Here is a 56,724-nt window from a genome sequence, read left to right as displayed (position 1 = left end):
TTGCGCAGCGCCGTGCCGTCGATATCCAGGCCCAGTTCGGCGACGACCCTTGCCCGCTCGCTTTCGAGCTCCGCCGGGCTTGGATCGAGATGGGTCAGCGTCTCGCTGCGATAGAGCAGCTGATACTCGGCGACGGCCATGCGCCAGTCTTCGCTCTGCATCGGGGCAGTGAGGCGGCCGCCGGCGAAACCGATGGCGGCAACGGCGGCGAGGCTCGCGGCGATAGCCGCCCTGCGGCTCACGAGCGGTCCCAGAGCGCGGCTGGAGGGTTGGGAGGGGCTGTCTTTAGGAGCCGGTTCCGCGTGGCCCGGCGCCAAGGGAAGCAGGCTGTCGAAAGCGGACTTCACAGTGTCGGTGTCGATGGTCAGGGCATCCAGCCGCGCGCGCAGCGCCGGATCGTCGCGCAAGGCCTGCTCGACAGCCTTTGCCTGCTCGGGCGGGAGTTCCCCGTCCAGGAAGGCAACCAACTCTTCGTCGGTGATCGACCTGCTATCCATGATCCGTCACAGGGTCCGTTGTTTGGCCGCGCCCGAGGTGGCCTTGAGGGCGGCAAGCTTGCTGCGGGCCGCGGCAAGCCTGCTCATGACGGTCCCGATCGGGATGTGCAGGTGCTCGGCAGCCTCCTTGTAGGAAAAGCCCTCCACATAGACCAGGAACACCGTCACGCGCTGCGCCTCGGGCAGGTCCATCACTGCCTTTAACACCTCGGCATGGAAAAAATTCGTTTCGGCGTCCGTTCCAGGCGCCGGCAAAGCCAGTTCGTCGCTGGGTACCAGCCCGCCGCCCCGGCGCACGTTCTCGGCCCTCAAGGTGTTGTACCAGAGGTTCTTGGCAATGCTGAAAACCCATCGGTCTGCATGCGTTCCGGCCTGGAATTGATGCGCACTCTCAAGTGCCTTGAGACAGGCGGCCTGGCAGAGGTCCTCCGCTGCCGGGAGGTCCCGCGTCAAGGCGAGGCAGTACCGCCAGAGGCGGGGATAGAAGCCCTCCAGCAGCTCCTTCATGCTGTCTTGCGCCGATCTTTCGACTGCCACGCGAATAAATTCCGGTCTTTGGGTGTTTTCGCTTCAGATCATGGCCACGCCGGTCATGAGCCTAAGACTATATGGGAGGTTATTCCATGCGCATTCCCGTGATCGCCGCCACCGTGGTGTTGGCAGCCGGTTCCGCTCTTGCCGGCGAGACGCCGGCGCCGCCCGATGCCAGGGTCTATTTCATCGATTTGCAGGACGGTCAGACGATCTCTTCACCGGTCACCATCCGCTTCGGCCTCTCCGGCATGGGCGTCGCGCCGGCCGGCGTGGACGATAAGGAAAACACCGGGCACCATCATCTGATCATCAACGAGGCGATCGAAGGAGAAGAACTGAACGAGCCGATCCCCGCGGATGACAAGCACATCCACTTCGGCGGCGGACAGACCGAGGCGACGGTCGAACTGCCCCCCGGCACCCACACGCTTCAGCTTGTTTTGGGCGACTGGAGCCATATTCCGCACAACCCGCCGGTGATGTCCGAGCGGATCACCGTCACGGTCAAGTAGGCCACGGGCGCCCAGGTCTTCTGCGCCGGCCCCCGGCCGGCGCGGAGTCGCCCGGGTCCGGTACCGCCCGGACACAAGCCGGGGTCTTCTAACCCTTAATTGCCGTTGCGGCGGCTCTTTCCCGGCCTGGTGCGCCGGAAATGGGGCTGATCGCGCCAATCTTTCGCTTCAGCCTGTATTTCGCGCCCGCAATGGGGTAATTCTGACTGGGCAAGTCGGACTTGGGGGGCGGCATGACTGAGAGCGGTTCAATGCGGCGTTTCATCGTGGAGCTCATTAAGCCGTCGCACTACGACGACGACGGCTATGTGATCCAATGGGCCAAGGCCTGGGTGCCGTCCAACACCCTCTCCAGTCTCTACGGACTGTCGCTTGATATCATCGACCGCAGGCTCCTCGGCCATGACGTCGAGGTCGAACTGAACGCCTACGATGAGACCAACACCATCATACCGATCAAGCAGATCGTCGAACGCATGACGACGCCCGGCGTCCGCGGGGTGGTCTGCCTCGTCGGCGTACAGTCGAATCAGTTTCCGCGCGCCATGGACATCGCCCGTCAGTTCCGCGCCGAGGGCATTCAGGTGGCGATCGGCGGCTTCCATCCGAGCGGCTGCCTGTCCATGCTGCCCGAGCTTCCGCCGGACCTGCAGGAGGCCCTGGACCTGGGCATCACGCTCTATGCCGGGGAGGGCGAGGGACGGCTGCATCACTTCTACCGCGATGCGCTGAACGAAGAGCTGAAGCCGATCTACAACTACATGAACGATCTGCCGGGGATCGACAACGAACCCACGCCCTACCTGCCGGAGTCTCTGGTGCGCCGCTACGGGGGCTCGGTGGCCTGTTTCGATGCCGGGCGCGGCTGCCCCTTCCAGTGCAGCTTTTGCACCATCATCAACGTCCAGGGCCGCAAGTCGCGCTTCCGCGAGGCGGACGATGTCGAACGCCTGGTGCGGGCGAACATCGAGCAGGGCATCACCCGCTTCTTCATCACCGACGACAACTTCGCCCGCAACAAGAACTGGGAGGCGATCTTCGACCGGCTGGGCGACCTGAAGGAAGAGACCGGCCTGCCGTTCTCCATCATCATTCAGGTCGATACGCTCTGCCACAAGATCGAGAACTTCGTGGCCAAGGCCAAGCGGGCCGGCGTCGCGCGGGTCTTCATCGGCCTGGAGAACATCAATCCGGACAATCTGATGGCGGCAAAGAAGCGCCAGAACCGCATCACCGAGTACCGGCTGATGCTTCAGGAGTGGCGCAATCACCAGATCCTGACCTATGCGGGCTACATTCTGGGCTTTCCCGCCGATACGCCGGAGAAGATCGCCCATGATATCGAGGTCATCAAACGCGAGCTGCCCATCGATATCCTGGAGTTCTTCTGCCTGACGCCGCTGCCGGGCTCCGAGGATCACAAGAACCTCTACCTCAACGGGGTCCCCATGGACCCCGACATGAACATCTACGACCTGGAGCACGTCTGCACCGGGCACTCCCTGATGACCAAGGAAGAGTGGCAGGGCATCTACAACAAGGCCTGGGAGCTCTACTACTCCGATGAACACCTGGAGACGCTGATGCGGCGGATCATCGTCAGCGGCAATAAACCGGAGCGTATCTGGGCCCACGCCCTGCAGTTCGCCGGCTGCATCCGCTACGAGAAGGTGCACCCGCTCCAGGGTGGATACATCCGGCGCAAGGTGCGTACGCAGCGCCGCTCGGGGCTGCCTCTCGAATCTCCCCTGGTGTTCTACCCGCGCCGGGTTTGGGAGGTTCTGCGCACCTATGTTCCTTTCGCCGGCTTTGCCCTCAGGCTCTGGCTCAAGTGCCAGCAGATCAAACGGGACCCGGCCAGCAAGGACTACACGGACCTGGCGTTAACGCCGGTAACCGACCACGGCGAAGACGAGAGGCTGGAGATGTTCGCCCATACGGAAGCCGCCCAGGCGGCCGTTGCCAAGGCCCAGCGGGAATCCGCCGCCCGCGAGAAGCGCGCCAAGGAACCGATCGCGGCAGCGGAATAGGCTCTAAAACAGCGGCCGATCCGGCAGGTCGAACATCGAGGCGCCACCGAGGCTGTCCACCGTCACGCCGTCTTCGGCGAAAGGAAGCAGCAAGCGGCGATAGTGCAGCAATCCGTCGGGCAACCACTGCGCCGAGCGCTTTACGTAGTGGGGCTGACCGCTGTGGACCACCGTATCGAATTCCTGCCGGATCTCGGCGGCCCGATCCGGTGGATGAATCTCATCGAAGGTCTTGCCGCGCATTTCGAACCCGACCGTCGCGCAGAGCATCGATCCGGCAAGGCGCATGCGATAGTCCAACGGCTCGCGCTCGACGTCGTACATGAACAGATGCGGCACGATTTCAGCCGGCAGGGCCGCCGGGTCGAGCGCCCTGCGCGGCGGGAGCCGTCCGTCGACTTTCAAGCTCTGCCAGTAGCCCAGGAGTTCGATCAACTCCGGGTCGTCGATTCCCGTCGCCTGTCCACCGCACATCGCTCCCCCCAAGCAGAGTTGCCCGCCTCCCAGCGTGCCGTCATCACCGGATGGAACGATGACGTCAGCGGCGAAGATTATAGGAAAAAAAGCAACCTGTCGGCAACGGCCGGAACACTGCCTATTGGCGCAACAATGACTGCAAAGAGCGGACAGTTGTTGGTTTGCGAACCAATGAGGAGCTTGGCGCGCCCCGAATTCACGCCCCTGTCATCCGAGCGTCATCGGCAATTCATGCTTCCCTGCGCCACTGGCGCCCTGTTGAATACGGGAAGATGGAGGCTGCATATGAAAGCGTTGAAGGTGACATGCCTGGTGCTGGGCACCGCCGCGGCGGTGAGCGCTGCGCAGGCCGAGACGGTCCAGTTGGGGCCGCGCCCCTTTTTCCTGATCGACCAGATGGACGACAGCGTTCTGAAGTCGAAGCTGCTGTCCTGCGCCGAGCGAGACTTTGAGCGCAAGCTCTTCTCCATCGGCCACCGCGGCGCACCGCTGATGTTCCCGGAGCATACGGTCGAGTCCAACGTGGCGGCGGCACGCATGGGGGCCGGGATTCTGGAGTGCGATGTTACCTTCACGAAAGACAAAGAGCTGGTCTGCCGCCATGCGCAGGACGACCTTCATACGACCACCAACATTCTCTCGTCCCCTCTGGCACCCAAATGCACGGCAGGCTTTGCGCCGGCTGCGAACGGTGCCGACGCCAGCGCCGAATGCCGGGCGAGCGATATCACCCTGGCCGAATTCAGAACGCTCGTCGGGAAGATGGATGCGGCAGACAAGACGGCGCAGACCGTCGAAGCCTACATGGGCGGCACTGCGGACTGGCGCACCGATCTCTATGCCGCGAGCACCGGGACCCTGATGACCCATGCGGAGTCCATCGATCTGTTTCGCACGCTGGGCGCCAAGTTTACGCCGGAGCTGAAAGCACCCGCCGTCGCGATGCCGTTCGACGGCTTCTCCCAGGAAGACTATGCCCAGAAGCTGATCGACGAGTACAAAGCCGCCGGCGTTCCGCCCGAGGACGTCTGGGCCCAGTCGTTCAACCTCAACGACGTCCTCTACTGGATCGAGAACGAGCCGGAATTCGGCAAGCAGGCGGTCTATCTGGATAGCCGCTACAACGTCGAGGGCTTTGATCCGATGAAGCCGGAGACATTCGAGCCAAGCATGCAGGCGCTGAAGGATATGGGGGTGAACTACCTCGCTCCGCCGACGTGGATGCTGGTGACGCTTGCGGAGGGTGAGATCGTTCCTTCCGCCTACGCAAGGGAAGCCCGTGCGGCCGGCTTAAACCTGATCACCTGGACGCTTGAGCGATCCGGGCCGCTTGGCGGCGGCGGAGGCTGGTATTACCAGTCGATCAAGGATGCGACCACCTCCGACGGGGTCATGTTCGAACTGCTGCACGTGCTGGCGCAAGACGTCGGTATCGTCGGGGTCTTCTCGGACTGGCCAGCGACTGTCACCTACTACGCGAACTGCATGGATCTCAACTGAAGTCGGGGGCAGCCTGCTTCGCTTCGAATCCCAGCCGGGCGAGGCGCGCGGTTCCGTAGGCAGCCTCGGTCTGCGTGGCGGTATCGACCGGCACGCCCATCACACGCTCACGGATCCGGGTCCAGGCTTCGTTGGCGGCACCGCCGCCGACGGTCAGGACACGGGTGACCGGCGTTGCGCCCAGGCTCGCCAGGAGCGCATAGGCTTCCTGCTCGATCTGCGCCACGCCCTCAAGAAGCCCCTGCAGGAAGACAGCATCGTCTTCGGGGCGGGGCGAGACCAGGGGCTGCATCTCCGGGTCCGCAAGAGGGAAGCGCTCCCCCGGGGCCGGAAGCGGATAGTAGGAAAGCCCGGTGGGCACCTCCGGGCGCAGCCGCGGCGTCAGGTGCTCAAGCGCTTCAACGGAGAAGTGCTGGGCGATGGCGGCGCCGCCTGTGTTGCTGGCGCCGCCGGCCAGCCAGTGACCCAGCAGACGATGGCTGTAGACACCGAACTCGGGTGCGAAGACAGGATCGGCGGACACCAGCTTCACGGTCAGAGTGCTGCCCAGCGAGGTGACCGCCAAGCCTGGCTCGAAGCTGCCGGCGGCCAGAAAGGCGGCATTGCCGTCGGTGGTCCCGCGGACGACCAGGCAGCCGGCAGGAAGGCCGTAACGCTGCGCGAGGTTCGGGCGCAAGGACGCAAGCGGCTGCCCGGCGGCTTCCACCTGGGGCAAGAGCGAGAGATCGAAGTCCAACTCGGCCATCCAGGCGGGCCAAGTCTGCGCCACGGCATCAAAGCCGAGCTTCAGGCAGTTGTTGAAGTCGCTCTGGCCGTAGCGGCCGGTCAGCCTGCCGGCAATCCAGTCAGCCTGGTGAAGGGCGAAGCGGGGTTGCTCCGCTCCTGTCTCCTCCAGGAGGCCCAGCAGCCGCGCCAGAGCACCGCCGGTGCCCCGCGCCATACTGGCGTCCGGCGCCACGGCGTCAATGCGGCGGCCCGCGTCAACGGCGCTGCGGTCGTTGTACATTCGGGCCGGGGCCAGCGGATCGCCGGCCGCGTCGCAGAGCAGGATGGTGCCGGAGGTCCCGTCGACCGCGAGGGCAGCAACCCTTGCCAAGTCCGCTTCGGTGCCGAGCCGCTCCAGCAGGTCATCGACGGCCCGCCACCAGAGGGCGGGGTCTTGCCTCACGCTGCCTTCATGCTGGTCGGGCTGGGGCAGTGGGGCCTGAAGCTGAGTGAGGATCCGGTCGCGATCGTCGGTCAGGACCACGCGGACTCCGCTGGTGCCCAGATCGATGCCGAGGTAGCGCGCGCCGTCTGACACCGGCGAATGCCTAGCGATCGAGGGCTTCGAGCTTTGCCACCTTGGGGGCCGAACGACCGCCCTGGAACTCGTTGCTGAGATAGATGTCGGTCAGCATCCGTGCGACGGAGGTTCCAATGATCTGAGCCCCGAAGGTGATCACCTGGGCGTTGTTGGAGGCGATGGCGCGCTCGGCCGTGTAGGGGTCCATCACGCAGACCGCGCGGACACCCGGCACTTTGTTGGCCGCGATCGCCATGCCGGCGCCTGTGCCGCAGACCAGGATGCCCCGCTCGAACTCGCCGTCTGCGAGGCGGCGCGCCAGCGCGGCACCGATGTCCGGGTAGTCGACGGGGTCCTCACTGTCGACGCCGACATCCGTGACCTGGAGCCCTTGGGACTCCAGGTGGGTCTTCAGCGCGTTCTTCAGGTCCAGGCCCAGATGGTCGCATCCAAGGCCGACGCTCTTTGCAAGGCTTTTGGCGGTCGTCATCGATCTTCCTTTCCAGGCAGGGCGTCATGCGAAGCGGATGGCTGTGAAGTCCAGGGACAGCGGCCCGCCGTCGCGGATGGTCGCAATCAGTGTACGGGTCAGCGGGTAGTCCAAGGGATCGAGCTGCCCCTCCGCAAAGGCTTTCTCCAGAGGGGCGGCGAGGACCAGCGCCGTATCGGCCCCTTCGACCGTTTCCCCGGCGAGCGGGCCACCGAGGGCCTCCTCCAAGGTCATGTCCTCGCCCAGGTGAAATCCCAGGCGGCTGTTGCGGCCCCCGCCGACGGTGACATTCAGGTCGCCGAGCCCGGCCAGCCCGTAGGCCGTCTGGGGCTGTCCGCCGAACCAGCGCGTCAGGGCCGCCATTTCCTGCACCGCCTGCGCAAAGGCGGCGGCGGCCGGGTTCATCGCCTTGGGCTTTGCGGGCTGGGGGTTGACCTCCGGATAGCGGGTCCACATGGCGCTGACGGCAATGGCGAGAAAGTTCTTCAGGGCGGCGCAGACCTCGACGCCCTCCAGATCGTCGCTGAGGGCAACCCTGTAGTAGTCCGTCTGCATCATACCGCGCAGCCCTTCGAGGACTTCGCGGTCCAGTCCGGCGTAGACGACGGCGGTCGGTTGCCGGTCCGCCAGTTCCTTGGCGATGCAGGGGCCGCCGATGCCGACCACCATGTCCGGCGTCATCCCGCTGCCGGCCAGCGCTTCGGCAAGCCCGGCAGCAAAGGAGCGCAAGCCGCCGTTCCAGGGCTGGAGGCCCTTGGTCACAAGCGCCAGGGGCCGCGGTGCGGTCATGTGCTGGCGCAGCTTCTCCGTTGCCCAATCGATGCCGGGGCTTGAGACTCCGAGAATGACAACGTCGGCTTCGCGCAGGTGATCTTCGTTGAGGGCCTCGATCTCCAGCGGTTGAACGGAGGGCGGTAACGGCGCCTTCAGCTTCGGGTGCCCGTTGTGGTCGTTTTTCAAAGCCTCGATGATCCCGCCGTCGAGATGGGTCCCGACCAGGGTCACCTGGTGCCCGTTGTCCAGTGCGGGCACGGCAATGGCGCTGCCCATCACACCCGCACCGAGGATGAGAACCCGCGCCATCAGCCGATCCGCTGTTCGTTTGTGGCATCGAAGAGATGCAGGGCCGCCGGATTGATCTTGAGGGCGCAGACCTCGCCGGGCTTGGCGCGGTAGCGGCCCTGCACCACGGCGCGCAGTTCCTGCCCGTCGACCGACAGCAGAACGTGCGACTCGGCACCGGTGCTTTCCACCAGAACCACTTCGGCCCGCACATCGCCCTCGGCGGCGACGGAGACGTCCACAGGCCGGATACCGCAGATCACCGCTTGGCCAGGGGCCGCAGCGTTGTTGGCGGGCAGCGGCAGGGCGACGCTGCCGGACTGGAAGGCCGGGACCCCGCCGTCGCCCCGCACTTCGCCCCTCAGGAAGTTGATCGACGGCGAGCCGATAAAATCCGCCACGAAACAGTTGGCCGGGCGGTCGTAGATTTCCTCCGGCGTTCCGATCTGCTCGATGTTGCCGTCACGCATCACCACGATGTCGTCGGCCATGGTCATGGCCTCGATCTGGTCGTGGGTCACGTAAATCGTCGTCGTCTGCAGGCGGTCGTGCAGACGGCGGATCTCGTAGCGCATTTGGCCGCGCAGCTTGGCGTCGAGGTTCGACAGGGGTTCGTCGAAGAGGAAAACCTGTGGATGGCGCACGAGAGCCCGCCCCATGGCGACCCGCTGGCGCTGGCCGCCGGAGAGTTCCTTGGGATAACGGTCGAGGTATGGGCTGAGGTTCAGCAGCTCCGCCGCCCATTCGACCTGCTTGCGGATTTCCACCTTCGAGTGCTTGCGCACCTGCAGGCTGAAGGCGATGTTGTCGTAGACCTTGAGCGTCGGGTAGAGCGCGTAGTTCTGGAACACCATGGCGATATCGCGGTCGCGCGGATGCACCTGGTTCATGCGTTCGCCGCCGATGCGAATTTCTCCCTCAGCGATGCTCTCCAAGCCGGCGGTCATGCGCAGCAACGTGGTCTTGCCGCAGCCTGAGGGCCCGAGCAGGACGACGAAACGGTGGTCGGCGATGGTGAAGGAGATGTTCTCCATCACCCGGACCGGGCCGAAACTCTTGCCGACGTTCTCGTACTCAACCGATGCCATAGTCTTCTTTCGTTTTCCCCCGGTCTGCCTTCACGGATGCGCTGCGACAAAGGGCTCAAGGAGCCTGCTGTCCCCCGCAAGGTCGAGCGCCGTGAAGCGGTCTCGCGTGAAGCGGCCGTCCGCCAGGATCTGCCGGTAGAAGGCGGGATCCAGGCCCAGGTCCTCCGGTGTCTGCTGACAGCCCGCTGCTGCCATGGCGGTCTGCAGGCGTTGCAGCGGCAGCATGACCTGGCGCAGGGGTTCGACGAAGCCGTCCCAATTCCGCGCAAAGCGCTCGTTGATGCGATCCGCTGTGGCCCCATCGATCGCCTTCTTGCGGGTCTGCTCGACCATGATGCCGGCCATCTCCGATCCGTAGCGCGCAGCCAGTTCGTCTTCCGGGATGACCGTCGGGGCAACCTCCGGCGGGCTGTCGGCGCCGAGAATCTGGTTCTGAAGCGCGGAGAGGGTGAGGGTGGTGACGCCGACCTGTTCGCCGTGGGAGGTTCCGGGGTGTGCCTCTCCGGCGAACATGTCGATGCAGTGGGAGATCATGTGCTCGGCCATGCTGCCGGAGTGGGTGGTGCCCGTAAATGTCGTGCCCAAGCCCATGATTGTGGAGATGCGAGTCAGCATGGCCAGGTAGTCGAGGTTGCCGGAGGTCAGCTCGCCGGCATGATCGAGCATGCCGTCCTCGTCGTAGGCCAGCAAGATATACGGCGAGGGCGAATAGGTGGTGTCGAAAAGCAGGTTCGACATCAGCCAGTCGACCTGGGCGGTGGTGCGGCAGATGACATCGGCGAAAGCGGCGCGCACCAGGCGCTTCGGGCAGTGTGCCAACACCTCCATGTCGATGAAGATGCCGCGCGCCGAGTGGCAGGTGATGGACTTCTTCATGCCCGACGAGGTGACCGAGGCGGTCGGCGTCGAATAGGCGTTCATCGGCGAGGTGGGGAAGACCGAGTAGTCGCGGCCATCCTGGAAGGTGGCATACTTCACGCTGTCGCTGACGGTGCCGGAGCCGACGGCGATCAGGGTTTCGTAGCCGCGGGTTTCGGCCATCAGCTCGGCCACGCCTTCCTCGCTGCAGCGCGGGTTGGCCCAGATGTACTCGTCGACCTGGCCGAGGGGCTGCAGGGCGTCGTAGACCCGCTTGCCCAGGACGTCGCGGGTGTTCTCGTCGCAGACCACAAGCAGGGGACGCTTGGGATGCAGGGCGGCGATCAGGTCGGCCTCGTGGCCGTCGAGGCTGGACTCGATCACGATGCTGTCGATCGGCAGCTTGACCGGCGCGCCGATTGTCGGGTCGATCCACTCCCCCGCCACAAGCTGGTCGATAACGCCGCCGTAGGACTTGGCGTGATGGATGCTGGTTGCCGTCATTCAACAGTTCCCCGTGAAGCAAAGGCGACCAGCTTCCGGCTGGTCGCGGCGGTTGCGTCGTAGAGCCCGCTGTAGATCTCCAGCAGCTCCTCGTAGTCTCCCCGGTGATCCTCGTTCGGTTCGACGGCCGTTGTCTCCCCGGCCATAGCATCGGCGGCCTCGACGATGGAGCCGTACCACCCGACGCCGGTGGCCGCGATCATGCCGGCACCCAGCGCGGAGGCCTCCACGGTATCGGAGATCCGCACGGTTTTTCCCGAGGCATCGGCCAGCATCTGACGCCACAACGGGCTCGCTGCGCCACCGCCGATCGCCAGATACTCGGTCACGTCGAGATCGGCACTTGCCTCCATCAGGCGGGTGCGCATGACCTGATCCAGGGTCATGCCCTCCAGAAGGGCGCGATAGACGTGTGCCGCTCCGTGCCCTCCGCCGAAGCCGATGAGGCAGCCGCGCGCAGCCGTGTCCCAATGCGGGTCCATGACACCGGACCAGTAGGGCAGGGCCATGAGACCCTCGCAGCCGCGTGGGATCGCCGCTGCGGCGTCTTCCAAGTCTGCGAAGACGTTGGGGTCGCTGCGCCCCTGCGGGGTGAAACGGTCGACGAACCAGTTGATGAGGAAGGCGCCGGAGCGCAGGCAGTTCTCCAGAATGTAGCCTTCGCCCTGGGCGGCAATCTCCGTCCGCCATGCCCGGTCGTAGGCATAGGAGGGGGACCAGACGCCGGAAACCACAGCGGTGCCCAGATTGATGTAGGCGCGGGCCGGCGTCGTGCAGTTTGTGCCGAGCCCGGCAAGCTGGCCATCGCCGCCCGCGGCAAAGATCGGTGTTCCGCTTCTGAGGCCGGTTGCCGCCGCGGCCTCTTCGGTCACCTCCCCAAGGGCCGTGCCCGGCGCAAAGGCCGGTACCATCTGGTCTTCGCGCAGGCCCAGCGCGGTCAGGATCTCCGGCGACCAGCGCTTTTCCACGAGATCGAACAGACCCATGGGATCGGCGGAAATCCATCCGGTCTTGAGGGCGCCGCAGAGGCGTTGGACCAGAAAGGCCTGCACGTCCGCGAAGCAGGCGGTGCGGGCGAAGACCTCGGGTTCGTGCCGTTTGATCCAGAGATAGCTGTAAACGCAAGGCGTGATGTCAGGGAAGCGCCCCGTGATGCGGTGGATCGTTTCGGCGCCGAGCTCGGCGCTCAGATCCTCGACCTCCTGGCGCGCCCGCTCGTCCAGCCAGAGAATGCCGGGGCGCAGGGCCGCACCCGCTTCGTCGAGCGGGACAAAAGTCTCGCGTTGGTTTGAGATGGCGAGGGCGGCGATCCGCGCGGCGTCGACCTTGGACAGCAGGTCCTTGAGGGACGTGACGCAGGCCCGCCACCAATCCTCGCTGTCCTGCTCGAAGTGATAGAGCTGGGGGTTGGACAACGCCAGCGGCGCCCGTCCCTCGGCCAGGGCCTCTCCCTCGCGGGTCCAGGCGATTGCCTTGGTGCTTTGCGTCGAGGAGTCGATCCCGATGACAAGGTCCCGAGAGGCGGCCATAGACCTTCAGCTTTGTTGTCCGACCACGGAAAATCCGAAAAAAGGAGGTGGGCTGCGATCGTCTGCAGCCCACCGCCGCATCCCACTTTAACCGGATACGATCTTGTTGGTCTTCTCGGCAATGGAGTCCATTGCCGCCTTCGCACTGTCGTATTCACCGGCAAAGAAACGGCCAAGTTCAACAGGGATAGTGTCGTTGGCGAGCTCCGCCCATTCCGGCAGATCCGGTTCGGAGCCCATGTAGTTGTCGATGGTTTCGCGGACCACGTTCAGGTGACGCGTCGTTCCCGGAATGCCGGGCTTGGCATTGGCCTTCACCCGGGCGTCGTCGTAGACGCTGGTGCGGGTCGGGCCGGTGCCGCCGCCCAAGGTGGTGATGAAGACCTGGGTGTCGGCGGAGGTCGCCCACTGGGCGAACAGCCAGGCCGCATCCGGGCTCTTCGAGTACTTGGAGACCGCCAGCGAGGAGCCGCCCTGGTGGCCGACGCCGGGGATCTCGCCGAAGCCGGTCTGCTCCACCGTGCGCAGCGCCTTGGGAGCCGGAGGAATGGCCGCCTCCATAAGGCCCGAGACCTGGGACGCATCGGGGTTGTCCCAGGAGGGGAAGAACTCACCCCAGCTCAGGACCTGCCCGGCGATGCCCTGGGCCACCGACTGGCCCTGGCCGTCCCAGGTCCAGGAGGTCACGCCCGGGGGCATGTTCTCTTTCAGCTTCACCCAGTAATCCATGGCCTCCAGGCCTTCGGCATCGTTGCCGCTGAACTTCTGGTCAGGGCCGAAGATCGATCCGCCATGGCCCCAGAGCCAGGCCGTCCAGTCGCACTCCAGGCTGTAGTGGCCGGACTTCATCTGGCCCGTCGTGCCGTAGATGTCCGGGCCCTTGGCCTTCTGGATTGCCTGGGCGTTGGCCAGGAACTCGTCCATGGTGGTTGCAACCTTCAGGCCAAGCTCGTCGTAGACGTCCTTGCGGTACATGTAGATGAAGATCGGGATGTCGTAGGGAACGCCGACCATGATGCCGTCGTACATCGAGATGCCGTCGACCAGCGGGCCGAGGAAGTCGTCGAAGTTGTAGTTCGGCATCGCCAGGTCCGGCTTGGCCGCATACTTTTCGCGCGGATCGAGCACGTCGCCGGAGAAGCTCGCCATCCAGCTCTGATCCAGGTAGTAGAGATCGTAGGTGCCGAGGCCGGAGGCGACGTCCAGGGTCAGTTTCTGGAGCACCTGTTCCAGCGGCAGAACCTCGATCTCCACATTGATGCCCGTGGCCTCCTCGAAGAAGGGCTTCAGGTGCTCGTTGATCGCGTTGGACGGCGGCGTGGACTCTGTGGCGAGGCGGATCGTCTGTCCCGCGAAGGGCTTCGCGACGTCCTTCAGCCAGGCCATCATATCAGCATCGGGGACGATCTCCGCGGCGGCCGCCGTGTTGAAGACGCCGCCCCGGAACCCGAAGGGCATGGTAGCGGTGAGGCCCAGCGCCCCGGCACCCAGGCCCAGCTTGCTCGCGGCGCGCAGGAACTTGCGCCGTGACAGGTCGCCGCGGACGTAACGATCCGTGACGGAGGCAAGGTACAACTTTCGATCAGACTCTCTCATCGCAATTCCTCCCTCAATCTAGGCCCAGGCGGGCCGTTCGCAGGTCAGCAGACAATCGTGGTGTCTCGTGCTCCACTTCACTGTTTCACTGATCCCAATGTCAGCCCGCGCACCAGGTTCTTCTGCACGAGCAGGATGAAAATGAAAGCCGGCAGGATGGCCGCGGTGCCGAGCGCCGCCATGTTGCCCCAGGCCGTGCCGGTCGAGGTGACAAAGGTCGAGGAGACCACCGGCACGGTCTTCAGGCCCGTCTGCGTCAACGTCAGGACGAAGAGAAACTCCGTCCAGGAAAAGATGAAGCACAGCACCGCGGTCGCGGCGATCCCGCCCATCGCCATCGGCAGCACGAGTTTCCGGAACACCAGGAAGCGCGAGGCTCCGTCGATCAGTGCGGCTTCGTCGATCTCCTTGGGTATGTCGTCGAAGAAGCTCTTCAGCAGCAGAACCGCCAGCGGCATGTTCATCAGCGCGTGGATCAGAATGACGCCGTGGTAGGTGTCCAGCAGGCCGAAGTCCCGGTAGATGAAGAACATCGGAATGGCGACAGCCACCGGCGGCATCATGCGGGTCGAGAGGATCCAGAACACGAAGTGGTGCTGGCCGCGAAAGCGCATGCGCGACAGGGCGTAGGCCGCCAGTGTGGCGATGACGATGGCGAGGGCCGTCGAGCAGACGGCGATGACGATGGAATCCCAGAGGCGGGGAGTCATGTAGAAGTCGCCGCCGCCCGGCAGCACAGACAGGCCCTGCTCGAAGCCCAGCGAAATGCCGAAGACCTCCTCGTAGGACTTGGCGCTGGTCTCGAAAGAGAAGACCTTGGGGGGGATCGAGAAGATCTCCCGGTCCAGCTTGATGGAGACCGTCACCCAGTAATAGATCGGGAAGGCGAAGAGCATGACCACCGCCCAGGCGGCGACGGCACGGAGAATCCTCTGTCCGGGGCTCAGCAGCATGGCCTACCACCTGACCTTGAAGACGGCGACGAAGAGGTTGGCCGCGATCAGGATGACGAAGAGCGCAAAGAGGCTGAGGGTGGCGCCGTAACCCCACTTGATGAAGCTGAAGGTCTGCTCCCAGGCATAGAGGCTGAGGGTGTAGGTCGAGGTTCCCGGGCCGCCCGATGTCATGACGAAGACGTAATCGAACATGCGGAAGAGATCGATGCCGCGGATCAGCACGGCGATGGCGATGACTTTGCCCATCATCGGCAGGGTAAGCCGGCGGAAGACCTGCCAGGAGCTGGCGCCGTCGATCATCGCGGATTCAAAGGGGTCGCGGGGCAGGGAACGCAGGCCGGCGACAAAGATCAGCACCATGAAGGGCGTCCACTGCCAGACGTCGGCGACGATCACGCCCCAGAGCGCCAGCGAGGGTGTGGCCAGGATGGGCGTTGCCTGGGTCAGCAGGCCCAGGGACTGCAGCGTCCAGGTGATGATCCCGAACTGGGCGTCCTGCATCAGCAGAAACATCATGCCGGTGATGGCCGGCGGGATAACCAGCGTCAGAGTGAGGACCCCGCGCAGGAAGCCGAAGCCCGGGTCGTCGGAATCGATCAGCAATGCAATCGCCATCCCGAGGACGACCTGAATCACCAGGCAGATCCCGGTGTAAAGCAGCGTGACGGAGAAGGCGTTCCACATGCGCGGGTCGCCGAAGAGCTGGACCCAGTTGTCGAAGCCGACCGGCACGAGCTCGCGCTTGCGCGGCGCGAACTCATGAAAGGACAGGAAGATGTTGTAGAAGAAAGGGTAGAGGGCGAAGACCACCAGAATCACAATCAGCGGCAGCAGCCACGGCAAGGGATGGTCGGCGATCATGAAGCGGGGCGCGCGGATCAAGCTGCGCGTCATGATGCCCGCAATCCCCTGCGCGGCGGCCCTGCTGATTCCGGATCGCGCCGTGACGACGGCCGTGGACCCACCTCAAACCTCCCCAATCGCTGGACCGGCAGGCGGCGCCCGCGGCAGCGTTCCTTATGATTCTTGACTGCAAAGGTCGCATAACATTTTTTTCCGTGCAATATCATTTGTTCATGCTAATGCTCTCAGACCGGACGGACGAAGAGAGTGACCTATGGTTCGGGCGAACCATGATGCTCAGCGCCTCGGCGACGAGGCCCAGCGCGAAACCTGGCCCGAGCAGTTGGCGGTGCGCATCTGCTGGCACTACTACATGCTGGGGCGCACGCAGCAGGAAATTGCCGAAACCCTGGGCATCAACCGGGTGCGGGTGAACCGCCTGCTGGCCGAGGCGCGGCGGCGCGGCATCGTCCGAGTCACCATCCATTCCAAGCTGGCGGAGAACGTCGCCCTCGAGCAGCAGCTCGCCGAGACCTACGGCCTGGATCTGGTCGAGGTGGTGATCGGCGGCGTAGCCGACGAGGCGCAACTGGCCGAGGTGCTGGGCCGTGCCGCCGCCGGCCCGCTGAGCGCCCTCTACGACGACGGCATGACCATCGGCATCGCCTGGGGCGTTACCCTTAAGGCCATGGCCCAGGCGACGGAGGACAAGCCGTTGCGCGATGCGGCGGTGGTTTCGATGCTGGGCTCACTGACCAGGCGTTCCTCGGTGGACGCCTTCGAGGCGACCACCGACCTCGCGGCCCGGCTGCACGCGGAATGCTACTACCTGCCGGGCCCCATCGTCTGCGACAGCGAGGAGAGCCGCGATACGATCCTGCAGCAGCCGATGATGCGGGAGGTCTATTTGAAGACCCAGTCGGCCGACCTCGCCCTGGCCAGCGTCGGCGGGGTCGATTCCAGCACCATCCGGCGCATGGGCTTCGTCGACGACGCGGAGTTCCGCGAAGCCTCCAAGGCGGGCGCCATCGGCAATTTCCTGGGCTACTACATCGATGCCGAAGCGCAGATCCTCGACCATCCGATCAATCGCCGGGTGCTCGGGTTCCCGCCCAGCGACTTCATCAAGATCCCGCGGCGGGTGATGGTCTCCGGCGGTCCGGCCAAGGTCCCGGTGCTGCGGGCGCTTTTGGAGCGCGGCTACTTCACCGATCTGGTCACCGACACCGATACGGCGAAGGCACTGCTGGAACCCGCCTGACCCTGCCCATCACCAGCAGGTGTAGCCGCCGTCGGCGAGCACAATGGCGCCCGTGACCAGGCTGGCGGCGTCTGATGCCAGGAAGTGCACGACTGAGGCGATCTCGTCCGGCTGACCGACGCGCCCCATCGGCGTCATCTCCAGCCAGGTCTCGTACATCTTCGGACACTCATTCATGCCAAAGGCGGTCAACGGGGTTTCAATATAGGTCGGCGCCACGGCATTCACCCGCACGCCCTTGGCGCCCCACTCGGCGGCCAGGGATTTGGTCAGGTGGTGGGCCGCGGCCTTGGAGGCGTTGTAGAAGGCCTGCGGCTGCGGCTTGTTCACGATGAAGCCGGACATGGAGCCGATGTTGACGATGGAGCCGCTGCCCTGCTTCAGCATCTGCCGGCCAAAGGCACGGCAGCACCAGAACAGGCCGTCCAGGTTGACGTCCATGTGGAAGCGCCAGTGGTCGTCGCTGGTGTCTTCGGCCTTCACATCGCTCTTGGCCACTCCGGCGTTATTCACCAACACATCCACGCGGCCGTGGCGCGCGACGATCTCGTCCGCCGCCTTGTCGACGGCCGCGGACTGGGTGACATCGAGCGGCATGGCCTCCGCCTGAAGGCCCAACGCGACCAGCTCCGCGGCCGAGGCCTCGGCCCGTTCGGGATGGAGTTCGGCAATGACGACGGTGGCGCCGGCCTCTCCCAGGGCCCGGGCGCAGGCGGCCCCGATGCCTTGCCCGCCGCCGGTGACCACCGCGACACGTCCATCCAACTTCAGCTTCTCGAGATACATCTCACCAGACCTCTCAACTCATCCAGTTGCCGCCGTCGACATTCAGCGTCTGTGCCGTGATATATCTTGCCTCCTCGGAGGCAAGGAACACCGCGGGTTCGGCGACATCTTCAGGCGCACCCATGTGGCCAAGCGGCACGGCTTCGCCCACTTCACGCTTTTTCTGTCCGACGGGCTTGTTTTCATACCTGGCAAAAAGCGCGTCCACCTGGGTCCACATCGGGGTGTCGATGACGCCCGGGGCAATGGCATTGACGCGGATCCTGTCCTTGGCCAGCTCCAGCGCCAGGGACTGGGTGATCGAGATCACCGCCGCCTTGGTCGAACAGTAGAGCGTGATATTGGGCTCCCCACGCCGGCCCGCCTGCGACGAGAAGTTGATGATGGCCCCGCCACCGCGTTTCCGCATGCCTGGCACGACAGCCTGAATGGCAAAGATCGTGCCCCCGACATTCACGTCGTACTGGCGGCGATAGTCCTCCACCGTCACCTCCTCGATGGCGGCCATGTTGAAGATGCCGGCGTTGTTGACCAGGATGTCGATACCGCCCCATTTCTTCTCGACCGCAGCGACACCGGCGGCAATCGCAGCCAGGTCCGTGACGTCCATCGCCACCGCAATGCCGGCGTCGCCGAGGCGTGCTGCGGTCTCCTGCGCGTCTTCGAACAGACGGTCGGCAATGGCGACCTTCGCTCCTTGGGCCGCATAGGCGTGACAGATCGCGCTGCCGATCCCGCGCGCCCCGCCTGTGACGAGGGCGGTCTTTCCTTCCAGACGGCTCACCCGATTCTCATCCCTTGGGCGTCGAACTTGTGGATCCGGTCCTCGCGAGGGGTCATGTAAATCCTGTCACCATGACTGAAGCCGACTTCGCCGTCCGCCCGCACGGTCAGTGGATCGGCCAGACCGGAGTCATGGATATGGAAGAACGTATCGGAGCCCAGATGCTCGGCAACACCGACGACACCCTGCCAGGGACCCACACTGTCGGAAACCTCGATATGTTCGGGGCGGATGCCGATGGTGTGCGCACCGTACTTCTGGGCCTCGGCCCCTTCGATGAAGTTCATCTTGGGCGAGCCGATGAAGCCCGCGACAAAGGTGTTTCGCGGCGACTGGTATAGCTCAAGGGGGCTGCCGACCTGCTCGATCACGCCGCCATGCAGCACGACGATCTTGTCGGCCATGGTCATGGCCTCGACCTGATCGTGGGTCACGTAGATCATCGTGGTGTCGAGCCGCTTGTGCAGCTCAGAGATTTCGAGCCGCATCCCCACCCGCAGCGCGGCATCGAGATTCGAGAGCGGCTCATCGAACAGAAAAGCCGCCGGTTCGCGCACGATGGCCCGGCCGATGGCGACCCGCTGTCGCTGACCCCCGGAAAGCTGCCCGGGGCGGCGATCAATGTAGTCGGCCAGGTTCAGCACGCTGGCAGCGTTGTTCACGCGCCTGTCGATCTCAGCCTGATCCATCTTGGCCATCTTCAGTGGAAAAGCGATGTTCTTGCGCACCGACATATGCGGATAGAGCGCATAGGACTGGAACACCATTGCCAACCCCCGCTTGGCCGGGGGCACGGTGGTGGCATCGCTGCCGTCGATCTGGATCATGCCGCTGGTCACATCCTCCAGCCCGGCGATCAGCCGGAGGAGGGTGGACTTGCCGCAGCCGGAGGGCCCGACGAAGACCACGAATTCGCCGTCGTTGATTTCCAGATCCAAGGGCGGAATGACATTCACATCGCCGAAGGTCTTGGTTACCTGGTTGAGCGTAATCTGTCCCATCTCCGTCTTCCTTATTTCACCGCGCCGAAGGTCAGGCCGCGGACGAGTTGTTTCTGGCTGAACCAGCCGAGGATCAGGATCGGCGCAATCGCCATGGTCGAGGCCGCGCTGAGCTTGGCAAAAAACAGGCCCTCGGGGCTGGAATAGCTGGCGATGAACGCGGTCAGCGGTGCGGCTTGGGCGGCGGTCAGGTTGAGGGTCCAGAAGGCCTCGTTCCAGGCGAGGATGAAGTTCAGCAGAACGGTCGAGGCGATGCCGGGCAAGGCCATTGGCGTCAGGACATAGAGGATCTCTTCGCGCAGGCCGGCGCCGTCCATCCGCGAAGCCTCGAGGATCTCACCGGGGATTTCCTTGAAGTAGGTGTAGAGCATCCAGACGATGATCGGCAGGTTGATCAACATCAGGACGAGAGTCAGCCCCAGTTGCGTGTCGAGCAGCCCGAACTGGATGAACAGCAGATAGATCGGATAGAGCACGCCCACCGCCGGCAGCATCTTGGTTGAGAGCATCCAAAGCAGGATGTCCTTGGTGCGGCGCGAGGGCACGAAAGCCATCGACCAGGCAGCGGGCACGGCGATGATGATACCCAGAAGAGTCGAGCCGCCCGCCAGGATCACCGAGTTCCAGAGGAAGCGCATGTAGTCCGAGCGCTCCTGTACGACCGAGTAGTTTTCCAGCGTCCAGTCGAAGAAGAGGAAGATCGGCGGGTCACTGATCGCCTGTGCCTCGGTCTTGAAGCTGGTGAGGATCGTCCAGAGAATCGGGAAAAAGATCAGAAGGCCGATCACCCAGGCAGCGACCGTGTTGATCGTCTTGCGTTGTGTCGTGACAGCGCGGGCCATTATCCGTTCCTCCTCACGCGTCCAGGTTCTTGCCGACAATGCGCATCAGGAAGAGCGCGACGATATTGGCGAGGATGATGGCGTAAACGCCTCCGGCAGAGCCAAGGCCCACGTTCTGGCTTTCCAGCACGCGCTGGAAGATCAGGTAGCTGAGTGTCTTGGTGCCGAACGCGCCGCCGGTTGTGACGAAGATCTCTGCGAAGATCGCCAAGAGAAAGATCGTCTGAATCAGGATCACGATGGTGATCGCGCGGCTCAGATGCGGCAGGATAATGAACCAAAACCGCTTCAGGGCCGGAGCGCCGTCCATCTCGGCGGCTTCCAGCTGCTCGCTGTCGAGCGACTGGATCGCTGTCAGGAGGATCAGGGTGGCGAAGGGCAGCCACTGCCAGCTGACGATCATAATCAGGGACGGCATCGACGCCTGGCTGAGCCACTCCACGGGCGCGGCGCCGAAGAATTTCCAGAGATGTGCCAGAAGGCCGTTCACCGGGTCCATGAACATGTTCTTCCAGACCAGCGCCGACACGGTGGGCATCACGAAGAAGGGCGCGATGACGAAGATCCGAACCATGCCCTGGCCCCACATCGGCTGGTCCAGCAGGATCGCCAGCAGCACGCCAAAAACAACGGTGATGATCAGGACACCGCCGACGATGACCAGGGTCGTCTGCACGCTCGGCCAGAAGGAACTGGAGGTTACGAAGCGGGTGTAGTTCGCGAAACCGACCCAGTCCAGTCCATTGGCCATAGAGTCGCCGCGCATCGGCAGGTACTTCTTGAAGGAGAAGAAAAGCGTCATCGTAAGCGGCACGAGCATCCAGCCCAGAAGCAGGATCACGGCCGGCGCCAACATCAAGCGGGCTGCGGAACGCGAATGCTGGGTGGCCATTGGACAGACCTCCTCTGTCAACGCCCGAAGTGTTTGAGACTCGGGGTTGTAATCTCAAGAGAGAAAGGACCGGAGGGCGGGCGCACCCGCCCTCCGGCTGGGAGGAAGATTCAGTAGCCCGCGGCTTCCATGGCGTCGGTGGTCAGGGCCTGCGCCTTGGCAAGCGCCTCATCCACAGTCTGCTGGCCCGCGTAGACGGCCGAGAACTCCTGGCTCACCTCGGTGGCAATGCCGGCGAACTCCGGAATGGCGACGAACTGGATACCGACATAGGGCACCGGCATGACGGTCGGGTTCGTCGGGTCAGCGGCTTTGATGGACTCCAGCGTCTTCTGCGCGAAAGGCACCTTTTGGTACTCAGGGTTCTCGTAGAGCGAGGTCCGTGCGCCCGGCGGCACGTTGGCCCAACCTTCTTTCGAGGCAACCAGCTCAATGTACTCCTTCGAGGTGGCCCACTCGATGAACTGCTTGGCGGCGTCAGCCTTCTGCGTGCCGGCCGGAATGGCCAGCGCCCAGGCCCAGAGCCAGTTGGACCGCTTGCCGAGGCCGGTGTCCGGCGCCAGGGCGAAACCCACCTTGTCCGCGACGGTGGAGTCGTTGGGGTTGGTCACGAAGGACGCCGCAACGGTCGCGTCGATCCACATGCCGCACTTGCCTTGCTGGAACAGCGACAGGTTCTCGTTGAAGCCGTTTGTCGCGTATCCCGGAGGGCCCGCATCTGCCATCAGGTCGACGAAGAAGTTGAGTGCATTGGCCCATTCGGGCTGATCGAACTGGGCTCTCCAGTTTTCGTCGAACCAGCGCGCGCCGAACGAGTTTGCTGTAACTGTGATGAAGGCGCCGCCTTCGCCCCAACCGGCCTTGCCGCGCAGGCAAATGCCGTTGATTTCGTTTTCACGATCGGTCATCGCGCGGGCCAGTTCCGCAATCTGATCCCAGGTCGGAGCTTCAGGCATGGTCATGCCGGCCGCTTCGACGAGGTCGGTGCGGTACATGACCATCGAGCTTTCACCATAGAACGGCGCAGCGTAGAGCGTGCCGTCGTGGCTCAGTCCGTCCCGCATCGCCGGCAGAATGTCGTCAACATCGTATTCCGCGCTCAGATCGTCGAGCGGAACCAGCCAGCCGTTCGCGCCCCAAATCGGGGTTTCGTACATGCCGATGGTCATGATGTCGAAAGCCCCGCCCTTGGTGGAGATGTCCGTGGTCACGCGCTGACGCAGGACGTTCTCTTCCAGTGTGACCCACTCGACCTCGTGGCCGGTCTTGGCGGTGAAGTCGTCGGTGTAACCCTGCATGCGGATCATGTCGCCGTTGTTGACCGTAGCGATCGTCAACGTCTCCGCCGAGGCAAGCGCGGTGGATGCGAGGAGAGCGCAGGCCCCCAAGGTGAGGCGTGGGGCAAGTCGCGTGGGATTCATTTTAGCCTTCCTCCCAAAGTTATGAGCATGTAGGTTATTGGGCATATGCTCGTTTATTGAGCAATTGATCGCACGCTCTGATGAATAAGTCAAGCTTGTTGCTTTAAGAATGTTGCAACCGTGCGGCAGCTTGGACCCGAACCGAGATCTGCTTTGCATCGGCCGGCATCCGCGCTAGAAGCGCTTCTGCGCGCCCGGCCAAGACGTTAGGCCCGGCCGTTGGGGTGATACCTCAGGGAGGGAGCGGGAATGGACAAGACCGTCGAGAAGACAGCCGATAGGCAAAGCGATCGCCGGCGCGACGACGCCGCGCGAGCGGCCTGGCTCTACTTCATCGCCGGCCGGACGCAGGATGAGATCGCCGCGCAGCTCGATCTCTCCCGCCAGGCGGTCCAGCGGCTGGTGGCTTTGGCGGTGAGCGAGAAGATGATCAAGTTCCGGCTCGACCACCCCGTCGCGGCCTGTACGGAGCTGTCTGCACGGCTGACGGACCGCTTCGCCCTCGAGTTCTGCGACGTAACGCCGAGCGACCCGGCTGCCCCCGGCTCGACGGCGGGGATCGCGGTGGCTGCTGCGGTTCGGCTGCAACGGCTGCTGTCGCGCAAGTCTGCGGTCACGGTCTGCGTCGGCAACGGACGGACGCTGCGGGCGGCCGTCGAAGAACTCGATACGATGGAGCGCCCGCAACACAAGGTCGTCTCTCTGGTCGGTGCCATGGCGGCGGGCGGCCAGGCCAACCCCTATGACGTGGTCATGCGGCTCGGTGACAAAGTGGGCGCGCAACGCTATCCGGTGCCGGCGCCCGTGGTGACAGAGACGGTTGCGGACCGTGAGGTTCTGCAGGACCAGCGCGCGTTTCGGGCCCTGCGGGAACTGCGCGACCAGGCCGATGCCAGCTTTGTCGGCATCGGCGAAATTGGTTGGCATGCGCCGATCCACCGCGACGGCTTCTTGAGCGATGCCGACGTTTCAGCCCTGATCGAGGCCGGCGCGGTCGGGGAGATCACCGGCTGGTCTTTCGATGCTGCGGGCCGGCCCCTGGACAATCCGGTCAACAGGCGGGTTGCAAGCCTGCCGCTCGAAACGCCGCCACAGCGGCTGACCGTTGTGGTTGGCGGCGGCAAGAAGAAAGTCGCCGCCCTTAAGGCAGCGCTGGCCGGCAAACTGGTCTCAGCTCTCATCACCGACGAGGCAACGGCAAAGGCACTGCTGGCCAAGCGCTGAAGACGACGGCCAATGGAGGGGCCAATGGAGGGGCCAATGGAGGGCCCAACGGAGCGGACGCGTTGCCCCTTCAGCGCCTGTCAGCTTTCCCTCGGCTGCTTGGAGGGGCGGGGCGAACCATGGGAAAACGGCGGCTGCAGTCCCCAGGACAGCATGAGAGAGGCGAGGCGGCCTGCTTCCAGGCGATTGCCGGCGCGCAGTTGTTCTTTCACCCGCCACAACAGTCCCCGCGCCAGGGTGCGGGCCATCTGCCGCCCTCCAGTAGAGCGCCGTGCGAGCCGCTGTACACGCCGCGAAACTGATTTGTCGGCCAACAACTCGCGGCAGCCGTACTTCGAGAAGACCGCGCGTCGCAGAGTGGTTTTCTCAGTCGCGCTCAGGCCGGCGCCCGACACCAGCGCGGCGGACTCGAGGTCGTCGAGCGCCAGATCCCAGAGCTTCTTGCGTGCCATGATCGTCGCGCGTTGGAGCAGGGCGTGCCTGCGCGCCTCTGCAGTTTCGATGATCCGCGACGAGAGATACTCGCGCAGTTCCAGAGTCCTGTAGCATCGCTGAAGGATCTGCTTGTCCGCTTCAATCCACCGAAGTTCACGCTGGTCAACGGTAAAGCGCGCCGCGGCGGTGCCACGGTCGCCGTCATGCTGGCGCTGGTGAAAGAGGACCGCCTCCGTCGGGGCGGGCAGGGTGACACGGGCAAGGCGGATCAGCATGTCGTAGTCCTGCGACCGTGGCAGGCGCTCGTCAAAAGGGCCGACCTGATCGTAAACGGCGCGGCGCACCAGCATTCCCGGCTGATGAACGAAGAAGTCCTCGAGGGTGGCGGCCAGAAAGTTCTCCGGGGCGCAGGTCTCCCAATAACCGGTATTGAAGAGGTCCTGGCGTCCGGTCCGCGGATCGACTGCGAAGCGCAGGTAGCGGCCGTATGCAAAGCCGGCCTCGGGCGCGCCCTTCAGCAGACCGGTCAGGATTGCCAAGGCTTGCGGCAGCACGAGGTCGTCGTCGTCAACGATCCAGATCAGCGGATGGCGTGCCATTGACAGAGCCAGATTGATGCCCGCCGACTTTCCCTTGTTGGCACGCTGAACGACTTCGATCCGGTCGCCGTAGGTGCGCAGGATGTCTTCCGTGTCGTCGTCGGAGCCGTCGTTGACGACAATGATCTGGGCAGGGGGCAGCGTTTGGCCAAGGAGCGACTCAACGCACTCCGAAACCAAGGCGGCTCTATTGAAGGTCGAAACGATTGCTGTTGTGGAGAAATCGTCGATAGATGGCGTCATGCGCTTGAGCGGTGCCGCAGTTCTTCCGGACCAGGCGGCGCCGCAAAAAAGCACGCTGAAGTATGCAGATGTAAAGGCTTCATCGAAGTCCCGCGGCGCTCTCTAAACATAACTTCCAAGAAGCGATCAAATTGCATCAGACCGTGTTTTTTCCAATGTTCTTCCGACAGGCCTCCCAAGGGTTGTGATCTCTATGTGTCGTCATCAATGTTCGGTGGAATTGGGACAGGCGGGTGATATTTTGGGCTCGCTCTTGTTGATGCCGGTCCCATCCGCTGATTTCGGGTGACAGCGCTGTTGAAGATTGCTTTCTTCACAAATGGCTTTCCCATGATGTCGGAGCCATTCATCGCCCTGGCCGCGGCGAGCTTGATCGATCGCGGGCACGAGGTCGACATCTACGGCCTTTCGAGTATCGAAGCGACCGGGTTCTCCTCCGCTCCGTCGATACAGCGCAAGCTTCGCGGCCGTTTCCGCAATGTAAGCTGGCCCGCAGGTTACGGGCGCCGGCTTCTGCAACTGCCCGCCGTCTCCTGGCGGCTCGCGCGCAGGCACGGCGTCGGGAGGTTGCCTGTGCTGAAGCCGCGGATCTATCGCAGAGGCTGGACGGACCTGACCTCCTCCTATCAGGCTGAAGCTTTCGCCGTTCCTGGCAGCTACGACATCCTGCATTGCCACTTCGCAACCCTGGGCGAGTTCGTTCTGAAGCATCGGCGGGCTGGTATCCTGAAGGGACGCCTGATCGTTCACTTCCGCGGCTATGACATTTCTGAGGTGGTCCGTGCTCATGGGCCCGATGTGTATGACTATCTCTGGGACGCCGCTGAGGGTTTTGTGGCCAACTGCGCGCACTTCCGCGATAGAGCCATCGGCCTTGGTTGCCCGGCGGACAGAATCGCAGTCGTCGGCTCGGGCATAGATCTTGAGGGCTTTCCGTACCGCGACCCACGACCCCTCGGTGATGGCGCGGTCGAGTGCATCACCGTCGGCCGATTGACGCCCCGCAAGGGCGTTCATGTTCTCATCGAAGCGCTCCGGCGCCTCATCGAAAGAGGGCGCAACCTAAATCTGACCGTTGTCGGCGATGGGGAGCAGCGGTCTGCCCTGGAAAAGCAGGCCGATGAGGCGGGGCTCGCCGGCCGCGTTCGCTTTCTCGGCGCTTGCGACCACGCGCAGATCAGGGCGCTTCTGGAGGCCAGTCATATCTTCGTCGCCGCGTCGATGACGAGTCCGACCGGCGGGGCCGATGCGCCGGTGAACACAATCAAGGAAGCAATGGCCGTCGGCGTCCCAACCTGTGCGACCCGGCACGGCGGCATTCCGGAGCTGGTCGAAGAGGGGGAGACCGGTGTCCTAGCGGAGGAGGGAGACCCCGCCGATTTGGCCGCGGCGCTGGACAGGCTTCTGCTCTGCGAGGCCGACTGGCCGGCGCTTACACGACGGGCGCGGGCGCGGGTTGCGGATGGCTATGGCAGCGATGCCGTTACCGACAAGCTGCTGGAGGTATATCGGCGGGCGCTGTCGTCCGGCGTTCACGACTTGCCCAAGGCCGCCCGTCGCGAAGGACTGGGCATGGCGCCGTCAGGTCGTGCGGCGCCGGATCATGAGGCGACGACTGTGCAGCGATAAAGGAACGAATTCCCGAGAGGCACTATAGCCAGAGAGGCGCAATAGCCAGAGAAGCACAATAGAAGGTGATCGAGATGCCAGACCCGACCACGAAGACGCCAGCTCCTGAAACGCCAGCGCTTGCAACGGCAGCACTTGCAACGGCAGCACTTGCAACGGCAGCACTTGCAACGATCGTCGTGACACCGCGGGAACGTTTCGGGGTGGCTGAAGAGTCCCTCCGCAGCATCATCGAATTGACCGAGACACCCTACGAGTTGATCTATTTGGATGCGGGAAGCCCGGCGCAGATTGCCGGGCGGATCAAGGCGGCTTGCGAGCAGCACGGGTTCCGCTATCACCGGCAGGACGAATTCCTCACGCCGAATCAGGCTCGCAATCTGGGTCAGCGGCTGGTCACCACACCCTATGTCGTTTTTATCGACAACGACGTGATCGTCTCCAAGGGCTGGCTTCACGCCCTGGTCGAGTGCGCCGAAGAGACGGGGGCGGAAGCGGTCGCCCCGCTCACCTGTCAGCGGCTTCCGGTGCACAGCGAGATCCACCAGGCGGGCGGCGAATTCGCAAAGGATCTGCCGACCTTTCTCAATGCCGCACCAGGCAAGTGGCGGATGACCGACATTCACCTCCTGCAGGGCCAGAACGTCGAAGACGTCCAGCTTCGCCGCGGCGAGACGCAGTGCTGTGAGTTTCACTGCGCGCTGATCCGCAAGGCGACCTTCGAGCGTCTGGGCGATCTGGACGAGAATCTTTTGGCGACAAAGGAGCACATCGACTTCTGCATGACGGTCTGGCAGAGCGGCGGGCGGGTGATGTTCGAACCGAGCTCGGTGGTCACCTATCTCTTCCCCAGCCGCGCCCGGCCCCTGACAAAGGAGGACTGGCCCTACTTTGCCCTGCGCTGGTCGCCGGTCTGGCAGCGCAAGAGCCTGGAGCACTTCCAGCGGAAGTGGTCGATGTACGACGACCCTTACTTCGAAACACGCAAGGGCATGCTGCACTGGCGGCATGTGGAGGGCATCGCAAAGCCCTTCGTTCGCCAGATACCGATTCTGCGCCGCAGCTACCGGGCTCAGAAGCTCGGGGTCGCCGTGGTGACGGCTGCCCTCGACCTGTGGAGCGCAAGGCTGGCCCGCAAGCAGGCGAGCCTGGCACCGGTCCGCAGCCAGGGCGGCTAGCCCGGCATTCCGGCCGATGGCCCGTGCACAAACCCTGATCACCCAGACCGCCTGGGCCTCGGCCGGTCAGATCATCCAGGTCGTAACCGGCCTTGTCAGCCTGATCGTCCTTGTCCGCTTGCTGGGGGCCGAAACCTACGGCGTCTTCGCCCTCGCACTGCTGTTCACGATGCTGGCGGACGTCTTCGTGGGCGGCCACGCCGCCGACGGCGTGGTCCAGAAGAAAACACTGACCGAGGCTGAAAAGTCCGCGGTCTACACCGCCCTGGTCGGCGTCGGTCTGGTCTGCGCAGTACTGCTCGCTGCCGGTGGACGCCTGGCCGCGGGTCTCTTCGACACGCCGGGTCTGGCGGAGATCCTGCCTGTCATGGCGCTGCTGCCGCTCCTGACAGCGGCCACCAGCGTTCCCAATCAGCTGCTGGTTCGGGACCTGCGGTTCTCGACCCTGGCCAAGGTGAGTGCCGTGGCGAGCATTCTCGCCGTGTCTATGGGTATCGCCCTGGCGCTTGCCGGATTTGGACTCTGGAGTCTGGTTGGCCTTGAACTGGCGCGGCGCGCCATCGGGCTGATCCTGAAGCATATCGCCGTGCGGTGGGTACCGAAGACCGCCTTTTCGACCGGCGACCTCTCAGCGATGGCGCGCTTTGGCCTGCGCCGCATCGAGAACAAGGCCCTGGGCTACATCTCCGTGCAGGCCCTGCCGCGCGGCATCATCGGTTACGTCCTCGGCACCGAGGCGCTTGGCTTCTTCGTTGTCGCGCGACGCTTCATCGGTCAGCTGAACGCGGTGCTCAGCGGGCCGATGTCGGCAGTTGCCCTTCCTGCGACGGCACGGCTGCGAAGCGAACCGGCGAAAATCGAAAGCCTGATCGCATCCCTCATCCGCGTCGGCACCTGGACCTTCTGGCCGGCGCTCTTGGGAACGCTGGTCACGGCGCCTCTGCTGCTGCCGCTGGTGTTCGGGCGTGAGTGGACGGATGCGGTTGTCGTCATGCAGATTCTCGTGCTGGCATCGTTGCGCACGCCGCTGTCCGGGTTTGCCGCCAACGTACTGACCGCTTATGGCGCTTTGGGCGATATCAGCCGCGCCAGGCTGATCGCCATCGCCGTGGGGGCGGTCACCTGCGGCATCGGGGCCCAGTTCGGCCTGGCTGGTGCGGTGGCCGGTTTGGCCTTGCGGCAGTGGCTCTTGGCGCCGGTGCTATCCGCCTTTGTCGCCAGACACAGCGGCGTTTCCGTCGCCCGCCAGTTCGGCGTTCTCGCCCGCGCCGCCGTGCCGTCGGTCGTGATGGCCCTCATGGTTGCCGCGCTGGGCTGGAGTATCGGCGGCCAACTTGCACCGGCTTTCGAGCTCGCTCTGCTGGTCGCCGGCGGTGTCGTCCTCTATCCGTTGCTCTGGCTGGCGTGGAACGTCGAAGCGCGGCCAAGCGCGCTGGCGGCGTTGAACGGGTTGCTGCGCGGCGACCGGGCCGCGGCCACCCGGTCCCTGAAGGGCGTGATCGCCGGCGACCCGGTGTGACCCAGCGCTTAGCTGCGCCACCACATGAGAAAAGACATCTAAGAATATGACTTAACAGCAGAAAAAAGCCGGTCGATATGTGCCGGTGATCGAGAAATAGTACTGAGCGCGATTGTGCTACTGTGGTGGGGCGTTGCCGGGGGCAAGGGCGGCGCTGAATCCCGACCGCAGGAACACACCATGTTTGAGACCGCTGAACTTGGCCGCGCCATCTCCAAGAAAGACTTCAAGAAGATCGCGCCGGTTCTCCGCCAGGAACTGCTGGAGCTTCAGGACGACCTGCGCAAGCAGCGGCACTTTCAGACGGTTCTGGTCTTCGCCGGCGTCGATGGCGGCGGCAAAGGCGAGACCGTCGGCCTGTTGAACGCCTGGATGGATGCGCGCTGGCTGATCACGCGCGCCTATGACGACGCCAACAGCCGCGACCACGACCGCCCGGAGTTCTGGCGCTACTGGCGTGATCTGCCGCCGCGCGGACGCATCGGCATGTTCCTCAGTGCCTGGTACTCGCGGCCTGTTCTGGACTTTGTCTACAAGAAGATCGACGAAGCGGCTTTTCTGAAACAGCTCAATCGCATCGTGCGCTTCGAGCGCGCCTTGGCCCGCGACGGCGCTGTGGTGCAGAAGTTCTGGATGCATCTCAGCCGCGATGCCCAGGAACAGCGTCTGCGGAACCTGGAAGACGATCCCTTGACCAAGGCACGGGTGACCGAGCGCGATTGGGAGAACTGGCGCAACTACGACACCTTCATCCGTACGGCCGAGCAGGTGATTTCGCGCACCAACCGGGGCATCGCCCCTTGGACCGTGGTGGAAGGCCAGGATCCGAACTACCGGGCAGTGACCGTGGCGACGATCCTGCGCGACTCCCTGGAGCGCGAGATAGAGGACCGCCTGAACGAAGAGGCGATGGCGGCGGCCTGCGCCCCCAGCGCCGTCAAGGCCAAGAGCAAGTCGAAGGGCAAATCCAAGGCCACGGCCAAGCTCGTCAAGGCCAAGCCTAAGCCCAAGCCTGCCGATGACACAGGTTACCTCGCCGCCAAGTCGATCACTGTTCTCAGCAGCCTGGACATGTCGAAGCGGCTTGTCCGCGATGACTACCGTGCGCAACTGGTCGACCTGCAGGCCCGGCTCTACAGACAGCATCTGCAGGCCAAGGCGAACGGTGTTTCGACCATTCTGCTCTTCGAGGGGCCGGACGCGGCCGGCAAGGGCGGTGCCATCCGGCGGATCAACGAGGCGCTCGACGCCCGGAACTATCAGGTTCACGGCATCGCCGCTCCGACCGATGAGGAAAAAGCCCAGCATTACCTCTGGCGTTTCTGGCGCCGTATCCCGGCCGCGGGTCAGATCACCATCTTCGACCGCTCGTGGTACGGCCGCGTCCTGGTCGAGCGCATCGAGAGGCTGGCCAGCGAGGACGAGTGGCGCCGGTCCTACGGGGAGATCGACGACTTCGAGGATCAGCTGATCGATCACGGTATCATCCTCGTGAAGTACTGGATCCATATCAGCAAGGACGAACAGCTCGCGCGCTTCAAGCTGCGCGAGAAGACGCCGTACAAGCGCTGGAAACTGACGGATGAGGACTGGCGCAACCGGGACAAGTGGGAGGAGTACGAGCAGGCCGTCAACGACATGGTGCAGTACACCAGCACGGCCGCGGCACCCTGGACCCTGGTCGAAGGAAACGACAAGCGCTACGCCAGGGTGAAAGTGATCAAGACCCTTTGCGACCGCTATACAGCCGCCCTGGGGGAGTTGCCGGAGTAAGGGGGACTTCGTCCGCCACGCCGGCAGGCCTTATCCAGGCTCTTCTTGGCCCAGGCTGAAGCCGGCGCGCTCGCGGTCGTCGATCTGGTCGACGAGCTGCAGCTCCCAGGCCAGGTAGCGGCGCGACGCCTCGGCGTTGCCGTCATGGCGATCATGCACGAAGTAGAGGTAGTCGATCGCCTCTTCCTGCCTGGGCTCATCCGGCCGCGCTCCGACCGGCAGGCCGGCGTCCCGCCAGGCCCGGAAGCCGCCCTGCAGCAGCAGCGGGGTGATCCCCTTCATCTCCAGGGCATCAATGGCCGCGAGCGTGGCCACAGCCGGGTCGTCGGCCACCAGCAGCACCTCCCGGCGCCCAGCGGACAGCATCGCGCGCAGCAGGCCGGGAAGCTCTGGGCGGATCGACCAGCAGGATTCGGGGATCGCCTCCCTGCGAAAGGCGGTGCTGGGGCGCAGGTCGATTGCGACGGTGTGGCCGGCCGAAAGGTGCTGTTGCGCGGTTTCCGGCGGAACCTCAACGACCTCGGCGGGCAGGGACGGGACGAACGTCCTCTCCGTATCGGAGGAGACAAGTGCCTCCGCAGTTCCGTTTCGCAGCACATAAGCCTCGTGGCCCATGCAGCGCAGCCAGAAGGCGGCGAAGCGGGCCCGGACACCGTTTTCCGTGGTGTCCGTTATGACGCTGCGTGCCCGCCGCACGGCGATCCACTGGTCGGTTGCCTGCACGAGTTGCCCCGCGGGCGCATGAACCGCGCCGGCCAGATGACCTGCGTCGTACTCCGAGCGGCTGCGCACGTCGAACAGATAGCAGTTCCGCTTTTCATCGCGCTGCCAGGCCGCAAGCTGTTCGGGCGTCGCGGTGGGGCAGGGGAAGCCGTCCGCGACCGCCTGCGGGTCGAAAGTGCCGCTGTCACCTTCGGGAAGCGCCCGGCTTTCGGAACCGCGCACGAGGTCCAGGCCCGCGAGCGCCCAACCCTGGGTCCCGTTGGTGAGAGCATAGACCGGGTTTGGAACGCCGGCGCGGCGCAGGCTCTCGACGCCGATCAGGCCGCGCGTGCGTCCGGCACAATTGATGACCACAGGCGTCTCGGGATCGCCCACAAGATCGTGCCAGCGATGGAGCGCTTCGCCGTTGGGCACGCAGCGCGCGCCGGGGATGCTCATCTTGTGAAACTCGCTGAAGGGCCGGCCGTCGAAGACGTGAACGGGCCGCCCTTCGCGCTGCCAGGCATGCAGGGCTTCGGCGGAAAGGGTCGGCGGATGGGCGGCCGCCTCCATCAGTTCCCCGAGGGTCTTGCTCGGCACGTTCACGCCCTTGAAGAGGGTGAAGCCGGTGGCGGCCCAGGCCGCTGCGCCGCCCTGTAGCACCGCCACATTGCTGTAGCCGAGGGCGCCGAGCCGCCTGGCTGCTCGTTCTGCAACACCGTCGCCGTCATCCAGCAGCACACAGAGGGCCGTGCGACGGGGCACCAGGTCGCCAATGCGCAGCTCCAGCCGGCTGTAAGGACAGCTTACGGCGTAGAAGGGGTGTCCTTCGCCATATTGCCCATGCTCGCGCACGTCCAGCAGGGCGATCTCTTCCGGGCCGTGCAGGGCCTCTTTCAGGACTTCCGGAGTCACAACGGCGGTGCCGCCAGCGTCTTGGGCCGGCGTCCTTTTCTGAGCAGCATTGCAGGCTTAGGTGCGGGTCTTGACGCCGATGTCCATGATACGACAGGTCCCCTCAGCCAGATCGAAGGTGAGACGTTCGGTCAGTGTTTCCAGGGCGTGCCCGTACATGTGGAGGTGGCGGATGACCCGGTCGCCCTTGATCTGGACGGAGTGGATATCATCCGGCATCAGGGCGATGCCGTTTCCCGGACCGATCACCAGGGTCTCTGACTCCGAGAGGCTGGCTTTGCCGGGGTTCGATCCGTCATCGGTGCGTTCATAGAGGGTGTTGTGCTCCTCGCCCTCGACGGCGGCGATGCAGGCCCAGGTCGTGTGGTTGTGCGGCGGCACCACCTTTCCCGGGCGCATCACGTTCAGATAGAGCGCGTAGGTCTGGTCGTCGTCCATAGCAATGAGATAGCGGGCCTGCTGCTGGTCCGGCTCCGGGTCAGGATAGCGGTCGCTGCCCCAGAGCGCCCCGTCGGCGGCAAGCGCTTTCAGCGCCTGGAGGACTCGGTCGAGGCCGTTGCGGCGGAGCCCGTCGTGTTCAAGGATGACACGGGCGGCGCCACGAAAGCGTGCGACCCTGTCCTCCCCGTCTCCTGGTGTCCGTTCGCTGCTTTCCGCGCTGCTGCGCTGAGCTTCCATAATCGCCGACCTCCGGCTGCCTCTCCGATCAGTGCCTGTGCCTTCTGCCGTCTCTGGGCACGGCGTTGCCACAACCGGCAGCATAATAGAGCTTGGCCATGCCGCAAAGTCCCGACACCGAAGCATCCATTCGGTCCCTCAGGGTGCCGGTAGCCTCACTGCTCGGCGCGGGTCTCGAAGACCTCCTGGGCGGCGCGCAGGCCGTGAAGCGAGGCGGGAAAGCCGGCATAGACGGACATCAGGATCATCGTCTCGACGATCTCCTGCTCGGTGATTCCGACATTCAAGGCCCCGTGGATATGCACCTTCAACTCGGGTTGCGTGTATCCCAGGGCTGCGAGGGCTGCGACGATTGCCAGCTGACGCTGGCGGTCGGTCAGGCCGGGCCGGCAGAAGAGGTCGCCGTAGGGGTACTCGATGACGTAGCGCGCCAGGTCGGGCGACGTCCGCGACAGGGCCTCGACAACGGCACGCCCTTGTCCCCGGGTGATCTCATCGACGCGCTCAAGGCCACGTTCATAGCGGTCACCCGGCGGGCAGGCGGCGCGGGCAGGCTCGCTTGTGTCCGCCTGCGCGCCCGCAGCGGCCGGCCACAGAAGGCAAGCGAAGGCGAGGGCCGGCAGGCCCGATTTTCGGGTGGGTTTCGCAGTCATTTTCGGCTCCCGGTCTTTGTGTGACTGCTCAACCAGATGGCGCCGGCTTGAGAATGAACCAAACTCATAATACTAATACACATCATGAATGAATTGAAATTAAGGTCGCTCGATACCTCCGCGTTGCTCGTGTTCCATACCCTCGCCGACGAGGGAAGTGTCGGCAGAACCGCCCAGCGTTTGGGCATGACCCAGTCCGCCGTCAGCCACGCCCTCAACAGGTTGCGCGGACTCTGGAACGACCCTCTTTTCGTGCGCAGCGGCGGCCGTATGGAACCGACGCAGAAGGCACTGGGGCTGGCGCCGGGCATTGCTGCCGCCCTGAACGAACTTGATGTGCTCCTGCGGCAGGAGCGGGCGTTCGATCCTGAGACGGACCGGCGGCGCTTCGTCATCGGCATGTCGGACTACGCCGCAGCGGTCTTCCTGCCAGGGCTGATCGACCGTAGCGCCAACAACATGGATCGCATCACCTTTCTGGTGCGCCACACCAGCCGTGCCGCGGGCTTTGAGATGCTGGATCGGGGGGAGGTGGAGTGCCTTGTCGGGAGTTTTCCCACGGCGCCGAAGCGCCTGCGCCAACTCAGCCTTTTCCGCGACCGCTTCGTCTGTGCCGTCAGCGCCGGCAACCCCTTAGCTTCGGGCGCCCTGACGCTCGACCGCTACCTTTCGGCACGCCACGTCCACGTCTCCCTTGCCGGCGAGCCGACAGGTTATGCGGACCGCTTCCTGAAGCGCGCCGGCCATAGCAGGGACGTCGCGCTGACGCTCGGGCATTTTCTGGTTCTACCCCATGTTCTGACTGCGTCCTCGCTCGTCGCCACGGAGCCGCTCAGCGTGGTCGAACCCTTTGTTGACATGTACGATCTCAGGCTCACCGATCCGCCTTTCGAGACCGATGATTTCGCCTTCTCCTGTGTCTGGCGCGGACGGTCGGATGGCGATCCCGGCCTCGCTTGGCTTGTCTCTGTCCTGAAATCCCTCGCGCAGACCTCTGCACCCGGGGGCGGATCTTTTGGCAGCTAGCTTCGAACACTTTTGTCAAGCCGAGTGGACACTCAAGAAGATCGGCGCTCCGTATCAGCTACTCAAGATTGATACCGTACTTGGCGAAGCCACCCTCGGCATCGCCCAGCATGGTGAAGCCGGTCTGCTCGGCAACGGCCTGCGCACCGGCTCGCCTTCGAAGACGATTGCCGCAGGCAGGGGCGGCTCCCAGACATGGCCACGCGGCTCCATGACGGCTCCATGGCGGCTTCTACCCTCATGGTTCCTTAACGATATCCGTGGATTCTATGCCGACGCGGACTGCCCCGAGCCGGGAAGCCGCGCCACCTGGGGTCGTGATCGACAGAGGGCGTCCTGATATGAGCGACGAGACGTTGGCATGCTCCCGACGCCTCTGCTGTCGGCTCAGCGAACCTTCACGCCCGGGGGTATGCGGGGGCGCATGACCAATCTCGCCGAAGGTTCGCCGGGGTCTGGGCCGACCGCCGGGGATCCGTCCCGACTTCCTCTCTCCGTCTGGCCGCTGACCGCAATTCTGGCGGTCGCGCTCATCTGTGGCGGTTATCTTTATCTTCGCGCCGAAACGCCACCTTCAGAGGCCTTCGACCTCCACAATGCCCCGCGCATTGAGGCCTTGGCCGCGAAGATTGAGGCTGGTGCCCAGGGCGTCGTCATGATCGGCGACTCGCGCCTGCGTTATGCGCTGCCCGAGGACGTAGCCTTCTCACGGCTGCTCAGTCAACGCCTCGACATGCCTGCCGCGGCGCTGCGGCTGTCCAATGTCTGGGCGATCTGGTCGGATTTTGCGGGACTGGCTCCGCAGATCCTCGCCGCACGGCCCAGGCTGGTGATCCTCCAGGAAGATCTCTTTGCCAAGGAGCGAGAGACCGGGAGCCGCCTTCTTCTCGGCCGCACATACCTCATTTGGCAGGTTGCTGGGAGCGGCCCCTGGAATCCGGGCAACGTCGATCAGGCCATGCTGCAGACGGATGTTCGCTGCGATGTGCTCTCCGACGAAAACGCCCACGAACGCAAAGAACGCGTTTCCGAGTGGGTGAGCTTCGATGCCGAGGGAGCGAATGCGAAGGCTATCGCCCGCTTTGTCGCTGCCGCCGAAGACGCCGGCATCGAAATCGCGGTTCTGCCGGTGCCGATCACTGAAGAGGGCCATGCAGTGCTGCCGGGATACAAGCGTCCGGCGGACCTCAGGACCATCGATCACGGGATCACCCTCTCCAACGATCACTACTGCGACGTCGTCCATATGAACGCCAAAGGGCGCGCGGTTTTTACCGAGATGCTCCTCGGCCGGCTGCAGGCGCGCCTGGGAGGAACGCCATGACGGATACCGACAGCCCGGTCAATGGGACCATTGGCCGGATGATCGCCGGCACCGCCGAGCGAATGGCGGCGGCCAAACCCTTCTTCCTCGGTGCCGTCACTCTGACCCATGGCGAGGTAGGAACGCGCATAGCGCAGACCCGCGGGCTCTTTGCTCGGCTTGGTCTTGAGCCCGAAGCAAGGGTAGTGATTGCCTCGGCGGACGATGCCGCGGTCACGACCCTCTATGGCGCTACGCTGACCATGGGACTGACCGCTGTCGTTATTGACCCCGCCGCCTCAGCCGCCGAGCTTACGGTGCTGATCGAAAGGGCAGAGCCTGCGGCCGTCTTCGCCGACACGGCGGTCGTTGAGCGAAGCCTCGCGGTGAGCAGCCGTCTCGAAGTGCCAGTGATCCGGATCGAGCCGTTGAAGGTACAGAAAAACGCTTTCGGTCTGCTGCTGCGCGGGCGGTCTCGAGATAACACGGACAGCTATCCGGCGATGCTCCAAGAGCAGAGCGAGACAGCGCCGGTGACGCACGCGGCAAGCGATGCCACGGCGCTAATACTCTTCACCTCCGGTACCACCTCGGAGCCCAAGGGGGTGGAGATCACCTTTGCGAACCTGGCCGTGCAGATGCAAACCCTCCAGCGGCAGTTCGGTATCGGCGAGAACAGTGTCATCGTCAATCACTTGCCCCTGCATCACTCGGATGGCCTGAACCAGGGCCCGCTTCAAGCGCTGTCCAGCGGCGCGACCGTCGTGCGCCCGCAACCGGTCGCAATGCATTCGCTTGGGCAGATGCTCGACGCAGCCTACCAACACCGCGCAAGCCACCTCGTCACCGTGCCGACCGTGCTGGGTATGATGGCTATGCTGCCGGAGGACTACAATGACAGCTTCCGCCATCCGGAGTTTCGCTTCGCCGTTTCCACGGCCGGACCGCTGGACGAAGGCGTATGGCAGACGGTAGAAGCGCGCTTCAAAATAATGGTCGTGAATGCCTATGGCCTGACGGAAACCTGTTGCGAGGCGCTCTACTGTGGCCCCAGCACGGAGACGCGGCGCATAGGCACCATCGGAAAGCCGGTGGACTGCGAGGTGATGCTTGCCGATCCCGATGGCCGACCGGCGGCCGATGGCCAGCCCGGTGAGATTTGGATCCGCGGCGACAACGTGATGGCCGGCTACTTTAAGGCGCCGGAAGCAACGCGGGCGGTTCTCACCGAAGAGGGCTGGCTGAAGACCGGCGATCTCGGCATGCGCGATGCCGATGGCTTCTACCGGATCGTCGGCCGCATCAAGAGCGTCATCCTGCGCGGCGGCACCAATGTCTACCCCGAAGACGTGACCACGGCGCTGCTGTCGGCTCCTGAGGTGACAGCGGCGGCGACGGTCGGTCTGCCGGACCGTCTTTTGGGTGAGCGCGTGATCGGCTGCGTTGTAGCGTCCGAGAGCTCGCACACCGACTTGCCGCCAGCGGTCATGGCGCATTGCCGGCAGGAGCTGGCACCGGAGAAGGTGCCTGACCGCATCGTGGTCTTGCCGGCGCTGCCCTACGGCCCTTCGGGCAAGGTCGAGATCGAGGCGCTACGCCGGCTGGTAGCCGAGGCCGAAGAGAGCGGCCAGAGACAGGGCGCAACGCTGCTTGACCAGGTGCTGGCTGTGGCGGCGGAGACCCTGGGGGTGCCGCCGGAGAGTCTGTCTGCGGAAACCCGATTGGACGACACGGGCAGCGTCGACTCACTGAAATTCTTGGAGTTCGTGATGGCGCTGGAGCGGGCCTTCCGGCTTCAGCTGAGTCCCCGCGAAACCATGAGCATGATCAGCATTGACCATGCAGTGAAAGCCGTTGAGCGGCAGCTGGGTGATCGCCGGTCGCTGAAAGAAACAGGGTCGTGAGCGCTGCCTCGACAATCAGCGGAACCATCATCTTGGGGCATCCGCGCTCCGGCACCACGCTGCTGCGCCGGTTGCTCGATGCCCATCCGGAAATCGCCGCTCCGCCCGAAACTCATCTGTTCGGGGCGGCAGCCCGTTTTCTGGCGGCGGATGTAACCGCTGAAGGTACCGATATGGGCGTGCTGTCGGGACTTGAATACCTGGGTTTCGAGGAAAGCGAAACGTTGGATCGCCTGCGGGCACTTTGCTTCGGCTTCCTCGACGACTTCGCACGGCAATCCGGCAAACGTTTCTGGGCCGAGAAAACAGCCTTCGACGCCTTCCAGATCCCGATGATCGAGCGGCTCTGCGGCGACCGGGTACGCTATTTGGGGATCCTGCGCCATCCCTTCAGCGTGGCGGTGAGCTGCCGCGAGTTCTGCGATGCCATGGGAAGCTACCCTCAGGTGCTTCATCACTATGTGCGCCGCTGGCCGCAGCCGATCGAAGCCTTCCTGCATTCCTGGATCGACGTCAGCGAGGCCCTGGTAGCACTGGGCCAGCGGCGCCCACAGCAGGTTCTGATCCTCCGCTACGAGGATCTTGTCGACGACCTCACCGGAAGTCTGACGGACATTCTCGGCTTTATGGGCGCCGACACAGATACCGGTTTCGCCGAAGGCGCGCTGGCGCGGGTCGGCGATCTCGGGTTCAGCGACCACAAGAGCTATCAGAGCAGCAGCGTTCACACGAACAGTCGGGACCGCTGGCGGGAACTGCCGATGCCACAGGTCGCCAGGCTCGCCCCGCTGGCTGCGGACTGGCTGGAAAGGCTCGGTTACCCGCCTCTTGAGACGGGGCCGGCACCTGACTTCCAGGAGGCACGGCGGCGTTATCTGCATAGCCTCGGCCATCATGCGCGGTCGACACGCAAGGCGTAGCGCGGCAAGGGCGGGTTTGTGGTGAGTTATCTGTCTATGGAGTGGCTCGCCTGGATTTCGGGCACAACGACCCTGTTCTGGCTGTGGCCGGCGGCGTCGCGTTTTCGTCTTCTTGCCGCCATCACCCTCGTCTTTCTCGCCATCAAGGCACCGCTCTCGGCAGTACTGCTGGTGCTGCTGACTTTGGCTACAGCCCAGCTCACGCGGCGCCCCACAATGAGCGGGGCGCAAACCGCCGTGGCGCTGTTGCCGGCGTTGGCCTGTCTGATTTTTTTCAAGGTCCTCAGCTCGACCGCTGGAGATGACGTTCTGCGGGGCACCATCATCCCGCTCGGACTCTCCTTCTACTCACTGCGCTGCGTTCACTTTGTGCTGGAGCGCTATATGGGGCGGCTCGAGGCAAAGGCGTTTTTTGACCTCGGCGAATACCTGTTCTTCCTTCCGACGCTGGTTATCGGCCCGATTCACCGCTATCCGGCCTTCGACCGCGACCGCCGGAGGCACCGCTGGGATCCGGCGCTGTTTTCAGAGGGCCTCGAGCGCTTGGTTTACGGCTACGTGAAGATCGCTTTCGTCGGCAACTTTCTGATTGCCCAACTCTACAGCGATTGGACCGGCGGCCTTGCCGAGCCCGAGTCGCGGGCAGGGCTCTACCTTGCAATGCTGGGAATTGGCTTCGGCCTCTACATGCAGTTTTCGGGCGCGTCCGACATTGCGATAGGCTTCGCCCGGCTGTTGGGGGTCCGGGTCATGGAGAACTTCAACTGGCCCTTTCTGAGCACCAGTCTGCCCGTTTTCTGGCAACGGTGGCATATCTCGCTAACCAGCCTCGTGCGGCAGTACGTCTACGGCGGGATCAGCGCAGTGACCCGCAACCCGGCACTGTCGTCTCTGGCAACCATGGTGGCGATCGGGCTATGGCATGAAATGTCGCTCCGTTACCTGCTATGGGGCCTTTACCACGGTCTCGGCATCATTGTCTGGCAGCAGGTGGCCCGCCGGTTGGGACCACTGCCGGACGAGCAGCGGATTCTGCGTTTTGCGGCGAACTTCTGCGGCGGTGTCGTGACCCTGCATTTCGCAATGCTGGGCTTCCTACTGGTCCGCCAGCCCGATCTTGCCACCATGGCCGAGGTCTTCGGCCGCCTCGTTTTGGGAGCAGGGTGAATGTGGCTCTATACACAGCTTATCCGACGACTGCCGCGCCCGCTGGCGATCACCCTCACAGCGTGCTGGTTTGCCCTTCTGATCCTCGCGATCGCCTTCGGCGCCTTTGAGCCGCGGGCAAACTTCATCTACGGCAATCTCTAGGCGTGCCGACCCCCGCGGTGTACTTAGGCCTCGTCCAGACACCCGGAGCACCGGACTGCCTGGCCTTCAAAGCAAAGGGCGGACCGAAAGGCCCGCCCGATGCATCTTAACGCATCACTGTCTTCGAAGGAGGGAAGGGACACTCCCCGCCGAATCTACGCCAAGTCGTAGCGGTCCAGGTTCATCACCTTGGTCCAGGCCGCAGCGAAGTCCTTCGCGAAGGCTTCCTGCGAGTCCGCGCATCCGTAGACCTCCGCCAGGGCGCGAAGCTGGGAGTTGGAGCCGAAAATGAGGTCGGCCCGCGTGCCGGTCCACTTCAGCTCACCCGACGCCCGGTCACGGCCCTCGAAAACGTCATCATCGGCGGACGCGGCCTTCCAGGTCGTGCCCATGTCGAGCAGGTTGACGAAGAAGTCATTGCTCAGGGTCTCCGGCCGGTCAGTGAAGACACCATGCTTGGAGCCTCCGACGTTGGCACCGATCACCCGCAGGCCGCCAACGAGGACCGTCATCTCAGGTCCGGTCAGCGTGAGCAACTGCGCCCGGTCCACCAGCAACTCTTCGGCAGAGACGCTGTACTTGCCCTTCTGATAATTGCGGAAGCCGTCGGCGATCGGCTCCATCACCGCGAAAGACTCGACATCGGTCTGCTCCTGCGAGGCATCCGTGCGCCCCGGTGTGAAGGGCACCGTAACGTCCTGACCGCCGTTCTTGGCTGCCTGCTCGACGGCGGCGCTGCCACCGAGAACGATAACGTCGGCGAGCGAGACCATCTTGCCGTTCGCCTGCGCAGCGTTGAAATCCTTCTGGATGTCTTCAAGGGTACCCAGCACCGTGGCGAGCTGGTCCGGCTGATTGACCTCCCAGTCCTTTTGCGGCGCCAGGCGGATGCGCGCCCCGTTGGCCCCGCCGCGCTTGTCGGAGCCGCGGAAGGTCGAAGCCGAGGCCCAGGCGGTCGACACCAGTTCAGAGACGGAAAGCCCGGAGGCCAGGATCTTGTCCTTCAGCGCGGCAACGTCCTGATCGTCGATCAGGTGATGCGTAGGCTCGGGAACCGGGTCCTGCCACAGCAGCACTTCCTCCGGCGCCTCCTTGCCGAGGTACCGTGCCCGGGGGCCCATGTCGCGGTGTGTCAGCTTGAACCAGGCGCGCGCGAAAGCATCGGCGAATTCGTCCGGGTTCTCATGGAACCGCCGCGAAATCGGCTCGTAGATGGGATCCATCCTGAGGGCCATGTCTGCCGTGGTCATCATCGGCGCGTGGCGCTTGGACGGGTCGTGGGCGTCGGGCACCGTGTCCGACCCGGCGCCGTCCTTTGGCGCCCACTGGTTGGCGCCGGCCGGGCTCTTCACCAGTTCCCAGTCATAGCCGAAGAGAGTGTCGAAGTAGCTGTTGTCCCAGGTGATCGGCGTGGGCGTCCAGGCGCCCTCGATGCCGCTGGTAATGGCATCGCCGGCCTTGCCGCTGCCGAAGCTGCTCTTCCAGCCCAGGCTCTGCTCCTCGATGCCCGCGCCCTCGGGCTCCGGTCCGACCAGCGCGGCATCGCCGGCGCCGTGACACTTGCCGAAGGTGTGGCCGCCGGCGACGAGCGCAACGGTTTCCTCGTCGTTCATCGCCATGCGGCCGAAGGTCTCGCGGATGTCGCGCCCCGAGGCAACCGGGTCCGGGTTGCCGTTCGGGCCTTCCGGGTTCACATAGATCAGGCCCATCTGCACGGCGGCCAGCGGGTTCTCCAGGTCGCGGTCGCCCGAGTAGCGCTTGTCGTCCAGCCAGGTGCTCTCCGAACCCCAGTAGATGTCCTCTTCCGGCTCCCAGATGTCCTCGCGGCCACCGGCGAAGCCAAAGGTCTTGAGGCCCATGGACTCAAGCGCGCAGTTGCCGGCGAAGATCATCAGGTCGGCCCAAGAGATCTTCTTTCCGTACTTCTGCTTGATCGGCCAGAGCAGCATCCGCGCCTTGTCGAGGTTCGCGTTGTCGGGCCAGCTGTTGAGGGGGGCGAAGCGCTGGGTGCCGGACCCGCCGCCACCACGGCCATCAGCGGTGCGGTAGGTGCCGGCGCTGTGCCAGGCCATGCGGATGAAGAGGGGGCCGTAGTGACCGTAATCGGCCGGCCACCAGTCCTGCGAGGTCTTCATCAGTTCGAAGACGTCCTTTCGCAGGGCGTCCAGGTCGAGGGTCTTGAACGCTTCCGCATAGTCGAAGGCCCCGCCCATCGGATCGGACAGGGAGGAGTTCTGGTGAAGCATCTTGAGATTGAGCTGGTTCGGCCACCAGTCGCGATTGGAAATGTGAACCCGGCCGGTTACCGGGCATTTGCTGCCGCCGTCCATTTTCGTCTCCGCTCCGTGAGTTGTGCGCACAGGAATTAGAATTATTCTAATGATGTAGGATTTAGAATCGTTCTAACAAGAGGCGCGCCATCATTTTTTGCTGTTTCGTCCAAATGTCACATAGCGGTGTCGAGGGCAGTGTTGAAGAAGTGCCTCTACCGCTCTGAGACAACACCCCTTTCCGCCTTCGGGCGGCTCCCCCCAAAAGCCCCTTGGGGCTCCGCAGTCTCACAAATGACATCGCCAGCAGCGTTGCCGGTGATCTGTGCGGCGACGGAACGCCCGCTGTGGATAGCGCCCTCCACATAGCCCCAGAACCGGTCATCGACTTCCGCCCCGGCGAAGCGGACCCGGCCGCCCCAGGCGGCCAGCCGGGCGACCGCGTCGGGATTGCCGCCGACCCGGACGGTCGCGTTGTAACCGCCGCCGGACCAGGGATGGTCGATCCAGACCGCTTCGGCGGTCTCCAAAGGCGCGCGGACGCCCTCGCCAAAGGCGTGGCTCAGGCGGCCCAGGAGCAGGTCCTGGCGCGCCTCCTGCGACAGCGCAGCCCATTGGCGCGCGAGGGGGCCGCCGAGGAAGGCGGTGAGCCGGGACGGGAAGGGGCCGTCGCCGCTTCCATCGACCACCGCCAGGCCCGGTGTGTCCGCGAAGAGCGCCGCGCCGCTGAGTCCCTTGAGACGCCAGAATGCGCGATCGAAAACGAGGACCGTCTTGATCATGGCGCCGGCCGTGAAGGACGCCAGAAGCGCTGCCAGCTCATCGCCGCTGTCCACTTCGAAAGTGATCCGCCGGGCCGCGGGCGGCGGCACGGCCACGATCACATGATCGGCTGTCCAGGTCTCCGCTGCCGCGACGACCTCCACCCGATCGCCGGTGGCGCGAATGCGCTCAACGGGCGTGCTCAGGCGCGGTCTGTGGCGCAGCTCCAATGCAAGCTGGTCGACGATCCCGATCATGCCGCCGGCGATCTGGAATTCCAGGTCATCCCGCTCCGAAGCGTAGCGCGCGAAGATGTCTCTCACCGCCTGCGCATGGATGTCCTCCGGTGCGGCGCCGAGGACCTCGGAGAAGTGGGAGTAGGCCATGGCGTGCTCTTCGGCCTCCAACAACAAGCCGCGCAGAGCCTCGGCAAGGCTCTCCTTCGGGGCAGTCCGCTTTGCGACCAGCAGCCGCAGCCCGCGCCCCGCTTCGCCAAGGCTTTCCCAGGGGGTGTTCCACCACGCGAGCTTCAGGCGCAGCGCGCGGAGCGCCTCGCCGGGGCTGTCCCAGCGCAGCACCTGTTCCTCCAGAAGTTCATGCAGTTCGCCGACTGAAATCAGATCTTCGAAGCGCCGGGTGCTCCCCTGAGCCAGGCAAAGGCCGATCCCGGCCCGCGGGACCGGCGACAGGTGCAGGCCTGCCCGCGCTGCAAGGTCGAGGACGGCGTGCATGTCGCCGTTCACCATCTGCGCGCCCTCGTCGAAGACGCCGCCGCTGCGCAGCGGGACCGTCCGGATGCGGCCCCCCAGGCACGCCTGCGCTTCCAGCAGCTGGCAGGAGAGGCCGGCTTGTTCCACGGCCGCAGCGGCGGCCAGTCCTGCGGCTCCGCCGCCGACGACGATGACGTGGTTTTCTTGGCGCATGCGATTTCCTGAGTTGAGCAATTGTTCAATTGAGCATATGTTCAACACAGATCCAAGCTTCAAGGAGACATTGCAATGGCGCGTCTGTCGGGTGCCGAGCGCCGCCGCCAGATCGTCGAAGCCGCAACGGAAGCCGTGCTTCGCAGGGGATTGGCACAAGCGGCGACGCGCGACGTGACCAAGGCCCTTGGGGTCGGTTCCGGGCTCTTGCACCACTACTTTCCGTCGTGGGCCGAACTGCGGGCCGAAGCCGTGCGCCTGGCTGCAAGGCGGGAGATTGACGAGGTGCAGGCGCTGGTGGCGGGCTTGCCAGGGCTGGAGGCGCTCGAACGTCTGGCCGACTGGATGGTCGAAGACGGGGACATGCGGCATTGGCGCCTCTGGCTCAATGCGCAGGACGAGGCGCATCGCGACGACCGTCTGGCGCAAGTCATGAATGCGTCCATGGCGGAGTGGCACCAGCTGATCGCAGACCTGCTCGTTCGGACAGGGAAGAAAAGAGGGTCGCAGCGGATCGATACAGAGGCGGCGGCATGGCGCCTCGCTGCACTGATGGACGGCCTTGCCGGCGCCATGCTGATCCGGGGGTCGCGGGTGACACCGGCAAAGGCACGCGACCTGATGAAGACCCAGCTTCTGCTTGAGCTTGGTCGCAAAGCCTAGGCCTAAGTCGCCGGCGACTCTCTTCGGTGATTTCGGGCCTGCTCCGACTTTCATGTCGGTGGGATCAGGGAATTCAGAATCCGTGCCGCGTCCTTGGAATACGCGGCGCGTTCAAGTCTTCACCATAGCTCCTGGGTTCGGAGGCCGACTGCAGTCCGCGCCGAACCGGTCGATGCAACTCGGAACTGGAAAGGAGCTTCGCGGTGAACGTCGTAACGCCTCTCAAGTCCTCACTCGGTCCCGCCGAGAGTTTCCTCAACCGGACCCACCGGCTTCTCATTGACGGCGAGTGGGTCGACGCGAAATCTGGACAAACCTTTGAGACGCTCAATCCGGCAACCGAGGAGGCGCTTGCCTCGGTCGCGCTCGGCAATGCCACAGATGTCGACGCTGCGGTCGCCGCAGCGCGCAAAGCCTTCGACGAAGGGCCCTGGCCGAGCATGCTTCCTGCCGAGCGTCAGCGCATTCTGCAGAAACTGGGCGACCTCATCGAGGAGAACGGTGAGGAACTGGCCTGGATCGAAAGCCTCGACAACGGCAAGCCGGTAAAGGTTGCCCGCGTGGCGGATATTCCTCTGACCGCGGACCTCTTCCATTACATGGCCGCCCATGCCCGCACGCGCGAAGGCCATGTGGTGCCGACATCGGACTTCGCGATACCGGGCGCGGAGTTCCACGCCTACACGGTCGAAGAGCCGGTCGGCGTCGTCGGTCTCATCACGCCCTGGAACTACCCGCTTCTGATCGCCGCAGGTTGGCAGATGGCGGGCGCGCTCGCCGCCGGGAACACGGTCGTGCTGAAGCCTTCCGAGGTAACGCCGCTGTCGATCACGCGCTTCGGCGAGCTGGCGCTTGAGGCCGGTGTGCCGCCTGGCGTCATCAACATCGTTCATGGCTACGGCACAGACGCGGGCGCACGCCTCGTGGAACATCCGCAGGTAGACAAGATCGGCTTCACGGGCTCCACCCGCACCGGCCGAGGCTTGCTCAAGTCGGTCGCCGACTCGAACCTCAAGAAGGTGACGTTGGAGCTTGGCGGAAAGTCGCCGGACATCATCTTCGCCGATGCGGATCTCGATGATGCCATTGCCGGCGTTGCGATGGGCGTCTTCTTTAACCAGGGCGAGTGCTGCTGCGCAGGCACGCGGATCTATGTCGAAGACAAGGTCTATGACAAGTTCGTGGCGGGCATGGTCGAGGAAGCCAAGAAGATCCGTCTCGGCTCAGGCCAGGAACCCAGCACCGACATGGGGCCGCTCGTCTCCCAGAACCAGCTCAACACGGTGATGGGCTACATCGATGCCGGCAAGTCGGACGGCGCAACCGTCGCGGTCGGCGGCGCCCGGGCAAGTGACAAGGGCTACTTCGTCCAGCCGACGCTTTTCACCGACGTCGATCCGGACATGTCGATCGTTCGCGAAGAAATCTTCGGTCCCGTCGCGTCGATTGAGCGGTTCTCCGAGATCGATGATGTCGTCCGGCGCGCCAATGATTCCGACTACGGTCTTGGCGCCGGCATTTGGACGACAGACGTCCGCAAGACCCATCATGTCGCCAAGGCGGTCCGTGCCGGGACGGTCTTTGTGAACTGCTACAACGTCTTTGACGCCGCGATGCCCTTCGGCGGTTACAAGCAGTCCGGGTGGGGGCGCAACCGCGGCCGCCAGGCCTTTGAGGCCTTTACCGAGACCAAGGCCGTCTACGTCAAGCTGAACTGATCGCCCCCTCCGACTGAGGCCGGGTACTGAGGGCCTGCGCGGATTGGCGGCGAGGCCCGCTCCCCAAGCGTTCGTGCCGATCGCTTCACGCTGTGAAGCGGTCCGCCCGGCCTCATTTTCGGATTGGTGTCAGAACCCGAGATTCCGGAGAATTGCCATGCCCGACTTCTTCTTCCTGCCCCCCATGAACATCGCGGGCGACGGTGCGCTTGACGCGGCTGTCGACCAGATGTCGTCCCAAGGCTTTGAAAAAGCGTTGATCGTTACGGATGAGCCACTCCACAGGGAGGTCCATGCAACGAAGCCGCTTATCGAGCGGCTCGAGGCGAAGGGGATCGATTACGTCGTCTACGACCAGGTGACGCCGAACCCCACGGTCGCAGAGTGTGACGAGGGGGCGGCCATCTATGCCCGCGAAGAATGCGATTTTCTTGTTTCCTTCGGTGGCGGCTCTCCGCACGACTGCTGCAAGGGGATCGGCATCGTTGCCACCAACGGCGGATCGATCCGCGACTATGCCGGCGTCGACCGGATGCGGGTCAAGATGGCGCCGATGTTTGCCGTCAACACCACTTCCGGCACGGCCAGCGAGATCACCCGTTTTGCCATCATCACCGACGAGGAAGCCCGGTCGAAGCTGCCGGTCGTCGACTGGCGCTGCACCCCAAGCGTTTCGGTCGATGACCCTAAGCTCATGGAGGGAATGCCGGCAGGTCTGACCGCAGCGACGGGTATGGATGCCCTCAGCCATGCACTCGAAGCCTATGTGTCGACCGCTGCCAGCCATCTGACCGACCCGGGCGCGCTTCGGGCGGTCGAGCTGATCGAAAAGTCGCTGGTCGACGCCTACCGCGACGGCAAGGATCGCGGCGCACGATCCGACATGACCTATGCCGAGTTCCTTGCCGGCATGGCCTTCAACAACGCGAGTCTCGGTTTCATCCACGCCATGTCGCACCAGGTCGGCGGCATGTATCACACCCTTGCGCACGGGGTTATCAACTCCGTGCTCATGCCACACGTCATCGCTTGGAACGCCACGGTCGCCGGCGAGCGCTACGCCGAGATCGCCGAGCACATGGGCATCGAAAGGCAGGGTCGCAGCACCGATGACGTTGTGCAGGATCTCATAGCCAAGGTGTTGGCTTTCAATCAGGCGATGCGCATCCCCGTCAACCTAGGAGAGATGGGTGTCACGGATGAAGACGTGCCGCATCTGGCGGATCACGCGCTTGCCGATGCCTGCGCGGCCACCAATCCAAGACCGGCGAGCGTCGCAGAGATGCAAGCGCTCTTTCGCCGGGCCATCAGCGGCGAGGGGATTCCACAGCGGAGTGCAGCGGCCTGAACCAGGGCCCGGCGGTCTCAAGCCGCCGGGCTGCTCTCCAACCAAGAACGGAGCTGCGCGATGACGCAACACGGCGATGCTGAGCTTGTCACCCGGCTGTGCAAAGGCTGGCCGCCGATGCATGTCCCCTATGCCGCTGCCGGCAGCGGGGAGGCGGCGCCATGAAAGCCGTTCGAATGCACGCTTATGGCGAACCCGAGGTGTTGCGCTTCGAGGAGGCCCCGGATCCGACCCCCGGTCCGGACGAGGTCGTTGTCGATGTCCGTGCGGCCGGGATCAACCCGCTCGATTGGAAGATCCGTTCGGGTGCGCTTGCCGGGCTGATGCCGCTGCCGTTGCCGGCGATCCTCGGTTGGGACATCGCCGGTATCGTCGCCGCGGCCGGTGCGGCGGCGACCGACTTCAGGCTGGGCGACGCGGTGTTCGGCATGATTCCGATCGGGCGTCCCGGCGCCTATGCCGAGCGCGCAGTCCTTCCGCAGTCCGCGCTCGCCGCGCTTCCGCAGGAACTGAAGCTTATCGAAGCCGCGTCCGTTCCGGTCGTCGGACTCGCGGCCCATCAGCTCGTGAACGGTCTCGGCGACCTTCGCCCGGGCCAGACCGTGCTCGTTCTCGGTGCTGCCGGCAACGTCGGGCGTTTGTGCCTGGCGCTTGCTGTTCTGCGGGATGCGCAAGTATGGGCCGCCGCCACTGCACACGACCTGGGGCGCGCGGATTTGCCGGCCGATGTTCAGCGTCTCGCCACGGATGAAGACAGGCTCGATACTGCGTCGCCAGCCGTTGACTTGCTGATCGATACGGTTGGCGGCCCGCTCTTGGAGCGCGCAATCGCCTGGGTTCGGCCAGGCGGCCGGGTTGTCTCCACCGTGCAGCCCCCGCAGATCCCCGGCGGCATGGCTGTCGAAGGGCATATGCTCCAGGTCGTGCCTAACCGGGCCGCGCTCGAGCAGCTCGGCCAGCTCTTCGCGGAAGGTCAGTTGCCGCTGCCGGAGATCACGACCTACCGCTTGCCGGAGGCTGCCCGGGCGCATACGGCGGCTGCCGACGGACAGGCCGGAAAGCTCGTTCTCGTCGTGCCATGATCGGTTGCCTGGCTCAGTCGTGAACCCGGATGCCGATTTTGCCGACGTGGGATTTGGTCAGGAAGGCTTCCTGGGCGGCGCGCAGGTCCGCCAGCCCGTAGGTCTGCGCGACGGTCGGGCGAATCTCGCCCGCCTCGATGTAGCGCACCAGATCGGTGAACACATTGGCCGGTTGGTGCGTGCAGCCGAAGAAGGAGAGATCGCGCAGGTAAAGCGTACGCAGATCCAACTCCACGATGGGGCCGGCAATCGCGCCGGCGGTGACGTAGCGCCCGCCATCGCAAAGGGCGTCGATCAGATCCGGCCAGCGCGGCCCGCCGACCAGATCCGGCCAGCGCGGCCCGCCGACCAGGTCGAGCACGATGTCGAAGCCGTGCTCCGGAAGCGGCGCATCGCGATCGAGCGTCACGTCCGCGCCGAGCGCGCGCAGTTCATCGGCCTTGGATGCGCTGGTCAAAGCCGTCACCTCGGCGCCGCGCCGCTTGGCCAGCTGGATCGCGGCCGAGCCGACACCCCCCGAAGCACCCGTGATCAGCACCCGCTCCGCGCCAAGACCGCCGCGTTGGACCATGCCCTCGGCCGTCGAAAAGGCGCAAGGGAAGGAGGCGAGTTCGACATCCGAAAGGTCTGAACGCACGGCAATCGCGTCCTCTGAGCGGGCGAGGGCGTAGTCTGCGAAAGCGCCGTCGCACTCCGACCCAAAGGTGGCCGTGGCCGGCCCGGACCCCGGCGATGCCGTGGACTGCAGGGCGCGCACGAGGACGCGTTCCCCGATCCTTGCCGCCGGCACCGCGGCCCCGGCTGCCACGATCTCGCCGCAGCAGTCCGCGCCCTGGATGCGCGGAAAGGAAAACGCCACACCGGACCAGCCGCCGTCGGCATCCGCTGCGGCGCCGTAGCCCTGCGTCGCGCCGGAGGCCGTATCGCCGCGCACGCTCTTGGAATACCAGCCGGTGCGCGTGTTGATGTCGGTGTTGTTCACCGAAGAGGCCGCGACCCTGATCAGGACTTCATCCGCGCCCGGGTTGGGAACCGCAAGATCCTCGCGCCATTCCAGCTTCTCTAGGCCGCCATGGCCCGTCAGGACCATGCCCCGCATCGTCTGGGGAAGTGTCATCTCCGTCTCCGTGTAGAGGAATGGTTCTACGGCCTCAAAGAGCGCCGTGTAATTGCGGCACCGCTTGCCGCCAGGCGTTCAGGCGGCTTGAGGAATGCGGGCGATGGCCTTGATCTCGAAGTCGAAGCCCGAAAGCCAGGTCACACCGACCGCGGTCCAGTTGGGGTAGGGCGGTTCGCCGACCGCCCTCAGCCGAACTGCGGAGACCGTCTCGACCTGCGCCGCCGGGTCGGTGTGGAAGGTGGTCACGTCGACAACGTCGTCAAATGTGCAGCCGGCAGCTTTCAGGACGGCCGTAAGATTGTCGAAGGCAAGCTGGACCTGCTTCTCGAAATCGGGCTCGGGCGATCCATCCTCGCGGCTGCCGACCTGGCCGGAGACGAACAGGAGGTCGCCGGAGCGGATGGCCGCCGAGTAATGGTGTATCTCGTAGAGCGCCTGACGGCCGGCCGGGAAGACTGCATCGCGTTTGGTCATGGATTTGCTCCTGCTCGATCGGGCCTTTCCGATCAGGTTGCATCGGGCCGAATGGGCAATGACATGCGGCGGTTGACATACGGGACGTATGTCGGCATCTAAGGGCATACGAAGCGTATGTCAACAAATATACGCGGCGTATGTCTTGAGGAGGAGGGAGCGGTGGCCGCACAACGGCGTGCGCAGATGGTGGAGGAGACCCGGGCGAAGCTGATCAAGGCCGCGCGGAGGGCTTTCGCGGACAAAGGCTATGCGGCGGCGTCCATGGACGACCTGACTGCCGCAGCCGGCCTCACGCGGGGTGCGCTCTATCATAACTTCGGCGACAAGAAGGGGCTGCTGCAGGCGGTGATCGACCAGATCGACACGGAGATGCTGGCGCACCTGCACAGCGTTCACGACCAGGCACAAGATCCCTGGCAGGGGTTTCTCGATGAGTATGCCGCCTACATCGAGATGGCGCTGGAGCCGGAGATCCAGCGTATCATGCTGCTGGACGGGCCGGCCGTGCTCGGCGACCCGTCACAATGGCCGAACCAGAGCGCCTGCCTGCAGAGAACGACGGCGCTGATTCAGGCGCTGATCGATGCCGGGACCGTCAAACCGGTCGATGCCGAAGCGGCCGCGCGGCTGCTCAACGGGACGGCCCTCAACGCCTCGCTCTGGATCGCCGCCGCTGACGATCCCCACGCGGTTTTCCTGCGCGCCGTCGAGGCGTTCCGCCATCTTGCAACCGGCCTGCTGCGAAGCGGCAGCTGACGTTAGGCGTGCTGCAGAGCAGGGAAGGGGATGACCCTATCCTGAAGCGGACCTGCGAATCAGGTTCCTGAACTCGCTCAGCAGGACATCGCTGCTGTTCTGGCCGACCATAACGCCGCGGCGCGTTCCCTTGCCGTCAAAGAGCAACACGGTGACATGGCCGACGCGGTTTTCCGCGGCGAACGCCCGTCCTTCGGGTTGGCGGATGTCGGCGACCAGATACTGGATCTCCGCGTCGTCCAATTCCGAAAGCGCCTTGCATACCTCGCGCTGCAGATCACGGCACTGGGGGCACTGCGGATCGTGGATCTGCACGACGGTCGGGATTCCGTTTCCGAGGCGCGAAAAGTCGCGCTCGAGGATGCTGGCGTGGACGCTGCTTGCGAGATACCACCCGCCTGCGCCGAACACACCCAGGCCGAGAACGCCGTAACCGGCGTTCTGCAACAGGTCGCGCCGGCTGCGCAACTTCTTCCGTGGGGCCGTGGCGGCCGCAGGCTGCCCGCTGGAGGGGCCGGCCTCTTTCCGTTTGGTCGTCGTCTTGCGCTTCTGTCGCTTCATCGCGGGATCCCTGAAGGATGCGGCTGCACCCAGCGTAGGCCGGAACTGGCGCTTCCGGTCCCTTCAGACCGCGGTCGGTCACGCTGGACCGGCAGACTCTACCCGAACTAAGCCCCGCGGCGCAGATCACCAATCTGTGATCGCCGTTGGCGCGTTGTGCCAGGGATTCGTGGAGGCCCTAGACCACCTCGTCCGCGACCTGCTGTGGCGCGGGCATCCGCTGGCGCAGGAAGGCGATGTAGACCAGGGCGGTGGCGAACATAAGCACGCTATAGGTTGCCGCCGGCACGGTCACGAGGCCGCCGCCGAACAGCAGGGTCGCGACCGCGATCGCAAGAGTACCGTTCTGAAGCCCGCATTCGATGGAGATAGCGACCCGCTGGCGGATGCCCGACGCGAAGAGCCGCGCGATGAGATAGGCCAGAGCCATCATGACGACGTTGAGCACCAGGGTCACGAGGCCCGCCTGGGCCAGGTACTCGACAATGCTGGCCCGCTCCTGATAAATCGCGCCGGCCAGCACCAGGGCGAACAACCACGTTGAAATCCGGCGCGCCAGAGGCTCGAAACGAAGCGCAAAGCCCTCGGCGCTATGGCGCAGCAGCAGGCCGAGAAGCGCCGGGATGGTGACGATGACGAAGACGCTTATGGCCGTTTTGGCGACCGAGACGTCGGCGCCGACATCGCCGCCCATGAATTGGTTGTAGGAGAAGACGACAACGAGAGGGATGGTGATGACGCTGAGCAGGCTGATGACCGCTGTCAGCGAGATCGACAGGGCGACATCGCCGCGGGCAAAGGCAGTCAGAATGTTCGAGGTCACGCCGCCCGGGGCCGCCGCGATGATCATGACCCCCAGCGCCAGCTCCGGCGGCAGCGACCACAGGCTGACGATCAGGAAAGCGACTGCGGGCAGCAGCAGAATCTGCGACAGAGCCCCGACGACGAAGTCCCGCGGACGCCGCACGACGCGCGCAAAGTCATCGAACGTGAGGCCCAGGCCGAGCGCAAACATGATGAACGCCAACGCGATCGGCAAAACGACTTCGGCCACAAGACCCACAGAAACCTCCTGATTCTCCTGCTGGCGGCGGCCGGAACCTAGGCGCGCCGGCCTCTGTCGGCAAGCCGATTCGGGTGCCGGCACCCCCAATGATCATGGTGCTAAGGCGGGCAAAGACAACGGGGCAGCGTTCAGCGGCCTCTTCTGCCGGGGCATGGAAGGCGTGGGCCTCGGCTGGATGCTGCTTCGCCCGGGCCGCCCCGCGTTCATTCGTCGGCGTTCGATCGCGGGTCTTCGGCGTCAGAGTTTTCCGTGGCGCCAGGCGTCAGGTAGAGCTCTTTGGTGCGCTTCAGGATGGTATGCCGGTGCCAGCAGCGGCGCGGCACGACTGTGGCGGCGCCTGCCCGAAGCCGCCGCACCTCTGCGGGCCCACCGTCTTCGGGCAGGATTTCGACCTCGACTTCGCCTTCCAGCACCATGAGGAACTCTTCGCAGTCCGGGTGCATTTCCCAAGGGCCGGTGGCGCCCGCGTCAGCCCAGAAGACGCCCACCGCGCCCTCGTTGAAGCCCGCGAGCTCACGAAACTCGAGCTGTTCAAGTACCTCTACCTCGACCAGTGGATCAAAGACCGATGTCGTCATGTCGTGCTCCAGGGTTGTGGTGCAGGGACCATCGCATTTGGCGGGCCGGGCGTGACGAAAATGAGAACGAAGCCCTTCTGGGGGCAGCGCATGACCGCGGCTGACTTCAGGCGTGGCAGCGCTCCAACTCCATGAAGGCAATCAGGCCGGTCTCCTCGTCTTCTTCGAACCTGTCTTCCGTCTTGGTGAGTTCCGTGATCCGGTCCCATCGGAACGTCCGGAACCCCTCCCTGAGTTCGCACCAGCCGGAGACCATCCAACCGTCAGGCAGGTCCCAAATCACGAGCGGACGCACGCGTCGGCGCGAGAGGTTACCTTCGCCACTCTTGTAGACGATCTCGACGACACGTTGATTGCGGATTGCCTCCCGAAGGAGGCCGTTGTCTTGCGATGCGCCTCGTTTGGGCTGAAGGCTGTAAAACGGAGCATCGGCCAGCTTGCGCTCTTCCGGTGCAGGCATGCTCGCCTGTATTTTGGCCCGTGCTTCCCGCGCTGCGGAGGCGAGCACCGGATCGCCGGTGCGCTCCACGAAAGACAAACCGACTGCTAGGGCATCAACCTGATCATGCGTGAAGGTCACATTCGGCAGGTCAAAGCCCGGACGGAGCAGATAGCCGATCCCGGCCTCCCCATCGATCGGCAGCCCGGAGGCCTGAAGATGGGCGATATCCCGATAGATCGTGGTCACGCTCACCTCGAAATGCGCGGCCAGGTCCGCGGCGCGGCTGACCCCTCGGCTGCGCATTTCGTTCACGATCCGAAACAGTCTTTCTGAGCGACGCATTGGGCTCTGTTTTCCAATGGCTTATAGCGAAGACCTTAGCGCGGATGGCCTTTGGATTCCAATGCGGACAGATACTGTGATCAGTCTGCCGCTGTGGCTTCGATCTCGAAGAGCAGAGGCGGCAAAGCAAGGCGGGTTACGCCAAGCAGCGTCATGGGCGGTGAAACACCGGGGGGTCCAAACCGCGCGCCCAGGATGTCGAAGTGCTTCATAGCATCGTCCACGTGGGTCGTGAAAACTCCCAAGCGAACGACATTGGCAAGCCCCATGTCCGCTGCTTTCAGGACGGCTTCGAGGTTATCAAGCGCCAAAGCGATCTGCGCGCGCATGTCGCCTGGGTGTTGTGGGGCGCCCTCTGCGTCCACGGCGGTCTGCCCTGCACAAACCAGATGTCGCTTCGCACCTTCAAGGATTTCGGCTTGGTTGTAGCCGTAGTTCAAGGACCACGGCCACGGATTTACGGCTGTTCTCTTCATGACGTACTCTCCCACTGGGTGGACAGGACGGCACAGAACCACAGCCCTCTTGTCACCGTGGTGACAGGAGCGAAGGCAGTCAGGTCAAAAGCAGAAGGTTCTTCGAGGTGCCTTCATGCAGTGTTGTGCCAAAGCGGCCATATGCTTCGTCGGCAGAAACGCAGCAATTGGCTGGCCACGCGCGATGAAAATGCGAAACATTGATTCGCCATTGGAGAGTATCCGGATGAAGATTTCACAGCCCACACCCGAACTTGCAGTACCGAATGTGCGAGAAGCGCAGGAGTATTACCGCGACAAGCTCGGCTTCGAAATCGCGTGGTACAATGAAGAAGGAAGCATTGGCGCTGTAGCGCACGGGGATTGCGCGATCTTCTTCCGAAAAACCGCCCAGAAAATCTCACCTGGCGTGTTCTGGGTTTTCACTGAATCCGTGGATGAATCACACTCAGAACTGGTACGGCTAGGTGCAGATGTTCTCCAAGGGCCTTGCGACAAGCCGTGGGGATTGCGTCAGTTTACGGTTCGCGATGCCTATGGAAATCTCTTTTACTTCTTCCACGACCTTTGAATGCGATCAGGTGGACGAAGGTCCGAAAAGTCCGCACAGCGGCCATTGAACCAGAGAGCAGAGCGTCCCTCAATCGGCGGCGAATGGCGGATGGGGCGGGATTCGAACCCCGCGCCCCGCGCGCAGGCGCAGGAGAGAAGCTGTACCGGCCTTCCGGGATGCTGCCAAGACGGTACACACCGAACACACTAAAGCCTGGAAGAACGAGAAGCATCGGGCGTCAGATTGCGGCGGACAGCATTACCTCGACATGTCGAAATACCCCCACATGTGGGCGTGTTGCGATTGAAGCCAAGGCTCAGCGAGCAACGGCGGATAACTCGTCTAACTCTGTGACGAGTTTCACTACCTACCGGTTGGTCTTGCATCTGGCTTCTCGGGGGCCGAGCCATTCAATGGCCTTATCCGCGCGGACATGGAGTGGAAAAACCTTACCAAGCTGAAGAAAGAGCTTCGCCAAGAGAGGGCGATAGAGGCTGCGGCGAAGGGAACCAAATGGGAGATGTCGGATATGAAATCAAAACACAAGATGTTTATCTGGGTAACTTCTCTCTGGCATAAAAGTGATTGGTAAGTGATCTGTTCGTTTTATTAGTAGAACCATACTAACCGCATCAACGGTACTTCGTATGGAGACTAATATGATCAGAAAATCTGTAACAGCACTTGCTACAGTAGCGACTCTTGCCATCGCCTCTTTGCCCGCGTCCGCAGGAAACCAGTTGGCCGTCGCGATTGGCGGGTATGACACGGTATCGTATCACCAAGATGGTCCAATGCCGGGAGAGGCTCGGATCAACCATTTCTGG

At 64.2% G+C, this 56,724-nt stretch carries 52 protein-coding genes (1 of these 52 only partly in view); 21 read left to right on the top strand and 31 right to left on the bottom strand.

Annotated features, from left to right (window positions below):
- Positions 1-497, bottom strand: the 5' portion of a protein-coding gene (locus tag Q0982_RS00470; RefSeq protein ID WP_299390788.1) for an anti-sigma factor. The gene continues 295 nt to the left of window position 1, outside the view; only the first 497 of its 792 coding nucleotides appear in the window; it begins with the start codon at positions 495-497; its stop codon lies off the left edge, out of view.
- 6 nt (positions 498-503) lie between these two features.
- Positions 504-1,034, bottom strand: a complete 531-nt coding sequence (locus Q0982_RS00465; protein WP_299390787.1) for an RNA polymerase sigma factor — start codon at positions 1,032-1,034, stop codon at positions 504-506.
- A gap of 86 nt (positions 1,035-1,120) precedes the next feature.
- Between Q0982_RS00465 and Q0982_RS00460 the strand changes: the two genes are divergently transcribed.
- Together Q0982_RS00460 and Q0982_RS00455 are read left to right on the top strand one after the other, a co-directional pair.
- Positions 1,121-1,543 carry a DUF4399 domain-containing protein gene (locus Q0982_RS00460; protein ID WP_299390785.1) on the top strand — a complete coding sequence of 141 codons (423 nt, stop codon included), beginning with the start codon at positions 1,121-1,123 and terminating at the stop codon, positions 1,541-1,543.
- Positions 1,544-1,794: 251 nt separating this feature from the next.
- Positions 1,795-3,573, top strand: coding sequence for a radical SAM protein (locus tag Q0982_RS00455; protein ID WP_299390783.1), 1,779 nt, complete (start codon positions 1,795-1,797; stop codon positions 3,571-3,573).
- A 3-nt stretch (positions 3,574-3,576) separates the two neighbouring features.
- Here the strand turns inward: Q0982_RS00455 and Q0982_RS00450 are convergent, their stop codons facing one another.
- On the bottom strand, positions 3,577-4,047 hold the full coding sequence (locus tag Q0982_RS00450; protein ID WP_299390782.1) for a PAS domain-containing protein: 471 nt from the start codon (positions 4,045-4,047) through the stop codon (positions 3,577-3,579).
- 288 nt (positions 4,048-4,335) lie between these two features.
- On the opposite strand from Q0982_RS00450, the gene Q0982_RS00445 reads away from it, so the two are divergent.
- A complete protein-coding gene (locus Q0982_RS00445) occupies positions 4,336-5,550 on the top strand; it encodes a glycerophosphodiester phosphodiesterase family protein (protein ID WP_299390780.1) in 1,215 nt (404 codons plus the stop codon).
- On the opposite strand, the gene Q0982_RS00440 is transcribed toward Q0982_RS00445, so the two are convergent.
- The 9 genes from Q0982_RS00440 to Q0982_RS00400 all read right to left on the bottom strand — a co-directional run bounded on the left by Q0982_RS00440 (position 5,543) and on the right by Q0982_RS00400 (position 15,812).
- Positions 5,543-6,853 carry an FGGY-family carbohydrate kinase gene (locus tag Q0982_RS00440; RefSeq protein WP_299390778.1) on the bottom strand — a complete coding sequence of 437 codons (1,311 nt, stop codon included), beginning with the start codon at positions 6,851-6,853 and terminating at the stop codon, positions 5,543-5,545. The two genes, Q0982_RS00445 and Q0982_RS00440, sit on opposite strands and share 8 nt — an antisense overlap.
- A gap of 10 nt (positions 6,854-6,863) precedes the next feature.
- Positions 6,864-7,325 carry an RpiB/LacA/LacB family sugar-phosphate isomerase gene (locus Q0982_RS00435; RefSeq protein ID WP_299390777.1) on the bottom strand — a complete coding sequence of 154 codons (462 nt, stop codon included), beginning with the start codon at positions 7,323-7,325 and terminating at the stop codon, positions 6,864-6,866.
- Positions 7,326-7,349: 24 nt separating this feature from the next.
- A complete protein-coding gene (locus Q0982_RS00430) occupies positions 7,350-8,408 on the bottom strand; it encodes a glycerol-3-phosphate dehydrogenase (protein WP_299390775.1) in 1,059 nt (352 codons plus the stop codon).
- Positions 8,408-9,475: an ABC transporter ATP-binding protein gene (locus tag Q0982_RS00425; protein ID WP_299390773.1), complete on the bottom strand. Its 1,068-nt coding sequence runs from the start codon at positions 9,473-9,475 to the stop codon at positions 8,408-8,410. Before Q0982_RS00425 ends, Q0982_RS00430 begins: the two co-directional genes overlap by 1 nt.
- Before the next feature lie 30 nt (positions 9,476-9,505).
- Entirely contained in the window at positions 9,506-10,837 is a 1,332-nt protein-coding gene (locus Q0982_RS00420) for an iron-containing alcohol dehydrogenase (protein ID WP_299390772.1), read from the bottom strand.
- Positions 10,834-12,366, bottom strand: coding sequence for an FGGY-family carbohydrate kinase (locus Q0982_RS00415; protein ID WP_299390770.1), 1,533 nt, complete (start codon positions 12,364-12,366; stop codon positions 10,834-10,836). Before Q0982_RS00415 ends, Q0982_RS00420 begins: the two co-directional genes overlap by 4 nt.
- A gap of 87 nt (positions 12,367-12,453) precedes the next feature.
- On the bottom strand, positions 12,454-13,962 hold the full coding sequence (locus tag Q0982_RS00410; protein ID WP_299390768.1) for an ABC transporter substrate-binding protein: 1,509 nt from the start codon (positions 13,960-13,962) through the stop codon (positions 12,454-12,456).
- Between the two features lie 77 nt (positions 13,963-14,039).
- The gene (locus tag Q0982_RS00405) at positions 14,040-14,915 is read right to left on the bottom strand and encodes a carbohydrate ABC transporter permease (protein WP_299390767.1); all 876 of its coding nucleotides are present in this window, start codon (positions 14,913-14,915) and stop codon (positions 14,040-14,042) included.
- A 3-nt stretch (positions 14,916-14,918) separates the two neighbouring features.
- Complete coding sequence (locus Q0982_RS00400; RefSeq protein ID WP_299390765.1) at positions 14,919-15,812, bottom strand: carbohydrate ABC transporter permease; 894 nt, start codon at positions 15,810-15,812, stop codon at positions 14,919-14,921.
- Positions 15,813-16,035: 223 nt separating this feature from the next.
- Between Q0982_RS00400 and Q0982_RS00395 the strand changes: the two genes are divergently transcribed.
- Entirely contained in the window at positions 16,036-17,022 is a 987-nt protein-coding gene (locus Q0982_RS00395) for a sugar-binding transcriptional regulator (protein WP_299390763.1), read from the top strand.
- 9 nt (positions 17,023-17,031) lie between these two features.
- Here the strand turns inward: Q0982_RS00395 and Q0982_RS00390 are convergent, their stop codons facing one another.
- The 6 genes from Q0982_RS00390 to Q0982_RS00365 all read right to left on the bottom strand — a co-directional run bounded on the left by Q0982_RS00390 (position 17,032) and on the right by Q0982_RS00365 (position 22,748).
- A complete protein-coding gene (locus Q0982_RS00390) occupies positions 17,032-17,808 on the bottom strand; it encodes an SDR family NAD(P)-dependent oxidoreductase (protein ID WP_299390762.1) in 777 nt (258 codons plus the stop codon).
- A gap of 13 nt (positions 17,809-17,821) precedes the next feature.
- Positions 17,822-18,592 (bottom strand): L-iditol 2-dehydrogenase, encoded by a 771-nt coding sequence (locus tag Q0982_RS00385; RefSeq protein WP_299390760.1) that lies wholly within the window; start codon positions 18,590-18,592, stop codon positions 17,822-17,824.
- Positions 18,589-19,593 (bottom strand): ABC transporter ATP-binding protein, encoded by a 1,005-nt coding sequence (locus Q0982_RS00380; protein WP_299390759.1) that lies wholly within the window; start codon positions 19,591-19,593, stop codon positions 18,589-18,591. The genes Q0982_RS00385 and Q0982_RS00380 overlap by 4 nt, the downstream gene beginning before the upstream one ends.
- Positions 19,594-19,604: 11 nt before the next feature.
- Positions 19,605-20,435: a carbohydrate ABC transporter permease gene (locus Q0982_RS00375; protein WP_299390757.1), complete on the bottom strand. Its 831-nt coding sequence runs from the start codon at positions 20,433-20,435 to the stop codon at positions 19,605-19,607.
- Positions 20,436-20,448: 13 nt separating this feature from the next.
- Positions 20,449-21,327 (bottom strand): carbohydrate ABC transporter permease, encoded by an 879-nt coding sequence (locus tag Q0982_RS00370; RefSeq protein WP_299390755.1) that lies wholly within the window; start codon positions 21,325-21,327, stop codon positions 20,449-20,451.
- 110 nt (positions 21,328-21,437) lie between these two features.
- Positions 21,438-22,748, bottom strand: coding sequence for a sugar ABC transporter substrate-binding protein (locus Q0982_RS00365; protein ID WP_299390754.1), 1,311 nt, complete (start codon positions 22,746-22,748; stop codon positions 21,438-21,440).
- Positions 22,749-22,997: 249 nt separating this feature from the next.
- On the opposite strand from Q0982_RS00365, the gene Q0982_RS00360 reads away from it, so the two are divergent.
- Positions 22,998-23,972, top strand: a complete 975-nt coding sequence (locus Q0982_RS00360; RefSeq protein WP_299390752.1) for a sugar-binding transcriptional regulator — start codon at positions 22,998-23,000, stop codon at positions 23,970-23,972.
- 80 nt (positions 23,973-24,052) lie between these two features.
- On the opposite strand, the gene Q0982_RS00355 is transcribed toward Q0982_RS00360, so the two are convergent.
- A complete protein-coding gene (locus Q0982_RS00355) occupies positions 24,053-25,249 on the bottom strand; it encodes a glycosyltransferase family A protein (protein ID WP_299390750.1) in 1,197 nt (398 codons plus the stop codon).
- 330 nt (positions 25,250-25,579) lie between these two features.
- Between Q0982_RS00355 and Q0982_RS00350 the strand changes: the two genes are divergently transcribed.
- The 4 genes from Q0982_RS00350 to Q0982_RS00335 all read left to right on the top strand — a co-directional run bounded on the left by Q0982_RS00350 (position 25,580) and on the right by Q0982_RS00335 (position 31,348).
- Complete coding sequence (locus Q0982_RS00350; RefSeq protein WP_299390748.1) at positions 25,580-26,878, top strand: glycosyltransferase; 1,299 nt, start codon at positions 25,580-25,582, stop codon at positions 26,876-26,878.
- A 74-nt stretch (positions 26,879-26,952) separates the two neighbouring features.
- Positions 26,953-28,056, top strand: coding sequence for a glycosyltransferase (locus tag Q0982_RS00345; protein ID WP_299390747.1), 1,104 nt, complete (start codon positions 26,953-26,955; stop codon positions 28,054-28,056).
- A gap of 16 nt (positions 28,057-28,072) precedes the next feature.
- Complete coding sequence (locus Q0982_RS00340; RefSeq protein ID WP_299390745.1) at positions 28,073-29,575, top strand: oligosaccharide flippase family protein; 1,503 nt, start codon at positions 28,073-28,075, stop codon at positions 29,573-29,575.
- Positions 29,576-29,755: 180 nt separating this feature from the next.
- Positions 29,756-31,348, top strand: coding sequence for a polyphosphate:AMP phosphotransferase (locus tag Q0982_RS00335; protein ID WP_299390743.1), 1,593 nt, complete (start codon positions 29,756-29,758; stop codon positions 31,346-31,348).
- Between the two features lie 30 nt (positions 31,349-31,378).
- Here the strand turns inward: Q0982_RS00335 and Q0982_RS00330 are convergent, their stop codons facing one another.
- The 3 genes from Q0982_RS00330 to Q0982_RS00320 form a co-directional block, all read right to left on the bottom strand.
- Positions 31,379-32,965 carry a rhodanese-like domain-containing protein gene (locus tag Q0982_RS00330; protein ID WP_299390742.1) on the bottom strand — a complete coding sequence of 529 codons (1,587 nt, stop codon included), beginning with the start codon at positions 32,963-32,965 and terminating at the stop codon, positions 31,379-31,381.
- A 57-nt stretch (positions 32,966-33,022) separates the two neighbouring features.
- Positions 33,023-33,643, bottom strand: coding sequence for a cysteine dioxygenase family protein (locus Q0982_RS00325; RefSeq protein WP_299390740.1), 621 nt, complete (start codon positions 33,641-33,643; stop codon positions 33,023-33,025).
- Positions 33,644-33,798: 155 nt separating this feature from the next.
- Complete coding sequence (locus tag Q0982_RS00320) at positions 33,799-34,296, bottom strand: carboxymuconolactone decarboxylase family protein (protein WP_299390738.1); 498 nt, start codon at positions 34,294-34,296, stop codon at positions 33,799-33,801.
- A gap of 84 nt (positions 34,297-34,380) precedes the next feature.
- Between Q0982_RS00320 and Q0982_RS00315 the strand changes: the two genes are divergently transcribed.
- The 6 genes from Q0982_RS00315 to Q0982_RS00290 all read left to right on the top strand — a co-directional run bounded on the left by Q0982_RS00315 (position 34,381) and on the right by Q0982_RS00290 (position 40,760).
- Positions 34,381-35,322, top strand: a complete 942-nt coding sequence (locus tag Q0982_RS00315; RefSeq protein WP_299390737.1) for a LysR family transcriptional regulator — start codon at positions 34,381-34,383, stop codon at positions 35,320-35,322.
- A gap of 424 nt (positions 35,323-35,746) precedes the next feature.
- Positions 35,747-36,646, top strand: coding sequence for a hypothetical protein (locus Q0982_RS00310; RefSeq protein ID WP_299390735.1), 900 nt, complete (start codon positions 35,747-35,749; stop codon positions 36,644-36,646).
- A complete protein-coding gene (locus Q0982_RS00305; protein WP_299390733.1) occupies positions 36,643-38,529 on the top strand; it encodes an AMP-binding protein in 1,887 nt (628 codons plus the stop codon). Before Q0982_RS00310 ends, Q0982_RS00305 begins: the two co-directional genes overlap by 4 nt.
- Complete coding sequence (locus tag Q0982_RS00300; RefSeq protein WP_299390732.1) at positions 38,526-39,449, top strand: sulfotransferase; 924 nt, start codon at positions 38,526-38,528, stop codon at positions 39,447-39,449. The genes Q0982_RS00305 and Q0982_RS00300 overlap by 4 nt, the downstream gene beginning before the upstream one ends.
- A 36-nt stretch (positions 39,450-39,485) precedes the next feature.
- A complete protein-coding gene (locus tag Q0982_RS00295; protein ID WP_299390730.1) occupies positions 39,486-40,616 on the top strand; it encodes an MBOAT family O-acyltransferase in 1,131 nt (376 codons plus the stop codon).
- Entirely contained in the window at positions 40,617-40,760 is a 144-nt protein-coding gene (locus tag Q0982_RS00290; RefSeq protein WP_299390728.1) for a hypothetical protein, read from the top strand.
- Between the two features lie 155 nt (positions 40,761-40,915).
- Here the strand turns inward: Q0982_RS00290 and katG are convergent, their stop codons facing one another.
- Entirely contained in the window at positions 40,916-43,090 is a 2,175-nt protein-coding gene (gene katG / locus Q0982_RS00285; protein WP_299390727.1) for a catalase/peroxidase HPI, read from the bottom strand.
- A 155-nt stretch (positions 43,091-43,245) separates the two neighbouring features.
- Entirely contained in the window at positions 43,246-44,715 is a 1,470-nt protein-coding gene (locus Q0982_RS00280) for an NAD(P)/FAD-dependent oxidoreductase (RefSeq protein WP_299390725.1), read from the bottom strand.
- 75 nt (positions 44,716-44,790) lie between these two features.
- On the opposite strand from Q0982_RS00280, the gene Q0982_RS00275 reads away from it, so the two are divergent.
- The 4 genes from Q0982_RS00275 (at position 44,791) to Q0982_RS00260 (ending at position 49,526) form a co-directional block, all read left to right on the top strand.
- The gene (locus tag Q0982_RS00275) at positions 44,791-45,378 is read left to right on the top strand and encodes a TetR/AcrR family transcriptional regulator (protein ID WP_299390723.1); all 588 of its coding nucleotides are present in this window, start codon (positions 44,791-44,793) and stop codon (positions 45,376-45,378) included.
- Positions 45,379-45,581: 203 nt separating this feature from the next.
- Positions 45,582-47,096 (top strand): aldehyde dehydrogenase family protein, encoded by a 1,515-nt coding sequence (locus Q0982_RS00270; RefSeq protein WP_299390721.1) that lies wholly within the window; start codon positions 45,582-45,584, stop codon positions 47,094-47,096.
- 157 nt (positions 47,097-47,253) lie between these two features.
- Positions 47,254-48,444 carry an iron-containing alcohol dehydrogenase gene (locus tag Q0982_RS00265; protein ID WP_299390720.1) on the top strand — a complete coding sequence of 397 codons (1,191 nt, stop codon included), beginning with the start codon at positions 47,254-47,256 and terminating at the stop codon, positions 48,442-48,444.
- Positions 48,445-48,605: 161 nt separating this feature from the next.
- Positions 48,606-49,526 carry an NADP-dependent oxidoreductase gene (locus tag Q0982_RS00260; protein ID WP_299390718.1) on the top strand — a complete coding sequence of 307 codons (921 nt, stop codon included), beginning with the start codon at positions 48,606-48,608 and terminating at the stop codon, positions 49,524-49,526.
- A gap of 13 nt (positions 49,527-49,539) precedes the next feature.
- Here the strand turns inward: Q0982_RS00260 and Q0982_RS00255 are convergent, their stop codons facing one another.
- Both Q0982_RS00255 and Q0982_RS00250 read right to left on the bottom strand, forming a co-directional pair.
- Positions 49,540-50,643 carry an alcohol dehydrogenase family protein gene (locus Q0982_RS00255; RefSeq protein ID WP_299390716.1) on the bottom strand — a complete coding sequence of 368 codons (1,104 nt, stop codon included), beginning with the start codon at positions 50,641-50,643 and terminating at the stop codon, positions 49,540-49,542.
- 78 nt (positions 50,644-50,721) lie between these two features.
- Positions 50,722-51,120, bottom strand: a complete 399-nt coding sequence (locus Q0982_RS00250) for a RidA family protein (RefSeq protein ID WP_299390714.1) — start codon at positions 51,118-51,120, stop codon at positions 50,722-50,724.
- Positions 51,121-51,282: 162 nt separating this feature from the next.
- Between Q0982_RS00250 and Q0982_RS00245 the strand changes: the two genes are divergently transcribed.
- Entirely contained in the window at positions 51,283-51,879 is a 597-nt protein-coding gene (locus Q0982_RS00245; RefSeq protein ID WP_299390713.1) for a TetR/AcrR family transcriptional regulator, read from the top strand.
- Positions 51,880-51,915: 36 nt separating this feature from the next.
- On the opposite strand, the gene Q0982_RS00240 is transcribed toward Q0982_RS00245, so the two are convergent.
- The 5 genes from Q0982_RS00240 to Q0982_RS00220 form a co-directional block, all read right to left on the bottom strand.
- The gene (locus Q0982_RS00240) at positions 51,916-52,440 is read right to left on the bottom strand and encodes a hypothetical protein (RefSeq protein ID WP_299390712.1); all 525 of its coding nucleotides are present in this window, start codon (positions 52,438-52,440) and stop codon (positions 51,916-51,918) included.
- A 178-nt stretch (positions 52,441-52,618) separates the two neighbouring features.
- The gene (locus tag Q0982_RS00235; RefSeq protein ID WP_299390711.1) at positions 52,619-53,494 is read right to left on the bottom strand and encodes a bile acid:sodium symporter family protein; all 876 of its coding nucleotides are present in this window, start codon (positions 53,492-53,494) and stop codon (positions 52,619-52,621) included.
- A 215-nt stretch (positions 53,495-53,709) separates the two neighbouring features.
- A complete protein-coding gene (locus tag Q0982_RS00230; protein WP_299390710.1) occupies positions 53,710-54,084 on the bottom strand; it encodes a cupin domain-containing protein in 375 nt (124 codons plus the stop codon).
- Between the two features lie 106 nt (positions 54,085-54,190).
- Complete coding sequence (locus Q0982_RS00225; RefSeq protein WP_299390708.1) at positions 54,191-54,868, bottom strand: YafY family protein; 678 nt, start codon at positions 54,866-54,868, stop codon at positions 54,191-54,193.
- A gap of 80 nt (positions 54,869-54,948) precedes the next feature.
- A complete protein-coding gene (locus tag Q0982_RS00220) occupies positions 54,949-55,344 on the bottom strand; it encodes a RidA family protein (protein ID WP_299390706.1) in 396 nt (131 codons plus the stop codon).
- Positions 55,345-55,570: 226 nt separating this feature from the next.
- Here Q0982_RS00220 and Q0982_RS00215 point away from each other — a divergent pair, with 226 nt between their 5' ends.
- A complete protein-coding gene (locus Q0982_RS00215; RefSeq protein WP_299390705.1) occupies positions 55,571-55,915 on the top strand; it encodes a glyoxalase/bleomycin resistance/extradiol dioxygenase family protein in 345 nt (114 codons plus the stop codon).
- Positions 55,916-56,724: the final 809 nt, after the last annotated feature.

Origin of the sequence: Pelagibius sp. (assembly GCF_028281305.1) — a bacterium.
Lineage (GTDB): Bacteria > Pseudomonadota > Alphaproteobacteria > Kiloniellales > Kiloniellaceae > Pelagibius.
The sequence above is the reverse complement of the archived record's forward strand: the minus strand, read 5'-3'. Positions and strand labels throughout refer to the sequence as shown.

Coding starts and splice junctions, on each gene's coding strand:
- Q0982_RS00370 (WP_299390755.1), bottom strand. CDS start 21,327: ATGGCCACCCAGCATTCGCGTTCCGCAGCCCGCTTGATGTTGGCGCCG.
- Q0982_RS00290 (WP_299390728.1), top strand. CDS start 40,617: ATGTGGCTCTATACACAGCTTATCCGACGACTGCCGCGCCCGCTGGCG.
- Q0982_RS00410 (WP_299390768.1), bottom strand. CDS start 13,962: ATGAGAGAGTCTGATCGAAAGTTGTACCTTGCCTCCGTCACGGATCGT.
- Q0982_RS00355 (WP_299390750.1), bottom strand. CDS start 25,249: ATGACGCCATCTATCGACGATTTCTCCACAACAGCAATCGTTTCGACC.
- Q0982_RS00230 (WP_299390710.1), bottom strand. CDS start 54,084: ATGACGACATCGGTCTTTGATCCACTGGTCGAGGTAGAGGTACTTGAA.
- Q0982_RS00265 (WP_299390720.1), top strand. CDS start 47,254: ATGCCCGACTTCTTCTTCCTGCCCCCCATGAACATCGCGGGCGACGGT.
- Q0982_RS00310 (WP_299390735.1), top strand. CDS start 35,747: ATGACCAATCTCGCCGAAGGTTCGCCGGGGTCTGGGCCGACCGCCGGG.
- Q0982_RS00415 (WP_299390770.1), bottom strand. CDS start 12,366: ATGGCCGCCTCTCGGGACCTTGTCATCGGGATCGACTCCTCGACGCAA.
- Q0982_RS00380 (WP_299390759.1), bottom strand. CDS start 19,593: ATGGGACAGATTACGCTCAACCAGGTAACCAAGACCTTCGGCGATGTG.
- Q0982_RS00295 (WP_299390730.1), top strand. CDS start 39,486: ATGGAGTGGCTCGCCTGGATTTCGGGCACAACGACCCTGTTCTGGCTG.
- Q0982_RS00450 (WP_299390782.1), bottom strand. CDS start 4,047: ATGTGCGGTGGACAGGCGACGGGAATCGACGACCCGGAGTTGATCGAA.
- Q0982_RS00340 (WP_299390745.1), top strand. CDS start 28,073: ATGGCCCGTGCACAAACCCTGATCACCCAGACCGCCTGGGCCTCGGCC.
- Q0982_RS00425 (WP_299390773.1), bottom strand. CDS start 9,475: ATGGCATCGGTTGAGTACGAGAACGTCGGCAAGAGTTTCGGCCCGGTC.
- Q0982_RS00395 (WP_299390763.1), top strand. CDS start 16,036: ATGGTTCGGGCGAACCATGATGCTCAGCGCCTCGGCGACGAGGCCCAG.
- Q0982_RS00325 (WP_299390740.1), bottom strand. CDS start 33,643: ATGGAAGCTCAGCGCAGCAGCGCGGAAAGCAGCGAACGGACACCAGGA.
- Q0982_RS00435 (WP_299390777.1), bottom strand. CDS start 7,325: ATGACGACCGCCAAAAGCCTTGCAAAGAGCGTCGGCCTTGGATGCGAC.
- Q0982_RS00305 (WP_299390733.1), top strand. CDS start 36,643: ATGACGGATACCGACAGCCCGGTCAATGGGACCATTGGCCGGATGATC.
- Q0982_RS00215 (WP_299390705.1), top strand. CDS start 55,571: ATGAAGATTTCACAGCCCACACCCGAACTTGCAGTACCGAATGTGCGA.
- Q0982_RS00220 (WP_299390706.1), bottom strand. CDS start 55,344: ATGAAGAGAACAGCCGTAAATCCGTGGCCGTGGTCCTTGAACTACGGC.
- katG (WP_299390727.1), bottom strand. CDS start 43,090: ATGGACGGCGGCAGCAAATGCCCGGTAACCGGCCGGGTTCACATTTCC.
- Q0982_RS00390 (WP_299390762.1), bottom strand. CDS start 17,808: ATGTATCTCGAGAAGCTGAAGTTGGATGGACGTGTCGCGGTGGTCACC.
- Q0982_RS00420 (WP_299390772.1), bottom strand. CDS start 10,837: ATGACGGCAACCAGCATCCATCACGCCAAGTCCTACGGCGGCGTTATC.
- Q0982_RS00320 (WP_299390738.1), bottom strand. CDS start 34,296: ATGACTGCGAAACCCACCCGAAAATCGGGCCTGCCGGCCCTCGCCTTC.
- Q0982_RS00350 (WP_299390748.1), top strand. CDS start 25,580: ATGATGTCGGAGCCATTCATCGCCCTGGCCGCGGCGAGCTTGATCGAT.
- Q0982_RS00360 (WP_299390752.1), top strand. CDS start 22,998: ATGGACAAGACCGTCGAGAAGACAGCCGATAGGCAAAGCGATCGCCGG.
- Q0982_RS00250 (WP_299390714.1), bottom strand. CDS start 51,120: ATGACCAAACGCGATGCAGTCTTCCCGGCCGGCCGTCAGGCGCTCTAC.
- Q0982_RS00225 (WP_299390708.1), bottom strand. CDS start 54,868: ATGCGTCGCTCAGAAAGACTGTTTCGGATCGTGAACGAAATGCGCAGC.
- Q0982_RS00400 (WP_299390765.1), bottom strand. CDS start 15,812: ATGACGCGCAGCTTGATCCGCGCGCCCCGCTTCATGATCGCCGACCAT.
- Q0982_RS00280 (WP_299390725.1), bottom strand. CDS start 44,715: ATGCGCCAAGAAAACCACGTCATCGTCGTCGGCGGCGGAGCCGCAGGA.
- Q0982_RS00240 (WP_299390712.1), bottom strand. CDS start 52,440: ATGAAGCGACAGAAGCGCAAGACGACGACCAAACGGAAAGAGGCCGGC.
- Q0982_RS00260 (WP_299390718.1), top strand. CDS start 48,606: ATGAAAGCCGTTCGAATGCACGCTTATGGCGAACCCGAGGTGTTGCGC.
- Q0982_RS00315 (WP_299390737.1), top strand. CDS start 34,381: ATGAATGAATTGAAATTAAGGTCGCTCGATACCTCCGCGTTGCTCGTG.
- Q0982_RS00430 (WP_299390775.1), bottom strand. CDS start 8,408: ATGGCGCGGGTTCTCATCCTCGGTGCGGGTGTGATGGGCAGCGCCATT.
- Q0982_RS00460 (WP_299390785.1), top strand. CDS start 1,121: ATGCGCATTCCCGTGATCGCCGCCACCGTGGTGTTGGCAGCCGGTTCC.
- Q0982_RS00375 (WP_299390757.1), bottom strand. CDS start 20,435: ATGGCCCGCGCTGTCACGACACAACGCAAGACGATCAACACGGTCGCT.
- Q0982_RS00455 (WP_299390783.1), top strand. CDS start 1,795: ATGCGGCGTTTCATCGTGGAGCTCATTAAGCCGTCGCACTACGACGAC.
- Q0982_RS00275 (WP_299390723.1), top strand. CDS start 44,791: ATGGCGCGTCTGTCGGGTGCCGAGCGCCGCCGCCAGATCGTCGAAGCC.
- Q0982_RS00365 (WP_299390754.1), bottom strand. CDS start 22,748: ATGAATCCCACGCGACTTGCCCCACGCCTCACCTTGGGGGCCTGCGCT.
- Q0982_RS00345 (WP_299390747.1), top strand. CDS start 26,953: ATGCCAGACCCGACCACGAAGACGCCAGCTCCTGAAACGCCAGCGCTT.
- Q0982_RS00335 (WP_299390743.1), top strand. CDS start 29,756: ATGTTTGAGACCGCTGAACTTGGCCGCGCCATCTCCAAGAAAGACTTC.
- Q0982_RS00255 (WP_299390716.1), bottom strand. CDS start 50,643: ATGACACTTCCCCAGACGATGCGGGGCATGGTCCTGACGGGCCATGGC.
- Q0982_RS00405 (WP_299390767.1), bottom strand. CDS start 14,915: ATGCTGCTGAGCCCCGGACAGAGGATTCTCCGTGCCGTCGCCGCCTGG.
- Q0982_RS00445 (WP_299390780.1), top strand. CDS start 4,336: ATGAAAGCGTTGAAGGTGACATGCCTGGTGCTGGGCACCGCCGCGGCG.